The organism is Nocardioides jejuensis, assembly GCF_004337475.1.
Classification (GTDB): domain Bacteria; phylum Actinomycetota; class Actinomycetes; order Propionibacteriales; family Nocardioidaceae; genus Nocardioides; species Nocardioides jejuensis.
In genome coordinates this window covers 1-56,484 of sequence record NZ_SJZJ01000024.1, presented here as the reverse complement: position 1 = coordinate 56,484, position 56,484 = coordinate 1, and the positions used below count along the sequence as shown (strand labels likewise).

General features: G+C 69.4%; 57 protein-coding genes and 1 pseudogene (1 of these 58 only partly in view). 10 read left to right on the top strand and 48 right to left on the bottom strand.

Annotation, left to right across the window (positions count from 1 at the left end):
* The 17 genes from gmk to efp all read right to left on the bottom strand — a co-directional run.
* Positions 1–70: the 5' portion of a guanylate kinase gene (gene gmk / locus EPD65_RS13315; protein ID WP_131584926.1), read on the bottom strand. It extends 491 nt beyond the left edge of the window; the window shows 70 of its 561 coding nt (coding positions 1–70); its start codon is at positions 68–70; its stop codon lies beyond the left edge, outside the window.
* Positions 70–387: an integration host factor, actinobacterial type gene (gene mihF, locus EPD65_RS13310; RefSeq protein WP_131584923.1), complete on the bottom strand. Its 318-nt coding sequence runs from the start codon at positions 385–387 to the stop codon at positions 70–72. Before mihF ends, gmk begins: the two co-directional genes overlap by 1 nt.
* Positions 388–486: 99 nt before the next feature.
* On the bottom strand, positions 487–876 hold the full coding sequence (locus tag EPD65_RS13305) for a hypothetical protein (protein ID WP_131584920.1): 390 nt from the start codon (positions 874–876) through the stop codon (positions 487–489).
* A complete protein-coding gene (gene pyrF / locus EPD65_RS13300; RefSeq protein ID WP_131584917.1) occupies positions 876–1,715 on the bottom strand; it encodes an orotidine-5'-phosphate decarboxylase in 840 nt (279 codons plus the stop codon). Before pyrF ends, EPD65_RS13305 begins: the two co-directional genes overlap by 1 nt.
* Positions 1,715–2,512, bottom strand: coding sequence for a tRNA-dihydrouridine synthase (locus tag EPD65_RS13295; protein ID WP_165873008.1), 798 nt, complete (start codon positions 2,510–2,512; stop codon positions 1,715–1,717). The genes pyrF and EPD65_RS13295 overlap by 1 nt, the downstream gene beginning before the upstream one ends.
* Positions 2,509–3,309, bottom strand: coding sequence for an iron-sulfur cluster-binding protein (locus EPD65_RS13290; protein ID WP_165873007.1), 801 nt, complete (start codon positions 3,307–3,309; stop codon positions 2,509–2,511). Before EPD65_RS13290 ends, EPD65_RS13295 begins: the two co-directional genes overlap by 4 nt.
* A 13-nt stretch (positions 3,310–3,322) precedes the next feature.
* Positions 3,323–4,375, bottom strand: coding sequence for a quinone-dependent dihydroorotate dehydrogenase (locus tag EPD65_RS13285; RefSeq protein WP_131584910.1), 1,053 nt, complete (start codon positions 4,373–4,375; stop codon positions 3,323–3,325).
* Positions 4,372–7,695, bottom strand: a complete 3,324-nt coding sequence (gene carB, locus EPD65_RS13280; protein WP_131584908.1) for a carbamoyl-phosphate synthase large subunit — start codon at positions 7,693–7,695, stop codon at positions 4,372–4,374. The genes EPD65_RS13285 and carB overlap by 4 nt, the downstream gene beginning before the upstream one ends.
* A 4-nt stretch (positions 7,696–7,699) precedes the next feature.
* A complete protein-coding gene (carA, locus tag EPD65_RS13275; RefSeq protein WP_131584906.1) occupies positions 7,700–8,827 on the bottom strand; it encodes a glutamine-hydrolyzing carbamoyl-phosphate synthase small subunit in 1,128 nt (375 codons plus the stop codon).
* On the bottom strand, positions 8,824–10,125 hold the full coding sequence (locus tag EPD65_RS13270; RefSeq protein ID WP_131584904.1) for a dihydroorotase: 1,302 nt from the start codon (positions 10,123–10,125) through the stop codon (positions 8,824–8,826). Before EPD65_RS13270 ends, carA begins: the two co-directional genes overlap by 4 nt.
* 3 nt (positions 10,126–10,128) lie before the next feature.
* Complete coding sequence (locus EPD65_RS13265) at positions 10,129–11,091, bottom strand: aspartate carbamoyltransferase catalytic subunit (protein ID WP_131584902.1); 963 nt, start codon at positions 11,089–11,091, stop codon at positions 10,129–10,131.
* Positions 11,088–11,702: a bifunctional pyr operon transcriptional regulator/uracil phosphoribosyltransferase PyrR gene (gene pyrR, locus EPD65_RS13260; RefSeq protein ID WP_131584900.1), complete on the bottom strand. Its 615-nt coding sequence runs from the start codon at positions 11,700–11,702 to the stop codon at positions 11,088–11,090. Before pyrR ends, EPD65_RS13265 begins: the two co-directional genes overlap by 4 nt.
* A gap of 123 nt (positions 11,703–11,825) precedes the next feature.
* Complete coding sequence (locus tag EPD65_RS13255) at positions 11,826–13,532, bottom strand: TIGR03767 family metallophosphoesterase (protein ID WP_165873006.1); 1,707 nt, start codon at positions 13,530–13,532, stop codon at positions 11,826–11,828.
* An 88-nt stretch (positions 13,533–13,620) separates the two neighbouring features.
* Positions 13,621–14,190, bottom strand: a complete 570-nt coding sequence (locus tag EPD65_RS13250; protein ID WP_131584896.1) for a hypothetical protein — start codon at positions 14,188–14,190, stop codon at positions 13,621–13,623.
* On the bottom strand, positions 14,187–15,914 hold the full coding sequence (locus tag EPD65_RS13245) for a lamin tail domain-containing protein (protein WP_131584894.1): 1,728 nt from the start codon (positions 15,912–15,914) through the stop codon (positions 14,187–14,189). The genes EPD65_RS13250 and EPD65_RS13245 overlap by 4 nt, the downstream gene beginning before the upstream one ends.
* 168 nt (positions 15,915–16,082) lie before the next feature.
* Entirely contained in the window at positions 16,083–16,481 is a 399-nt protein-coding gene (gene nusB, locus EPD65_RS13240; protein ID WP_131584892.1) for a transcription antitermination factor NusB, read from the bottom strand.
* Complete coding sequence (efp, locus tag EPD65_RS13235; protein WP_131584890.1) at positions 16,481–17,047, bottom strand: elongation factor P; 567 nt, start codon at positions 17,045–17,047, stop codon at positions 16,481–16,483. Before efp ends, nusB begins: the two co-directional genes overlap by 1 nt.
* A 106-nt stretch (positions 17,048–17,153) precedes the next feature.
* Between efp and EPD65_RS13230 the strand changes: the two genes are divergently transcribed.
* A complete protein-coding gene (locus tag EPD65_RS13230; RefSeq protein WP_131584888.1) occupies positions 17,154–17,651 on the top strand; it encodes a hypothetical protein in 498 nt (165 codons plus the stop codon).
* 10 nt (positions 17,652–17,661) lie between these two features.
* Complete coding sequence (locus EPD65_RS13225; RefSeq protein WP_131584886.1) at positions 17,662–17,985, top strand: hypothetical protein; 324 nt, start codon at positions 17,662–17,664, stop codon at positions 17,983–17,985.
* A 26-nt stretch (positions 17,986–18,011) separates the two neighbouring features.
* Here EPD65_RS13225 and EPD65_RS16730 read toward each other — a convergent pair whose 3' ends face one another.
* The gene (locus tag EPD65_RS16730; protein WP_165873005.1) at positions 18,012–18,269 is read right to left on the bottom strand and encodes a hypothetical protein; all 258 of its coding nucleotides are present in this window, start codon (positions 18,267–18,269) and stop codon (positions 18,012–18,014) included.
* Here EPD65_RS16730 and EPD65_RS16340 point away from each other — a divergent pair.
* From EPD65_RS16340 to EPD65_RS13215, 3 genes are read left to right on the top strand one after another with little or no spacing between them, the layout of a single operon-like run.
* Complete coding sequence (locus EPD65_RS16340; RefSeq protein WP_165873004.1) at positions 18,205–18,549, top strand: hypothetical protein; 345 nt, start codon at positions 18,205–18,207, stop codon at positions 18,547–18,549. The two genes, EPD65_RS16730 and EPD65_RS16340, sit on opposite strands and share 65 nt — an antisense overlap.
* Positions 18,550–18,557: 8 nt before the next feature.
* The gene (locus EPD65_RS16335) at positions 18,558–19,151 is read left to right on the top strand and encodes a hypothetical protein (RefSeq protein WP_165873003.1); all 594 of its coding nucleotides are present in this window, start codon (positions 18,558–18,560) and stop codon (positions 19,149–19,151) included.
* Positions 19,148–19,678 (top strand): RNA polymerase sigma factor, encoded by a 531-nt coding sequence (locus EPD65_RS13215; RefSeq protein ID WP_131584884.1) that lies wholly within the window; start codon positions 19,148–19,150, stop codon positions 19,676–19,678. Before EPD65_RS16335 ends, EPD65_RS13215 begins: the two co-directional genes overlap by 4 nt.
* A 59-nt stretch (positions 19,679–19,737) precedes the next feature.
* Here EPD65_RS13215 and EPD65_RS13210 read toward each other — a convergent pair whose 3' ends face one another.
* The 15 genes from EPD65_RS13210 to EPD65_RS13140 all read right to left on the bottom strand — a co-directional run bounded on the left by EPD65_RS13210 (position 19,738) and on the right by EPD65_RS13140 (position 34,607).
* Positions 19,738–20,481, bottom strand: coding sequence for an SIMPL domain-containing protein (locus EPD65_RS13210; protein WP_131584883.1), 744 nt, complete (start codon positions 20,479–20,481; stop codon positions 19,738–19,740).
* Between the two features lie 75 nt (positions 20,482–20,556).
* A complete protein-coding gene (locus tag EPD65_RS13205) occupies positions 20,557–20,997 on the bottom strand; it encodes a type II 3-dehydroquinate dehydratase (protein WP_131584881.1) in 441 nt (146 codons plus the stop codon).
* On the bottom strand, positions 20,990–22,102 hold the full coding sequence (gene aroB, locus EPD65_RS13200) for a 3-dehydroquinate synthase (protein WP_131584879.1): 1,113 nt from the start codon (positions 22,100–22,102) through the stop codon (positions 20,990–20,992). The genes EPD65_RS13205 and aroB overlap by 8 nt, the downstream gene beginning before the upstream one ends.
* The gene (locus tag EPD65_RS13195) at positions 22,099–22,608 is read right to left on the bottom strand and encodes a shikimate kinase (RefSeq protein WP_207891551.1); all 510 of its coding nucleotides are present in this window, start codon (positions 22,606–22,608) and stop codon (positions 22,099–22,101) included. Before EPD65_RS13195 ends, aroB begins: the two co-directional genes overlap by 4 nt.
* 7 nt (positions 22,609–22,615) lie before the next feature.
* Positions 22,616–23,797: a chorismate synthase gene (gene aroC / locus EPD65_RS13190; RefSeq protein ID WP_131584877.1), complete on the bottom strand. Its 1,182-nt coding sequence runs from the start codon at positions 23,795–23,797 to the stop codon at positions 22,616–22,618.
* Between the two features lie 147 nt (positions 23,798–23,944).
* Positions 23,945–24,688, bottom strand: coding sequence for a mechanosensitive ion channel family protein (locus EPD65_RS13185; RefSeq protein WP_131584875.1), 744 nt, complete (start codon positions 24,686–24,688; stop codon positions 23,945–23,947).
* A 91-nt stretch (positions 24,689–24,779) separates the two neighbouring features.
* Positions 24,780–25,460 (bottom strand): prepilin peptidase, encoded by a 681-nt coding sequence (locus EPD65_RS13180; RefSeq protein ID WP_131584873.1) that lies wholly within the window; start codon positions 25,458–25,460, stop codon positions 24,780–24,782.
* On the bottom strand, positions 25,460–26,266 hold the full coding sequence (locus EPD65_RS13175; RefSeq protein ID WP_131584871.1) for a shikimate dehydrogenase: 807 nt from the start codon (positions 26,264–26,266) through the stop codon (positions 25,460–25,462). Before EPD65_RS13175 ends, EPD65_RS13180 begins: the two co-directional genes overlap by 1 nt.
* Positions 26,266–27,498: an endolytic transglycosylase MltG gene (mltG, locus tag EPD65_RS13170; protein ID WP_131584869.1), complete on the bottom strand. Its 1,233-nt coding sequence runs from the start codon at positions 27,496–27,498 to the stop codon at positions 26,266–26,268. The genes EPD65_RS13175 and mltG overlap by 1 nt, the downstream gene beginning before the upstream one ends.
* Entirely contained in the window at positions 27,495–27,980 is a 486-nt protein-coding gene (gene ruvX, locus EPD65_RS13165) for a Holliday junction resolvase RuvX (RefSeq protein ID WP_131584867.1), read from the bottom strand. The genes mltG and ruvX overlap by 4 nt, the downstream gene beginning before the upstream one ends.
* A gap of 14 nt (positions 27,981–27,994) precedes the next feature.
* On the bottom strand, positions 27,995–30,682 hold the full coding sequence (alaS, locus tag EPD65_RS13160) for an alanine--tRNA ligase (RefSeq protein WP_131584865.1): 2,688 nt from the start codon (positions 30,680–30,682) through the stop codon (positions 27,995–27,997).
* The gene (locus EPD65_RS13155; RefSeq protein WP_131584863.1) at positions 30,682–30,990 is read right to left on the bottom strand and encodes a DUF6167 family protein; all 309 of its coding nucleotides are present in this window, start codon (positions 30,988–30,990) and stop codon (positions 30,682–30,684) included. Before EPD65_RS13155 ends, alaS begins: the two co-directional genes overlap by 1 nt.
* Positions 30,987–31,487, bottom strand: a complete 501-nt coding sequence (locus EPD65_RS13150; protein WP_131584862.1) for a hypothetical protein — start codon at positions 31,485–31,487, stop codon at positions 30,987–30,989. The genes EPD65_RS13155 and EPD65_RS13150 overlap by 4 nt, the downstream gene beginning before the upstream one ends.
* A 51-nt stretch (positions 31,488–31,538) precedes the next feature.
* A complete protein-coding gene (locus EPD65_RS13145) occupies positions 31,539–32,930 on the bottom strand; it encodes a replication-associated recombination protein A (RefSeq protein WP_424450596.1) in 1,392 nt (463 codons plus the stop codon).
* Positions 32,931–32,939: 9 nt separating this feature from the next.
* Positions 32,940–34,607 carry an ABC transporter ATP-binding protein gene (locus EPD65_RS13140; protein WP_131584860.1) on the bottom strand — a complete coding sequence of 556 codons (1,668 nt, stop codon included), beginning with the start codon at positions 34,605–34,607 and terminating at the stop codon, positions 32,940–32,942.
* Between EPD65_RS13140 and EPD65_RS16600 the strand changes: the two are divergent.
* Positions 34,591–34,950, top strand: a pseudogene (locus tag EPD65_RS16600) (PH domain-containing protein); the annotation flags it as partial. The gene EPD65_RS13140 and the pseudogene EPD65_RS16600 overlap by 17 nt on opposite strands.
* 17 nt (positions 34,951–34,967) lie before the next feature.
* Here EPD65_RS16600 and EPD65_RS13130 read toward each other — a convergent pair.
* From EPD65_RS13130 to EPD65_RS13105, 6 genes are all read right to left on the bottom strand, one after another.
* The gene (locus EPD65_RS13130; RefSeq protein ID WP_131584857.1) at positions 34,968–36,053 is read right to left on the bottom strand and encodes an ABC transporter permease; all 1,086 of its coding nucleotides are present in this window, start codon (positions 36,051–36,053) and stop codon (positions 34,968–34,970) included.
* Positions 36,050–37,621 carry an ABC transporter permease gene (locus EPD65_RS13125; RefSeq protein WP_207891550.1) on the bottom strand — a complete coding sequence of 524 codons (1,572 nt, stop codon included), beginning with the start codon at positions 37,619–37,621 and terminating at the stop codon, positions 36,050–36,052. Before EPD65_RS13125 ends, EPD65_RS13130 begins: the two co-directional genes overlap by 4 nt.
* A 50-nt stretch (positions 37,622–37,671) precedes the next feature.
* Positions 37,672–39,498, bottom strand: coding sequence for an ABC transporter substrate-binding protein (locus tag EPD65_RS13120; protein WP_131584856.1), 1,827 nt, complete (start codon positions 39,496–39,498; stop codon positions 37,672–37,674).
* Between the two features lie 146 nt (positions 39,499–39,644).
* Positions 39,645–41,435, bottom strand: a complete 1,791-nt coding sequence (aspS, locus tag EPD65_RS13115; protein ID WP_131584854.1) for an aspartate--tRNA ligase — start codon at positions 41,433–41,435, stop codon at positions 39,645–39,647.
* A complete protein-coding gene (hisS, locus tag EPD65_RS13110; RefSeq protein ID WP_131584853.1) occupies positions 41,432–42,817 on the bottom strand; it encodes a histidine--tRNA ligase in 1,386 nt (461 codons plus the stop codon). Before hisS ends, aspS begins: the two co-directional genes overlap by 4 nt.
* A complete protein-coding gene (locus EPD65_RS13105; RefSeq protein WP_131584852.1) occupies positions 42,817–43,524 on the bottom strand; it encodes an MBL fold metallo-hydrolase in 708 nt (235 codons plus the stop codon). The genes hisS and EPD65_RS13105 overlap by 1 nt, the downstream gene beginning before the upstream one ends.
* Positions 43,525–43,584: 60 nt before the next feature.
* Here EPD65_RS13105 and EPD65_RS13100 point away from each other — a divergent pair, with 60 nt between their 5' ends.
* From EPD65_RS13100 to EPD65_RS13085, 4 genes are all read left to right on the top strand, one after another.
* Positions 43,585–44,859 (top strand): DUF349 domain-containing protein, encoded by a 1,275-nt coding sequence (locus EPD65_RS13100; RefSeq protein WP_131584851.1) that lies wholly within the window; start codon positions 43,585–43,587, stop codon positions 44,857–44,859.
* A gap of 31 nt (positions 44,860–44,890) precedes the next feature.
* Positions 44,891–45,328, top strand: a complete 438-nt coding sequence (locus EPD65_RS13095; RefSeq protein ID WP_131584850.1) for a helix-turn-helix transcriptional regulator — start codon at positions 44,891–44,893, stop codon at positions 45,326–45,328.
* A gap of 55 nt (positions 45,329–45,383) precedes the next feature.
* Entirely contained in the window at positions 45,384–45,785 is a 402-nt protein-coding gene (locus EPD65_RS13090) for a VOC family protein (RefSeq protein WP_131584849.1), read from the top strand.
* 68 nt (positions 45,786–45,853) lie between these two features.
* Positions 45,854–46,567: a hypothetical protein gene (locus EPD65_RS13085; RefSeq protein ID WP_131584848.1), complete on the top strand. Its 714-nt coding sequence runs from the start codon at positions 45,854–45,856 to the stop codon at positions 46,565–46,567.
* A gap of 18 nt (positions 46,568–46,585) precedes the next feature.
* Here EPD65_RS13085 and EPD65_RS13080 read toward each other — a convergent pair whose 3' ends face one another.
* From EPD65_RS13080 to ruvC, 9 genes are all read right to left on the bottom strand, one after another.
* Complete coding sequence (locus EPD65_RS13080; protein WP_131584847.1) at positions 46,586–48,919, bottom strand: RelA/SpoT family protein; 2,334 nt, start codon at positions 48,917–48,919, stop codon at positions 46,586–46,588.
* A 101-nt stretch (positions 48,920–49,020) separates the two neighbouring features.
* Positions 49,021–50,454: a glyceraldehyde-3-phosphate dehydrogenase gene (locus EPD65_RS13075; protein ID WP_131584846.1), complete on the bottom strand. Its 1,434-nt coding sequence runs from the start codon at positions 50,452–50,454 to the stop codon at positions 49,021–49,023.
* A 44-nt stretch (positions 50,455–50,498) separates the two neighbouring features.
* Complete coding sequence (locus EPD65_RS13070; RefSeq protein ID WP_131584845.1) at positions 50,499–51,062, bottom strand: adenine phosphoribosyltransferase; 564 nt, start codon at positions 51,060–51,062, stop codon at positions 50,499–50,501.
* The gene (secF, locus tag EPD65_RS13065) at positions 51,062–52,243 is read right to left on the bottom strand and encodes a protein translocase subunit SecF (RefSeq protein ID WP_131584843.1); all 1,182 of its coding nucleotides are present in this window, start codon (positions 52,241–52,243) and stop codon (positions 51,062–51,064) included. Before secF ends, EPD65_RS13070 begins: the two co-directional genes overlap by 1 nt.
* A complete protein-coding gene (gene secD, locus EPD65_RS13060) occupies positions 52,243–53,775 on the bottom strand; it encodes a protein translocase subunit SecD (RefSeq protein WP_243640591.1) in 1,533 nt (510 codons plus the stop codon). The genes secF and secD overlap by 1 nt, the downstream gene beginning before the upstream one ends.
* Before the next feature lies 1 nt (position 53,776).
* Positions 53,777–54,052 carry a preprotein translocase subunit YajC gene (gene yajC / locus EPD65_RS13055; RefSeq protein ID WP_131584840.1) on the bottom strand — a complete coding sequence of 92 codons (276 nt, stop codon included), beginning with the start codon at positions 54,050–54,052 and terminating at the stop codon, positions 53,777–53,779.
* Positions 54,053–54,120: 68 nt separating this feature from the next.
* Positions 54,121–55,152: a Holliday junction branch migration DNA helicase RuvB gene (gene ruvB / locus EPD65_RS13050; RefSeq protein WP_131584965.1), complete on the bottom strand. Its 1,032-nt coding sequence runs from the start codon at positions 55,150–55,152 to the stop codon at positions 54,121–54,123.
* Between the two features lie 71 nt (positions 55,153–55,223).
* Complete coding sequence (gene ruvA / locus EPD65_RS13045; protein WP_131584839.1) at positions 55,224–55,820, bottom strand: Holliday junction branch migration protein RuvA; 597 nt, start codon at positions 55,818–55,820, stop codon at positions 55,224–55,226.
* Positions 55,817–56,371 carry a crossover junction endodeoxyribonuclease RuvC gene (ruvC, locus tag EPD65_RS13040; protein ID WP_131584838.1) on the bottom strand — a complete coding sequence of 185 codons (555 nt, stop codon included), beginning with the start codon at positions 56,369–56,371 and terminating at the stop codon, positions 55,817–55,819. Before ruvC ends, ruvA begins: the two co-directional genes overlap by 4 nt.
* Positions 56,372–56,484: the final 113 nt, after the last annotated feature.

The following is a 56,484-nucleotide window of genomic DNA, read 5'->3' as shown; positions in this document are numbered from 1 at the left end:
CAGCGACCGTGCCCTTGCCGACGGCGGTCGGTCCTGCGAGAACGATGAGGCGGTGGGGAGTGCCTGGCATCAGTCGCGGGTGAACTCGGCCTCGAGGGCCGCGACCTGCTTGGCACCCAGACCACGAACGCGGCGGCTCTCGGCGATCGCGAGGCGCTCCATGAGCTGCTTCGCCCGCACCTTGCCCAGGCCCGGCATCGACTGCAGGAGGTCGACGACCTTCATCTTGCCGACGACCTCGTTGATCTGGCCCTCACGGATGACGTCCATGATCGAGGCGCCGGAGTTCTTCAGACGGTTCTTGACCTCGGCGCGCTCCCGGCGAGAGGCGGCGGCCTTGTCGAGGGCAGCCTGACGTTGTTCCGGGGTCAGCTGGGGCAGGGCCACGTGTCAGGTCCTCGTGTTCGGTGCGGCTGGGCAGACGGCCAATCTAGTCACGACATCACGCGACCGGCAACGCGGACCGGACATCCGGGTGGATCCGGGTCAGAACAGGCCGGCGTGGCAGACGTCGCGGGCTTCCTGGTCGACGGCGTTGGCGGCCGCCTGGACGTCCGGCGAGGCGAGCTTGAGACCGGCCTGACGGGTTGCCTTGTCGTCCTTCGCCGCTACTGCGTCGGCCAGGCCGGACACGGCGTCGACCAGCGTGCTCCAGTCCTCACGAACGTCGGACGGCGCGGCGTCGGCGAGGCTGCGCAGCGTCGGCAGGGCGTCGATGAGCCCCGTCTTCGCGCCGCCCTCGTCGAGGGTCTTGCCCAGGGTTGGTGCCGCCGCCGAGACGCGGTCACACCACTTCTCCTGGTCACTCGCGCACCCGCTCACCGTGAGCGTGCCGGCCATGGTGGCCGTCAGTGCGAGGAGCGTGAGCGCGCGCATCACAGCAGCGCGGCGAACTCGTCGTTGGCGCGGGCAGCTGCCTCGCGCAGCGCCTGGACCGAAGGGCCGGCGCCGAGGATCTCCCGGGTCGACGTGGGCACCACGTTGCGGACCGCGGCGCCGAAGATCCGGCGTACGTCGTCGGCCGTGCCGCCCTGCGCACCGATGCCGGGCACGAGCAGCGGACCGTTGATGTCGAGGTTCTCCTCGGTCGAGCCGATCGTGGCCCCGACGACGGCACCGAACGAGCCGAGCGACTCCGCTCCCTCGTTGGCGGCCCGCAGACCTGCGAGCACCTCCCCCGCAATCGTCGAACCGTCCGCGGTGCGTGCGTGCTGGAAGCGCGGTGCCTCCGGGTTCGACGTGAGCGCCAGGGCGAAGACGCCCGCGTTGTGCCGGGCGGCGGTCTCGATCATTGGCGCGAGCGAGCCGAACCCGAGGTACGGGCTGGCCGTGATCGCGTCCGAGGCGAGCGGGCTGGTCGGGTCGAGGTAGGCGTCGGCGTACGCCTGCGCGGTGGTGCCGATGTCACCCCGCTTGACGTCGAGGATGACCAGGCAGCCGGACTCGCGGCTGGCCGCGATGACCTTCTCCAGCACCGCGACGCCACGGGAACCGTGGCGCTCGAAGAAGGCCGACTGCGGCTTGATCGACGACACGACCGGCGCCAGGGCCTCGACCGCGGTCATCGCGAAGCGCTCACAGCCGTCGGCGGTGTCCGGCAGCCCCCACGCGGCGAGCAGCGAGGCGTGCGGGTCGATGCCGGGACAGAGCGGGCCGCGCGCGGACATCGCGGCGCGAAGCCGCGCTCCGAACGGCGCATCGGGTCGGGTGGTCATCAGGACTGCTCCTCCAGCTCGGCGGTGATGCGGGCAAGGGTGGACGGGTCGTGCAGCAGCGCGGTGCCGACCTGGACGGCGAAGGCACCGGCGGCTTCGAAGGCGCGGGCGTCGGCAGCCGACGTCACTCCCCCGACGCCGATCAGCGGGAACTCGGGCAGCTCGTCGCGGACCGCCCGCACAGCGCGGAGCGCGGTCGGGAGGATCGCCGGGCCCGAGAGCTCGGCCGGGGTGCCGTTGGGCAACGAGGCGGGCAGCGCTCCTCCGACGACGAGCGCGTCCGCACCGACTTCTGCGACGGCGCGGGCAAGAGCGGGCAGACGACGGACGTCGGCGCCCAGCTTCACGTGCAGGCCGAGGTTGTCGGGCAGTGCGTCGAGCACGACCCGGACCGCGGCAGCCGCACCCTTGGGGGTGGACCCGTCGTGCAGGCGCAGGGCGGCGGGGTCGTCGACCGCGAGGTTGAGCTCGATGCCGGTCAGGCCCGGAGCAGTCGCCACCCGGCGTACGACGGCGGCGATGTCGTCGAGCGAGGCGCCCGTGACCGAGGCCCAGGTGGGCACGCCCTGCTGGGCCAGCCACGGCATCTCATGGGTCAGGAACCGGTCGACGCCGGGGTTCTGGAGCAGGTGCGCCCGGACCAGGCCGCCCGGCGACTCGGAGATCCGGAGACGGCTGCCCCGGCGCGGGTCGAGGGTCAGGGTGCGCGTGACAAAGCCACCGAGCGCGCCCAGATCGGCGTACGGCGCGAGCTCGCGGCCGGTGCCTCCACATCCGGAGGCGACGTACAGCGTCACAGCAGCCCCCACTGGATCCGGTCGCCGCGGAAGACGGGGCCTTCGGCGCAGGCGCGCACACGGTGGGCGATGGCGTCCTCGCCGACGGCGGGGACGATGCAGCCGTGGCACAGGCCTGTGCCGCACGGCTGCGGGACCTCGAGCGCGACCTGGCTCCAGGCGCCGTGCTGCTCGGAGATGCCGGCAACGGCATGCAGGCTCGCTGCTGGAGCGGCGGCGTAGACGACCGAGGCACCCGAACGCTGCAGGGCGCCCGGCAGCGCCTGCGCGATGGTGCCCTGGGCGCCCATGGAGCCGTCTGCGGTGACGATGGTGACCGCCTCGGCCGACCGGCGTACGTCGAGGCCGTCGATGACTTCGGCGGCGGTGTCCGCGGCGAGGAGCAGTGATACCGGGCAGCCGCGCTCGACCAGCCGCTCGGCGAGCGGAAAGAGCGATGCCGCGGCATAGCCCTCGCCGACGAGGAGGCACGGGACAGCCTGCTTGGGCTGGGCGAACGGCCGACCGAGCGGACCGATCAGGTCCACGGACGCGCCGACCCCGAGGCCGGCGAGCCAGCTGCTGCCCACTCCGGTCGGGCGGACGACGATGTCGATCGTTGCCCCAGACGAGCTCGACGAGCGCACGCGGTGCACCCAGAAGCTCCGTCTGGACAGGTGGGAGCCGTCGTGCAGGGCGATGCTGACGAAGTTGCCGGGACGGAAGGTCTCGACGACTCCGGGCGCCGCGAGCGTGACATGCTGGAACGCGCCGATCCGCTCGCTCGCCCGTACGTCCGCGGTCGCCTGGAGAGTCATCGCTGGCCCGTCATCAACGGCGCTGGACCCCGCGCACGATGGCACGAGGCCACAGCGGCCCCTCGTAGATGAACGCCGTGTAGCCCTGCAGCAGGTCCGCACCGGCATCGAGCCGGGCGCGAGCATCGGCGACCGTGGTGATGCCTCCGACGCCGATCAGCGTGAGGTCATCGCCGACCCGACCCTTGAGCAGACGCAGCACCTCGAGCGAGCGCTCGGTGAGCGGGCGCCCCGAGAGACCACCGGCTCCGACCGTCTCGATCCGCGCGGCGGAGGCCTTCAGACCCTCGCGCGAGATCGTCGTGTTGGTCGCGGTGATGCCGTCGAGGCCGATCGCCTTCGCCATGTCGGCGACGGCGAGCACGTCGTCGTCGGCCAGGTCCGGCGCGATCTTGACCACGAGCGGCACACGGCGGTCGGTGACGACCTCGTCGGCGCGCTTGCGCACGGCCTCGAGGAGCGGGGCGAGCTTTTCGACGGCCTGCAGGTTGCGCAGCCCGGGGGTGTTGGGCGAGGAGACGTTGACGACCAGGTAGTCGGCGTACGGCGCGAGGTGGTCGACGGACTTCTCGTGGTCCTTGATCACCGCGGCGATGTCGTCGTCGGGCACGACCTTGGTCTTGCCGATGTTGACGCCGACGACCGGACCCGGCTTGCTCGCGCGGGCCGCGGCGCGAGCGGCGAGACGCCGACCCACGACCTCGGCGCCGTCGTTGTTGAAGCCCATCCGGTTGACGACCGCACGATCGTCGAGCAGCCGGAAGAGCCGCGGCTTCGGGTTGCCCGGCTGCGCCTCTCCGGTCACGGTGCCGATCTCGATGTGCCCGAAGCCGAGGCCCGCGAGCGCGTCGATGCCGACGGCGTTCTTGTCGAAGCCGGCGGCCAGACCGAGGACGTTGGGGAACTCGAGTCCGAGCGCCGACACCGGACGGGGCTTCAGCGTGCGACCCCAGGCTGCCGTCGCGAAACGGCCTGCCCGGATCGCCGCAAACGCCTGCTCGTGCGCCTTCTCCGGGTCGATCTTGGAGAAGACGCCGTCGAAGAGGACGTCGTAGGGCTTCTTCACGCGTCCTGCCCAGCCTGGGCGATCTCCGCGGCCCACTCCTGCAGGGACTTGACTCCGATGTCGCCACCGCGGACCGCGTGGATGCCCTGGACCGCAGCAGCGGCGCCCTGGACGGTGGTGATGCACGGCGTGCCGGTGAGGACGGCGGCGGCGCGGATCTCGTAGCCGTCGACACGGGCCTCGGAGGCCGAGCCGTTGGGGGTGTTGACGATCAGGTCGATCTCGCCGTCGAGGATCATCTGGACCGAGGTCTTCTCGCCCTCGTTGCCCTCGCCCTCGAAGTGCTTGCGGACGACGGTGGCCTCGATGCCGTTGCGGCGGAGCACCTCGACGGTGCCCTGCGTGGCGAGCAGCTCGAAGCCGTAGTCCGCGAGGACCCGGGCCGGGAAGATCATCGAGCGCTTGTCGCGGTTGGCGATCGAGATGAAGACCTTGCCGGACGTCGGCAGCGGGCCGTACGCAGCGGCCTGGGCCTTGCTGAACGCCGTGCCGAAGTCGGCATCGAAGCCCATGACCTCACCGGTCGACTTCATCTCCGGACCGAGCACGGAGTCGACGAACTTGCCCTCCGGCGTACGGAAGCGGTTGAACGGCAGGACCGCCTCCTTGACCGCGATCGGCGCGTCGGCGGGCAGCATGCCGCCGTCGCCGGTCTCGGGCAGGACACCGGCCTTGCGCAGGTCGGCGATCGACTCGCCCATCATCACGCGGGACGCGGCCTTGGCCAGCGAGGTGCCGGTCGCCTTGGAGACGAACGGGACCGTGCGCGAGGCGCGCGGGTTGGCCTCGAGGACGTAGAGCACGTCGGAGCCCAGCGCGAACTGGATGTTGATCAGGCCGCGGACGCCGACACCCTTGGCGATGCCCTCGGTGGCCTCGCGGATCCGCTTGATCTCGGTCGCGCCGAGGGTGATCGGCGGGAGCGCGCAGGAGGAGTCACCCGAGTGGATGCCGGCCTCCTCGATGTGCTCCATGACGCCGCCCAGGAACAGGTCCGTGCCGTCGTACAGCGCGTCGACGTCGATCTCGACCGCGTCGTCGATGAAGCGGTCGATGAGGACCGGGCGGTCCTCGCTGATCAGGTCGGTCGCGGCCGCGAGGTAGGCCTCGAGCTGGTCGTCGGAGTACACGATCTGCATGCCGCGGCCACCGAGGACGTACGACGGACGCACGAGCACCGGGTAGCCGATGGAGTGCGCGATGTCGCGCGAGTCCTCGAACGAGACCGCCGTGCCGTGCTTCGGCGCGACCAGGCCGGCCTCGTCGAGCACACGGCCGAAGGCGCCGCGCTCCTCGGCGAGGTCGATGGCCTCGGGCTGCGTGCCCACGATCGGAACGCCGTTGTCCTTGAGGCCCTGCGCCAGGCCCAGCGGGGTCTGACCACCGAGCGTCGCGATGACACCGGCGACCGGGCCGGCGGCGAGCTCGGCGTGGTAGATCTCGAGGACGTCCTCGAGCGTCAGCGGCTCGAAGTAGAGACGGTCAGCCGTGTCGTAGTCGGTCGAGACCGTCTCCGGGTTGCAGTTGACCATGATCGTCTCGTAGCCGGCCTTGGTGAGCTCCAGGGCAGCGTGCACGCACGAGTAGTCGAACTCGATGCCCTGGCCGATGCGGTTCGGGCCCGAGCCGAGGATCAGGACCGCCGGCTTGGTGCGCGACTGGACCTCGGTCTCCTCGTCGTACGACGAGTAGTGGTACGGCGTCTTGGCGGCGAACTCGGCGGCGCAGGTGTCGACGGTCTTGTAGACCGGGCGGATGCCCTTGTCCCAGCGAGCGGCACGGACCTCGGCCTCGGACAGCCCGCGGATGTCGGCGATCTGGGCGTCGGAGAAGCCGTGGCGCTTGGCCAGGCGCAGCGTCGCCTCGTCGAGCTCGGCCGCCTCGGCAACCGCGACAGCGACCTCGTGGATCAGGAAGAGCTGGTCGACGAACCACGGGTCGATCTTCGTGGCGTCGAAGATCTCCTGCTGCGTCGCGCCGGCGCGGATCGCCTGCATGACCTTCTGCACGCGACCGTCGTGCGGGCGCTTGATCAGCGTCAGCAGCTCGGCCTTGTCCCCCGCGTCGCCGGTGAAGCGGAACGGCGCGGCCTTGTTCTCCATGGAGCGGAGCGCCTTGTTGAAGGACTCGGTGAAGTTGCGGCCGATCGACATCGCCTCGCCGACGGACTTCATGTGCGTCGTGAGGGTGTCGTCGGCGGTCGGGAACTTCTCGAACGCGAACCGCGGGACCTTCACGACGACGTAGTCGAGCGTCGGCTCGAAGCTCGCGGCCGTCGAGCCCTGCGGGCCGGCGGTGATGTCGTTCTCGATCTCGTCGAGGGTGTAGCCGATGGCGACCTTGGCGGCGATCTTGGCGATCGGGTAACCGGTCGCCTTCGACGCCAGCGCCGAGGAGCGCGAGACGCGCGGGTTCATCTCGATGACGATGACGCGGCCGTCGGCCGGGTTGACGGCGTACTGGATGTTGCAGCCGCCGGTGTCGACGCCGACCTCGCGGATGATGCCGATGGCCAGGTCACGCAGGTGCTGGTACTCGCGGTCCGTGAGCGTCATCGCGGGGGCGACGGTGATCGAGTCACCGGTGTGGGTGCCCATCGGGTCGAAGTTCTCGATGGAGCAGATGATGACGACGTTGTCCTTCTTGTCGCGCATCACCTCCAGCTCGTACTCCTTCCAGCCGATGATCGACTCCTCGATGAGGACCTCGGTGGTCGGCGAGGCGGAGAGACCGGCGCCCGCGAGGCGGCGCAGCTCGGTCTCGTCGTACGCGATGCCGGAGCCGGTGCCGCCCATGGTGAAGGAGGGGCGGATGACGACCGGATACACGCCGCCGAGGGTGTCGACGGCCGCGAGGACCTCGTCCATCGTGTGGCAGATCTCGGAACGGGCCACCTCGCCGCCGACCTTGTGGACGATCGCGTTGAAGAGCTCACGGTTCTCGCCGCGGTGGATCGCGTCAAAGTTGGCACCGATCATCTCGACGCCGTACTTCTCCAGGACGCCGGACTCGTGCGCCGCGATGGCGGCGTTGAGCGCGGTCTGGCCACCGAGGGTCGGCAGGATCGCGTCGGGGCGCTCCTTGGCGATGACCTTCTCGACGAACTCGGGGGTGATCGGCTCGACGTACGTGGCGTCGGCGAACTCCGGGTCCGTCATGATCGTGGCCGGGTTGGAGTTGATCAGGATGACCCGGAGGCCCTCCGCCTTGAGGATGCGGCAGGCCTGGGTGCCGGAGTAGTCGAACTCGCAGGCCTGGCCGATGATGATCGGGCCGGAGCCGATGACGAGGACGGACTTGATGTCGTCGCGCTTGGGCATGTGATCAGGCCTTCCGAGCCGAGCGGTCGTTCATGAGCTGCACGAAGCGGTCGAAGAGGTACGCCGCGTCGTGGGGGCCGGCAGCGGCCTCCGGGTGGTACTGCACGGAGAAGGCCTTGAGGCCCTTCTCGTCGACGAGCTCGAGGCCCTCGACGCAGTCGTCGTTGAGGTTGATGTGCGACACCGTGGCCTCACCGAACGGCGTGGTGGTGGAGCCCTCGAGCGGGGCGTCGACGGCGAAGCCGTGGTTGTGCGCGGTGACCTCGACCTTGCCGGTCGTGCGGTCCAGGACCGGCTGGTTGATGCCGCGGTGGCCGTACTTGAGCTTGTAGGTGCCGAAGCCGAGCGCGCGACCGAAGAGCTGGTTGCCGAAGCAGATGCCGAAGTACGGGATCTCCTCGCCCAGCGCCGCCCTGAGCAGCTCCACCTGCCCGGTGGTGGCGGCCGGGTCACCCGGGCCGTTGGAGAAGAAGAGACCGTCAGGGTTGACCGCCTGCACGTCCTCGAGCGTCGCGGTGGAGGGCAGCACGTGCACCTCGATGCCGCGCTCGGCCATCATCCGCGGGGTGTTCGCCTTGATGCCGAGGTCGACCGCGGCGACCGTGAGCAGCTTCTCGCCGACTGCCGGGACGACGTACGCCTCGGCGGTGGTGACTGCGTCGGAGAGGTTGGCGCCGGTCATCTCGGCTTCGGCGCGGACCTTGGCGAGGAGCATCTCGGGGTCGGTGTCGACGGTGGAGATGCCCACGCGCATCGAGCCGACCTCGCGCAGGTGGCGGGTCAGGGCACGGGTGTCGATGCCGGAGATGCCGACGACGCCCTGCTCCTTCAGCTCGTCGTCGAGCGAGCGCACCGAGCGCCAGTTCGACGGGACGCGGGCAGGGTCGCGCACGACGTAGCCGGCGACCCAGATCTTGCGCGACTCCGGGTCCTCGTCGTTCATGCCGGTGTTGCCGACGTGCGGAGCCGTCATGACCACGACCTGGCGGTGGTACGACGGGTCGGTCAGCGTCTCCTGGTAGCCGGACATGCCGGTGGAGAAGACGGCCTCGCCGAAGGTCTCGCCTTCGGCACCGAAGGACTCGCCGCGGAACGTCCGTCCGTCCTCGAGAACAAGCAGGGCGGGCTTCATACGAGCTTTCCTTCCATCACGGTGGCCTTGCCACGCAGGAACGTGGCGTGCACGGCGCCGGTCAGTTCACGACCGTGCCAGGGGTTGTTGCGGGACAGCGACACACTCGCGTCACGGTCCACGGTGACCTTCGCCGACGGGTCGACGAGGGTGAGGTTTGCAGGAGCGCCCACGGCGATCTCGAGGCCGTGGCCATCGAGGCCGGCGATCCGCGCCGGGTTGACGCTCAGCACCCGCGCTACGCCGGCCCAGTCGAGGAGACCGGTCTCGACCATGGTCGTGACGACGACGCTGAGCGCCGTCTCCAGCCCGAGCATGCCGAACGCTGCGTCGACGAAGGCGTGGTCCTTGTCGTGCTTCGCGTGCGGGGCGTGGTCGGTCGCGACGGCGTCGATCGTGCCGTCGGCGAGCGCGGCGCGCAGCGCCTGCACGTCCTCGGCGGGGCGCAGCGGCGGGTTGACCTTGTACGTCGGGTCGTAGCCCAGCAGTTCGTCGGTGGTGAGGATCAGGTGGTGCGGGGTGACCTCGCAGGTGACGTCGATGCCCTGGGACTTGGCCCAGCGGACGACCTCGACACTGCCCGCGGTCGAGACGTGCGCGATGTGCACGCGACTGCCCGTGTGACGGGCCAGCATCACGTCGCGCGCGACGATGACCTCTTCGGCGATGCCGGGCCAGCCGGGCAGGCCGAGCTGGCCGGAGATCTCGCCCTCGTGGCAGCACGCGCTGCCGTAGGGAGCGAGCGACGGGTCCTGGGCGTGCTGGGAGACGACTCCCCCGAACGCCTTGACGTACTCCAGCGCGCGGCGCATCACGCGGGCGTCGTGGACGCACTTCCCGTCGTCGGAAAAGACCCGCACGGCGGCGCGCGACCGGGCCATCAGGCCCAGCTCGGCGAGCTCGTGACCCTCGAGGCCCTTGGTCACCGCGCCGACCGGCTGCACGTCGACGTAGCCGGCCGCGACGCCGAGGTCGAGCACGCGCTCGGCGGCCTCGGCGGTGTCGGTGACCGGGTTGGTGTTGGCCATCGCCAGGACGGCCGTGTAGCCACCCACGGCAGCGGCCTGCGAGCCGGACAGGATCGTCTCGGCGTCCTCGCGGCCGGGCTGGCGCAGGTGCGTGTGCAGGTCGACGAAGCCGGGCAGTGCGATCAGCCCAGCGGCCTCGACCACGACCGCACCGGTCGAGTCGGCGCCGGCGCCGGCGCCCACAGCGGTGATGACGCCGTTCTCGACCAGGATGTCGGCGGCCTCAGCGCCGAGGATCCGGGCGCCCTTGATCAGGGTCTTGTCAGACATGGGTCACTCCCCCGTCGTCGCTGCGGCGGACGGGCCGGCCAGCAGGTGGTAGAGCACGGACATGCGGATCGCGACACCCGCGGAGACCTGGTCGAGCACTGCGCTGGAGGCGGCGTCGGCGGCCTCGGGCGCGATCTCGAGACCGCGGTTCATCGGGCCGGGGTGCAGGATCGGGGTGCCCTCCTTGAGCAGCCCGAGGCGCGACCGCGTGAGTCCGTAGCCGACGGTGTACTCGCGGGCCGTCGGGAAGTAGCCGCCCGACATCCGCTCCTTCTGGACGCGGAGCATCATCACGGCATCGGCCGTCGGCAGCACCGCGTCGACGTCGTACGACGTGGCGAAGCCGGCGTCCTTGGACCAGGCGGTGATGCCGCTGGGCATCAGCGTCGGCGGGGCCACGACGGTGACCTCGGCGCCGAGCTTGGTCAGGCACTTCACGCCGGAGCGGAAGACCCGGCTGTGCGTCAGGTCGCCCACGATCGCGATGTGGCGACCCTCGAGCGAGCCGAGCCGGCGCGTCAGCGTGTAGGCGTCGAGCAGGGCCTGCGTCGGGTGCTCGTGCGTGCCGTCGCCGGCGTTGATCACCGGAATTGTACTGGATTCTTGGCGAAGCCAGCCGGCGACCTGCTGCGCGGCACCCGAGGCCGAGTGGCGCATGACCAGGCCGTCGATGCCCATCGCGGTCACGGTCAGCACGGTGTCGCGCAGGGACTCGCCCTTCGAGGTCGACGACCCCTTGGCGGACAGGTTGATCACGTCCGCGGAGAGCCACTTGCCGGCGATCTCGAAGCTGGACCGGGTCCGGGTCGAGTCCTCGAAGAAGAGGTTGATCACCGTCTTGCCACGCAGGGCGGGCAGCTTCTTCACGTCACGGCGCTGCACGTCGTGCATCTCCGCGGCGGTCTCGAAGAGAGCGTGGATGTCGTCGACCGTCACGTCGTCGATCGACAGCAGGTGCTTCTTCACGCGCCCCTCCCTCCTTCGATGGATGTGGCGATGCGGACCTCGTCCGCGCAGTCGGGGCCGTCGGTCTCCGCCAGGCGCACCGAGACTCGCTCGGTGCGGGCGCTGGGCAGGTTCTTGCCGACATGATCGGCGCGGATCGGCAGCTCGCGGTGCCCGCGATCGACCAGCACGGCGAGGCGTACGACGGCGGGTCGGCCCAGGTCGGACAGGGCGTCGAGCGCAGCCCGGATGGTCCGGCCCGAGTAGAGGACGTCGTCGACCAGCACGACGGTCTTGCCGTCGATGCCACCGGCCGGGACGACGGTCTTGTGCGGGCTGCGCGTCGGGTGCGACTTGAGGTCGTCGCGGTACATCGTCACGTCGAGCTCGCCGACCGGCACGGAGGTGCCCTCTACCGCGAGGATCTTCTCCGCGATCCGCTTCGCCAGCGGCACGCCGCGCGTGGGCAATCCGAGAAGGACCAGGTCCTCGGCGGACTTGTTGCGCTCGAGGATCTCGTGCGCGATGCGCGTGAGCGCTCGGGTGACGTCCTGGGAGTCGAGCACGATACGACCGGGATCGGTCGACTCAACGGGGGCAGAACCCTCGGGGACCTGATCGTGGGTAGGCATCAGCGCTGCTGACTCCTTCTCCGCCTCACGGGACGGCTCGTTAAAGGATGTCGAACTCCCCGAACCCTACCAGCCGGAGCCCCGACCTCCCCAGCTCACAGCTGCCGCTGGACGCGGTCTGCGTCACGGCTTCTGGATGAGCAGCTCCACGTTGCGGTCGGCCACCGCGCCGTTGCGGTTGGCGGTCCGCTCTTGCCAGTCGTTGGCGCTGAGCTCGCGCGAGAGCGACGCCAGCTTGAGGGTGTTGGCCAGGCTCCCGCCGTACGACGCGGGCGCGGCGTGGTCGACCATCGTGGCGAAGATCGAGAGCGTGCCGTCGTCGTTGTCGGCGATCTCCACCAGGCGTGACTGCTGGGGGAAGTCGATGTGGGAGGCCGTGTTGATCTCCCAGAAGCCACGTGCGCCGCCGGTCCGCGCCCACACCTGGTTGCGGTGGCTGTGGCCGTTGATCCACGCGATGACGCGGGGGTGCGCCTGGAGCAGTGTCACGACTGCAGGGCCGAGGACGCGCGGCGAGAGGTCGCCCCCGGTCGCCACGAGCGGGTTGCCCATCGTCTCGCTCGTGTGGTGGCTGCAGATCACCTGGTACGCCGCCCGCGGCGTCGCCAGCTCGTCCGTCAGCCACGTCATCTGGGCCTGGTCGAGCGACCCGTCGGCATACCCGTTGGGGTTGACGGTGTCGAGGACGATGACCTGCACCTGGCCGCGCACGTACGTGTAGTACGCCGTGCCCTGGGCGCGATTCTGGGCCGTGAAGCCGTGGCCCACCGGTGCGCCTGTCGTCGTGAAGTGCTCCTCGACCACCTGGGCGCGCGTGAGGATGCGGCGGTCCTTGTCGGCGCTGACGACGCGTACGTGCGTGCCGACCTCGAGGCTGTTCAGCAGCCCGAGCGGGTCGGTCCGCAGGGCATGGAGGAGATCGGCCTGGCTCAGGCCGGCCGGCGGGCTGATGATCTTCAGGCTGCCGGTCGCGATGGCGTTCATGCCGACCCCGAGCGTCTTCGGCGGGAAGTTGCCCTGCACTCCCCCGTCGTGGTTGCCGAACGCCGTGAACCACGGCATCCGCAGGCCCGCCGGCGTGAACGGGCGGCGGGCGGCCGTGAGCAGACCCGGCACCTTCGGGAACCCGTACTGCTTGCGCGGGATGTCGACGGGTCGCAGGACCGGCTGGCCATCGGGGTGCCAGTAGTGCGGGTCATAGCTGAGCAGGTCCTGGTCGGCCACTCCCTCCCACTTCGTGCGGTTGCCGGAGTCGGGCGTGACGACCTTGCCGCCGGAGAGGATGTCGATGTTCCAGCGCGTCTCGTTGTACTGCGCGTTGTCGGCGTTGTCGCCCGTCTGGATCGCGAAGTCGAGCGGGAGTCGCGTGACGGGTGCGGCCCCGGCGACGGCGTTGATCGCCCGCACCATCGAGTCGGCGACCTGGGCGCTGAGCATCTCGTGGGCCCGGTACGACGACGAGGTCAGCGTGGTCGTCGGGTCCCCGACCGCGTCCGTGTCGTCGAAGCGGTCCAGCCACTCCAGGCGCATCGGTGACTGGGCGTCGACGACGTGCACGTCGGAGAGCTGGGCGAACGCCAGCACTCCCGTACGCCGCGTGGCGCGGTCCGCGGCCGGCGTGGTGACGAACTCGGTGCGGACGACGTGCGGCTCGCCGCCACCGGCGACGATCTTGCGATATCCGCCTGCACCGGGTGCTCCGCGCTGCCACGTGCGTGCCAGCGTCGTGCCGGTCGGCACCACGGCGAGGGCCGGGACCGGGCGGAGGATTCCACTGACAGCTGCTGCGGCCAGGCCGCTCCGGATCAGGTTCCGTCGAGTGATCTGCACCACTGGAGACTAGCGCCGGATCAGCCGTTGGGAAGCGCAATTGACCCGCGGGTCACACCGATCCGGGCGCATGTCCGGACGTCGGTGCTCAGCGTGGTGCAGGCAGGGTGTGGACGTGCTTGCTGCCGGGTGGATCAGCCGCACAGTTCTTGCCCTGCGGCGGCAGCTCGCGCAGCTCTGAGCGGGCGGCCCAGCCCCGGACCTCGCGTTGCTTCTCGGCCGGATCCGGCAGGGTCTCCACGAGAACGCGCGTGTCCTTGAGCGCGTACGCGACAACCTGGCGCCCGCCGTCGACCGGGGTCGCGCCGATGGTGGCGCCACACAGGGGTGGAGCGCCGACGAGATGGAACTGCCCGCGCAGGTAGAAGTCGTCCAGCCAGCCCGTCACCGACGGCCCTTCAAGCGTCGTGACCCGCATCGCGGTGTGGTCGCGCTCGACGACGCGCACGAGCGTGCCGTCATGGATGCGGCCGACCTGGTGCGACCCGTTCGCGACGTCGTAGACGGGGACCATGTCGACGTCCACGAAGCCGTGGTCGTCGCGACCGCTGACCATCGCCAGCCGCCCGTCGCCGGTGTCCTTCTCGCCCACCGCCTCGCTGGCGCACCCCGTGAGGAGCACGCCAGCGAGGAGGAGACAGGTCGTGCGAGCGATCACGGGCAGGTCGCCGGGTTCGCGGTGCCCTGGGTGACGCTGGTCGAGGCGGTGTCGCACCAGGTGCCGCCGTCGTTGACGCGGTGGATCACCTTGTTCGACTGCGACGTCGACCAGGTGTACGACTTCGAGTCCAGCTCCACCCCGCCCGGCGAGGTGTAGCGCGCGTAGTCGGTGCCGGTGTTGTTCAGGAAGCCGGAGGCAAACTCGTACACCCAGCGGCCGCCGGCCGGGATCACGGTGCCTGCCGGGATCACCTTGGGCGAGCCACCGCCGTTCGCCAGGTCGTCGACGTAGTAGCCCGACACGTCGACCGCGACGTTCGTCGGGTTGTAGAGCTCGATCCACTCGTTGCCCGTGCTCGGCGCCGGCAAGAACTCGTTGACCTTGACCAGCGTCGGGTCGCCCTGGGTGCCGCCACCGGTGTGCGTGCCGGACACGTAGGACTTCGTGCCCGCGTCGTAGGCGACGGAGAAGTCAGCGCCGCCGTTGGTCGTGTAGAGGTGGACCGTGCCGTTGCTGTTGAGGGTGCCGGAGTAGTCGATCGCCGCACCGCTCACGTCCGTGGTGTCACACGGGTTGTTGGCCAGGTAGATGTCCGCGCCCACCGCCCGGTAGGCGTCGAGCGTGCGGTTCGCCGGGTGGCCGTACGAGTTCGTGCCGCACGAGATGAACGTCGTCTGCGGGTCCATGCCGTTGACGTACGCCGCAGAGCTGGAGTGGCCCGAGCCGTGGTGGTTGGCGCGGACGGTGTCGTAGGTCTGGTTGCCGAACTTGCCGACCAGGCCCGCCTCGATGTTGTTGTAGGTGTAGCCGTCGGCGGACGTCGAGTACTCACCGTCGGAGTCACCCGCGGTCGCGTAGCGGTAGCTGCCGAACGAGGTCTTCACGGCCGTCGAGTAGTCGTTCTCGCTCGGCGGGACGGAGTCGGCGGAGTGGTCGCCCGCAACCGGCGTCGTACCGTCCGCCTGCATCGTGCCGGCCGCGTCGGCGTTGACGACGACCGACTGGGCGCCCGAGCCGAGGTCGATCGTCGGCCACGACGCAGAGTTCGTGGTGAGCGGGACGACGTGACCCTGGATGTTGGCGCGGTCGGCCTGTCCCGCCGGGCCGTAGAGCCAGCAGATGAAGCGGCGGGCGGTCTGGCTCGTCGTACCGACGTTGTGCCAGGCGACTTCGGGCGCGGGCGCCGTCGAGGTGCCCACCTCGCACTGGTTGTCGCTGTTGGCGTCGGTCCAGGTGCCGGCATCGCGGTCGTAGAGCGTGCCGACCGTGAAGTCGAGGCCACCCGAAGCGGCGGGCGCGAGCAGCTGCCACAGTCCGTTGCCGATGGACGAGGCGCCGTCCTCGGGCACGTGGGCGTAGCCGATGTGGTCGAGGTGCTGGTGGCTGACCATCACGTAGTCGAGCGCGACGGGGTTGCTCCCCGTGCCGCAGATGGACTTGATCTGCTGCGCCACCTCGTAGGCCTTCGTGCCGGTGCCGGTCGAGTTCCAGGCGCGCTCGCCGAGGTCGACGAGCATCGTCTTGCCCGTCGGTCCGACGATCAGCTGGCTGTCGCCCTGGTCGACGTCGAACCAGTAGACGTTGAGCTCGCCCTGCCGCCACGAGCCGTTGGTGGAGCAGGAGGTGGCGGCTGCGGAAGCCGGCGCGGTCGTGGCGATCGGAACAGCCACGAGGCCAGCGGCGACGGTGACCGCGGCTGCGGCGGCACGGAAGAAGGTCATCGGGTGCAGGGCTCCTGAGGAGTCGGGACGCGCGGGACAGGTGAACTGTGCCGGTCCAGACCACCACGACACGCCGTGACGCCGCGTACGCCGGGTTAACTCCTCGTAAAAGCATCGCGGCCCGCGACCTCCCCTTGAGGGGTGGTCGCGGGCCGCGGCGTACGTCGGTCAGGCGGACTTGCGCTGGATCGCGCCCAGCACGCCGTTGACGAACGCCGGAGACTCGTCCGTGGACAGGTCGCGCACGAGGTTCATCGCCTCGGTGATGGCGACGGCGTCCGGGATGTCGTCGACGTACAGCAGCTCGTAGACACCGAGACGCAGGACGTTGCGGTCGACCGCCGGCATGCGCTCCAGCGTCCAGCCCTGCGCGGAGTCGGCGAGCAGCGCGTCGATCTCCTGCGCGTGCTCGATGACGCCGAGCACCAGCGTGGTCGTGTAGGGGTTGGTCGGCGCCTCGCCGTCCTCGATCGCTCGGTCGAGCGCGTCACGCGCGCTCTCTCCGCGAAGCTCGGAGGCGAAGAGCAGGTCAAGAGCCCGCTTGCGGGCCTTGCCGCGAGCGCTCATCAGCCCTTCACTCGGGACAGGTAGCCGCCGCCGTCGCGGGTGTCGACCTTGATCTTCTCGCCGTTCTCGATGAACAGCGGGACCTGGATCTCGTGGCCGGTCTCGAGCGTGGCCGGCTTGGTGCGACCGGTCGCGGAGTCACCGACGACGCCGGGCTCGGTGTAGGAGATCGTCAGCTCGACGGAGGCCGGGAGCTCGACGTACAGGACGCGGCCCTCGTTCATCGCGATGATGACGTCCATGTTCTCGAGGAGGTAGTTGGGCGCGTCGCCCATCAGCTCCGGCTGGACCTCGACCTGCTCGTAGGTGTCGGTGTCCATGAAGACGAACGACGAACCGTCGTTGTAGAGGTAGTTGTAGCCGCGCTTGTCGACCGTGGCGGTCTCGACCTTGGTGCCGGCGTTGAAGGTCTTGTCGACGTTCTTGCCCGACTCGACGTTCTTCAGCTTGGTGCGGACGAAGGCAGGGCCCTTGCCCGGCTTGACGTGCTGGAACTCGACCACCTGCCAGAGCTGGCCTTCGATGTTGAGAACCATGCCGTTCTTCAGGTCGTTCGTGGTTGCCATGCGCGCGAAAACCTCTTCATGTGTCAAGTAAACGGAAGCTGCCCGGGACAGCAGCCGCCAAGTCTAGACTCCAGCCGTCCTCACCGCCCATTCGGAGGTTCCACGCATGTCGACCGAGCTCTCGACGCGCCTGACGGCAGCCGCGTTGGCCGTCTTCGCGACCGTCGTGATCGGGCTCGGTGCCGTCCTCCTGATGAATCGCGGCATGGCGGCAGGCGGACCGGAAACGGGGCCGGTGACGGTCCTCGACCAGCCGACGATCGGGCCCCGGTCCCCGTCCGCGACGTCCTCCGCGTCCTCGCCGTCTGCGTCGTCGAGCGACAGTGCCACGGCGTCCGCGACACCGGCGGACGGGGCCTCCGGTACGACGGATGCTCCGTCGTCAGAGCCGACGACGACGGCCAGCGCCACCGCGTCCGCGTCCGGGCACCACCACCATGACGGCACCTCCGGAGGTGGCACCGGAGGCAACCCGGGTGGCGGCTCCGGCGGCAGCTCCGAGTCGACCCACAGCTCTGCTCCCGAGGCCAGTGCGTCGGATTCTCCGACGGCAGCCAGTGAAACGCCGACGGACGCGACGGACCCGGAGGCCGTCGCACCCTGACAATGGTCGGGTGAACACACGCCCTCTCGGGACCGCGCTGGCGTGCGCCGTCCTTGCCTTGCTCCTGGCGGCCTGCGGCTCTGACACCGCCACGAAGCCCGCGCCCACCTCTTCGACGATCACCCCGACGAACGCGGTGTCGACCCCGGCCGCGACGTCCGGGACACCGTCTCGTGCGGCGAGCGCGGCGCCGCCGTCCAAGGATGCGGACGCGAGCGGCGTACCCTCGCAGACTGCGTCCCCGAAGGCCTCGTGGTCGCCGCGGCCGACGCCGACCGCCACGGACATCACCTCCGACATGGGCCCGGGTGCCCACGACGGCGACGGCGAGTAACAATCCGCGGGTGCCGTGACATGTGGTCAGTAACGGGCTGCATCAAGCGGCCCCCATCCCTCGGGAGCTGACATGCGCAACCTTCTCGACCCGCGCCTTCTGGCCGCAGCCGTGGCGACCGTCGTGGTCGCCGGCGTCGGTGCGGCGTACGCCGCTGACGCCGCTCGTTCCGACAACCACCGCACCCCTGCTGACTCCACCAGCGAGACGACGGCTCCGGTGACCGACGCTCCGGAGACTGAGGCCCCGGACAGCGAGGCGCCCGAGACCGAGGCACCGGACACCGAGGCACCGGACACCGAGGCACCCGAGACCGACGCCCCCGACTCGGAAGCACCTGACACGGAAGCGCCCGAGACCGAGGCTCCGGACACGAAGGCGCCGGAGGCGGACGACCAGGGTGACGACGCCGACGAGCCGGGCGACGACGACCAGGGTGAGGACCAGCAGGCCGAGGAGGGTGACCACGAGTCCACCGACTCCCACCAGGGCGACGAGCAGGGCGACGACCAGAGCACCGAGTCGGGCGACGACGCGCACGGCGACCACGGCTCGGACGACTGAGACAGGCGATGGCACCGGCCCCGCTGCTGCGCGTCGACGTCCCACGACTCGAGCCGTCGGACGCCTTCGTCGCGCAGCTGGCCGGGCTTGCGGGAGCGGGGGCAGCGGTAGCGGCCCCCGCTCCGGCTACTACGCCGTGGTGGTCGCGCCCGGTGGCCCAGGTGGCCTTCGCGATCGCCTCGGTGCTGCTGGTGGTCGGCAGCGCCCTCGCACTCGGACAGGTCCGTGGATCAGACCAACAACCGACGCACAAGCCCGACGCCACCCCCGCTCCGACCGCGACGTCGACGGGCATCCCGTCCCCATCGCCGCGCACCGACGTCCGCGGCGGCACACCCGGGCCGCATGACCGTGCTTCGTCGGGCGCCTCGGGCCTGGCTCGTCATGGGTCGGGTGAGCCCACACCGACGGATGGCCCACCCGCGGGCGTCCCGTCTGGACCCCGGACCGTGCACCCCGCGGACGACGGATCGGACGGCGCGGCCGGCGAGGACGAAGCGCCCAGCACCGCAGCGTCCGACGAACCCACCGACACCGACGAGCCCGAGGACGAGCCCACCGCAGGCGCTGCCACCGACGACGGCGGTGACGACGCCGGGTGAGCCAGGATGACGCACTCATCGAGTGCGCGAAGCAGGGCGATCCCGACGCCTGGCGTGAGCTCTACCGGAGCCATGCCGGGCGCCTCGTCGTCTGGCTCCGCAGTCGGTCCTCGGACGACTGGGCGGTCACCGCGGAGGATCTGGCCAGCGAAGCCTGGCTGGTCGCGGCGTCACGGGTCCAGGAGTTCCGCGGAAACGCGGACGACTTCGCAGGCTGGCTCTTCGGCATCGCCCGCAACCACGCACTCAACCTGCAGCGACGCACGGCCCGGCGTCGTACCGGCCTCGACGGCGGAGCTGCAGCCGCCACGCTGACGGCGCCCGACGACGTGGCGGCCTACGACGGTCTGGACGCGGCGCGCCGGATGCTTGCGCCCCTTCCCGAGCGCGAGCGGGACGTGCTCGCCTGCCTCGAGGTGGTGGGGCTCGACATCGCGGCCACCGCTGCTGCGCTGGGTATCTCGCCCACGTCCGTGCGCGTCGCGCGCCACCGGGGCCTCAAGCGCCTGCGCGCAGCCACGTCCTAGCGTTCCCGGAAGCGGGCGCTGGCGGGTGGGCCTGCCTCGCGCGGCAGGCCCACCCCGGCTCAGTCGAGGCCGTAGACGACCGACACGTTGACGCTGATCTTCTGCTCGCCCGGCTCGATCGGCACGGCCGCACCGTCAGCCTTGAGGGAGTTCAGGTTGTCCGCTGCCGCGAAGGGCTGGTAGCCGGCGGAGGCAGTGTTCTCCGTGATCCGCACGACCTTGCCCAGGTCGCGGCCGGCGGCGTCGGCGTACGCCTTGGCGCGGGTCTTCGCGTCCTTCATCGCCTTGGCCCGGGCCTCGCCCATCGCGGCGTCCTTGTCCGAGAGCGTGAGCCGGGTGTTCTGGATCTGGACGGCGTTGCCGCCCGCGGTGACCGCGTCACCGATGATCTGTCCGGCAGTGTCCAGGTCACGTGCATAGACGCGGATCGAGTGGTCGGCGTCGTAGCCCTTCTGGTGCTCGCCGTCGCGGTCGTAGATGAAGTGGGGATTCACGGAGAAGCCGGTAGTCCGGATGTCCTTCTTCGCAACGCCGGCCTTCTCGAGGGCCGCGGTGACCTTGGTCTGCAGGGCATTGCCCTCTGCCAGGGCCTCGGCGTTGGTCGGCTGCGTGACGCGGACGGTCAGGTCCACGATCAGGAGATCGGGGACCACGGTCACCTTGCCCGAGCCCGACACGGAGACGGACTCAGTTCCCGGCTTGTCGTGGCCGCGTGCGCCGATTGCGTAGGCGGCGATGAGTCCGAGGACGAGCAGCACAACGAGGGCAGCGACGCTGCCGATGAGGGCACGGGGACTGGTCATGACGGGCTCCTGGATGTCCGGGGTTGATGCAGAGTAGACGTCCCGCCTGCTGATCCGGTTCCGTTGTCGCCCGGCTCAGCTGCGCGCGAGGATCTCCAGTGCCTGCCGGTAGCCGTCGATGCCCTGGCCGGCGATGACCGCAGCGGCGTACGGCGTGACGACCGACGTGTGCCGGAACTCCTCCGGGCGCTGCTTCGGGTCCGAGATGTGCACCTCGACCAGCGGTGCGACGAGCTGCGCGCACGCGTCGAAGATCGCCCAGGAGTAGTGCGTCCAGGCGGCAGCGTTGAGGACGACCGGCGTGGCGTCGTCGGCGGCCTCGTTGAGCCAGTCGAGCATCACGCCCTCGTGGTTGGTCTGCCGGGTCTCGACGAGAAGACCGAGCTCACTCCCCCACTGCGTGCACAGCTCGGCGAGCTGCTCGTGCGTGGTCGTGCCGTAGATCTCCGGCTGGCGGCGACCGAGGCGCCCGAGGTTCGGGCCGTTGAGGACGAGCACGCGCTGCATGTCAGCCATCCTGCCCGGCGACGCCGGCCATGACGTCGTACGCCGCGCGGAGGTGCTCCTCGCTCGGACCCGACAGGACGACCGGCTTGCCGATGTCGTCGAGGACGACGAACCGCAGCGTGTTGCCGCGCGACTTCTTGTCGACGCGCATCGCTGCCAGCAGGTCGTCGAACGACGCACGGTCGTACGCCGTCGGCAGCCCGACCGCACCGAAGGTGGCCGCGTGACGTGCTGCGAGCTCGTCGGAGATGTGGCCGGTCAGGCGCGCGAGCTCGGCGATGTAGACGCAGCCGATCGCGACGGCTTCGCCGTGCCGCATCGTGTAGCCCTCGGCGCGCTCGATCGCGTGGGCCATCGTGTGGCCGTAGTTGAGCGCCTCGCGCCCCGGGTGACCGTCGCGGCCGCCGGTCTCCTTGAGATCGTCGACGACCACGTCGATCTTGACCTGGATGGCGCGCTGGACCAGCTCGGGCAGGACGTTACCCGCGGGGTCCGTCGCCGCGGCCGGGTCGGCCTCAACGAGGGCCAGGATCTCCGGGTCGGCGATGAAGCCGCACTTGATCACCTCGCCGAAGCCCGCGACGAGCTCCGCGCGCGGAAGCGTCAGCAGCGTGTCGAGGTCGACCAGTACGCCGGACGGCTCATGGAAGGCGCCGACCAGGTTCTTGCCCGCGGCCGTGTTGATGCCGGTCTTGCCGCCCACCGCGGCGTCGACCATCGCCAGCAGTGTCGTCGGCACGTGCACGACCTTGACGCCCCGGAGCCACGAAGCCGCCACGAAGCCACCCGCGTCCGTGGTCGCGCCGCCGCCGAAGGTGACGACCGCGTCGGACCGCGTGAAGCCGGCCTCGCCGAGCGCTTCCCAGCACTGGAAGATCACGTCGGCGTCCTTGGTCTGCTCGCCGCTCGGGAGGCCGAGCGCGAGGACGTCGTAGAGCGGGCGGAGCACCTCGAGCACGGGCTCGGCGAGCTGCTCGAGCTCGGCGGCGTAGAGGAACGCAACGCGCTGGACGCCCTCGCCCAGCAGTGCCGGCAGCCGATCGGCCAGACCACGGCCGATCACGACGTCGTACGGCGAGGCGCCGCCGACGTGCAACGTGGTCTCGGTGCTCATGCGTTCTCCTCCACGCGACGGATGATCTCCGCCGCGACATCGTCAGGGGTGCGGCCGTTGGTGTCGACCGTGATCGTCGCAACGGCGGTGTAGATCGGGGCGCGCTCCTCGAGCAGCTTCATCACGCGAGCGCGGACGTTGCCGAGCAGCAGCGGGCGGCCGTGCCCGAGACCGACGCGCTTCACCGCATCGGCGACGCCGACCTCGAGGTAGACGACCGCGTGACCGCGGAGCGCCTCCTGCGTCGCCGGAGCCAGCACGGCTCCCCCGCCCAGGGCCAGGACGCCGTCGTGCTCGACGAGCGCGGCGGCGACAGCAGCGACCTCGAGAGCCCGGAAGTGCTCCTCGCCGTCGTCGACGAAGATCTCGCTGACCGGCTTGCCGGCGAGCCGCTCGATGTCCTGGTCGGTGTCACGGACGCCGAGACCCCAGTGCTCACCGAGGCGGCGCGCGACGGTCGACTTGCCGGCCCCCATGGGACCGACCAGCACGACGCGGGGAGCCACCCTCAGCTCACTTGAAGTTGATGGCGTCGAGGTATGCCTGCGCGTTGCGGCGCGTCTCCTGCACCGAGTCGCCACCGAACTTCTCGATGACGGCGTCGGCCAGCACGAGCGCGACCATCGCCTCGGCCACGATGCCGGCGGCGGGCACGGCGCAGACGTCGGAGCGCTGGTGGTGCGCGACGGCCTCCTCGCCGGTGGCGACGTCGATCGTCTTCAGCGCGCGCGGGACGGTCGCGATCGGCTTCATCGCGGCGCGGACGCGGAGCACCTCACCGGTGGACATGCCGCCTTCGGTGCCGCCAGCACGACCCGACGTACGCCGGATGGTGCCGTGCTCGTCCTTGACGATCTCGTCGTGGGCGAGCGAGCCCGGCGTCGCGGCGAGCTCGAAGCCGTCGCCGATCTCGACACCCTTGATCGCCTGGATGCCCATCATCGCGGCCGCGAGGCGCGCGTCGAGGCGGCGGTCCCAGTGAACGTGCGAGCCGAGGCCCTGCGGCAGTCCGTAGACGACGACCTCGACGACGCCACCGAGGGTGTCGCCGTCCTTGTGGGCGACGTCGATGCGCTCGACCATCGCCGCCGACGAGGCGGCGTCGAGGCAGCGGACCGGGTCGGCGTCGAGCTTCTCGACGTCGGCGAAGACCGGCAGCTCGGTGCCGGTCGTCCGCACGCCACCGAGCTCGATGACGTGGCTGACGATCTCGACACCGACGGCCTGCGCGAGGAAGTTGCTGGCGACGCGACCGAGGGCCACACGCGCGGCAGTCTCGCGAGCGGAGGCGCGCTCGAGGATCGGCCGCGCCTCGTCGAAGTCGTACTTCTGCATGCCGACGAGGTCGGCGTGGCCCGGACGCGGGCGCGTCAGCTTGGCGTTGCGCCCGGTCTCCTTGAGGAGCGAGGGGTCCACCGGGTCGGCGGACATGACCGTCTCCCACTTGGGCCACTCGGAGTTGCCGACGCTGAGCGCGATCGGACCACCCTGGGTCTTGCCGTGGCGGACACCGCCGGTGATCGTCACGACGTCCTGCTCGAACGCCATGCGCGCGCCACGGCCGTAGCCGAGGCGGCGACGGGCCAGCGAGTCGGCGATGTCGTCCGAGGTCACCTCGACGTGCGCCGGGAGACCTTCGAGGATTGCGGTGAGCGACGGTCCGTGGGACTCGCCTGCGGTGAGCCAGCGAAGCATGGGCTCATCCTTTCACGAGTACGCCGCTCCCCCGCCGCCGCGCTCCCCTTGCGGACGACGGGCCACCTGCCACGCGATCGGGCCCCGACACGCAGATGTCCTCGGCGTGTCGGGGCCCGGTGCTGTGTCAGCTGGCCGCGGGGCGGGTCAGTTGCCCGACTCCGGAGCGGCAGCGCCCGCGAAGCCGCACTGCTTCTGCTCCTGGTCGACCTTGAGGGTGAGCCGGTCCATCCCCGCCGCGTGCGCGTCAGCGACGCTGCCCGACTCGATGGTGCCGGCGTCGCGAGCGCGCGAGAGGTCGGAGACCTTGTCGCAGATGTGGAAGACGTCGCTGCTCGGGCCCCAGTAGACGGTGTCGGAGCCGACGTGCTCGATCACCGAGTCACGCTCGGCGGTGTACTGCTCGACCGACGGCGGGTTGAAGTCGATGCCGAGGGTCGTCGCCACCAGCGCAAGGACGACACCGATGCCACCGGCCACGGCCTTCTGCCCCTTGCCGAGGTCCTTGTCCAGGAAGATCAGGACGACGAGCGGCACGAAGGCCAGCAGCGTGATGAAGGCGCCGAGCTGGTTCTGGATGAAGAAGCGGACCGTGACGCTCTTGTGGGCCGGGTCGAGGCGGTTGGCCTTCTTCCACAGCAGGTTGCCCGCGATCGCCAGGATCGCGATGACCACGAGGCCGCCGATCAGGATCGCCATGCGGCCGTTGGTGAAGGGCTGTCCGTTCTTGGCGAGGAGCTCTCCGAAGATCAGTCCGAGCTCCGCGGCGATCGCGGCAACCCACAGGATGATCGCGATCAGGCGTAGCTGGGTGGCGCTCGAGTTGGCCTGGGCGCTCGGCTTCCATTCGGCGCCGGCTGCGTCCGGCTCCGGCGTGACCTTGTTCGACATGCAAACCTCCGAGTGGGATGTCGTCACGCCCCCGTGGGCGTCCTGGGCCGCACGATGCCACATCCAGGCGGCGTGGAGCCGCAGGCGGACGTCAGGCGGCGACGGCCTGCCACACCGCGCCGACGAGCACGCCGAGCAGCATGAACGGTCCGAACGGGAACGACCGGTCCGTCGTCAGCCGCAGCAGCCGCATCGGCACCCACAGCAGGACACCGAGCAGGAAACCTGCGTAGCCACCGACCAGGAGCGCCGTACCCCCGAGGAAGCCGAGCGCCAGCCCGACAATTCCGGACAGGCGGACGTCACCGAAACCCATGCCGGGCGTGAACCGCCACAGCAGCCAGTAGATCGCCCGGAGGATCACCAGGCCGAGCGCAGCAGCGACCAGACGCCGGGGCTCCCCCATGAGGAGGCCCGACGCGACGACGAGCACACCAACGATCAGGTACGACGGACGGATCAGCGCCGTGGGCAGCAGCCGTAGCCGCCAGTCGACGTACCCGAGTGCGACACCAACAGGGCAGAGGTAGAGCAGGAAGAGCAGCGACCAGTCGGCGCCGAGCGCCCCACCCAGGACCGCACCGGCGGCCGCCGAGGCAGCGGCCCCCTTCCAGAGCAGCCCGTGAGCCGCTGCGACCTCGGCGTACGGGATCTTGTCGACGGCGGACGACGTGCCAGCCTCCGGCTCGGGGAGCCAGCGGATCAGCCGCGGCACGCCCAGGCCGAGCAGCCCGGCGACTGCAGCGCACCAGACGGCGACGACGACATGCATCAGAGGAGGTTCCGGGCGCCGAGCTCGGCCTCACCCGCGACCCGCATCTCCGCGAGGGGTGCCTCGTGGCCGGTGAAGAGCGAGAACTGGATCGCGGCCTGGTGCACGAGCAGGTCCAGGCCGGAGACCAGGACGCCGCGCGCGGCACGAGCCAGGGGCGTCGGCCACGGGTGGTAGAGGACCTCGAAGGTGACCTCGACGTCGTCGCATCGCGAGACCAGGTCGGGCGTCTGGGCCTCCCCCGGGATCGTCGAGACGAGGATGTCGCCCTCGGCGAAGTCATCCGTGAGGGAGCCGACGATCACCGTCGGGGCCGACGGGTGCCGCTGGACCGCTGCCACCGTCTCCGCAGCCCGATCTGGAGAGCGGACCAGGAAGCGGATCTCGGTCGCGCCGAGGTCGCAGAGCGCAAGAGCCGTGGAGGTGGCGGTCGCCCCGCCGCCGAGCACGGTCGCGGCCAGGATCCGGCCGTCGTAGCGCTCCCGGATCGCGGCAGCAGCACCCGGGATGTCGGTGTTGTCGGCGTGGATCGTGCCGTCGTCCAGGACCAGGGTGTTGGCTGCTCCGGCGAGCCGGGCGCGGTCGGTCACCGTGTCGGCGAGCGGCATCGCCTCACGCTTCAGCGGCATCGTGAGGGACAGGCCCCGCCACTCCGGCCCACGGTCGGTCACGAAGGCCGCCAGACCGCCCGCCGGAACGCGCTTGGTCCGGTAGGTCCAGTCCATGTCGAGCGCGGCGTAGCCGGCCCGGTGCAGCACCGGTGAGAGTGAATGAGCGATCGGATCGCCGAGGACAGCGCACTTCATCAGCAGCGGTCCGACTCGGTGGCGCAGTAGTGCTGGAACTCCTGCACGTACTTCTGGTGCTCGGCGTACGTCGCGGCGAACTTGGTCTCGCCCGTGCGCAGGTTGACCGTCACGTAGTAGTACCAGGGGCCGCTCGCGGGGTGGGCCGCAGCAGCGAGCGCGTCGTCACCCGGCGCCTCGATCGGGCCCGGCGGCAGGCCGGCGTGCTTGTAGGTGTTGTACGGGCTGTTGACCGCGAGGTCGGCGTTCGAGGTGTGCGCGACGCCGGTCTTGCCGAGCGCGTAGTTGACCGTGGCGTCGATCTGCAGGAGGCCGTTGGTGCCCGCCTGGTTGCCCGGACCATCGAGACGGTTGAAGATCACGCGGGCGATCTTCGGCATGACGTCTCCGCGGCCCTCGGCCTGGACGAGGGAGGCGATGGTCATCAGCTCGGCGGGCGTCTTGCCGAGGCGCTGGGCCGAACCCTCGAGGTCGACCTTGTCGGCGGCCTGGTGCCACCGGTCGACCATCTCCTTGAGCATGTCCGCCGGCTTGGCGTTCGGCGCGAACGCGTACGTCGCAGGGAACAGGTAGCCCTCCGCGTTGCCGTGTGCGTACGCCGGCAGGCCGAGCTGCTTCGCGTTGCCGAGCACCCGCTCGAACTGCGCCGTCGAGAACTTCGTGTGCTTGACGAGCAGGTCGACGACGTCCGCTACGCGCAGGCCCTCCGGCACCGTCACCTTGTCGGTGCGCTGGTTCGCCGGATCGGTGAGCACGGCGAAGGCGTCGGCCGCGCTCATCTGCTTGCGGACCTCGTAGAAGCCGATCTGGATCTGGGACGACGCGTCGGCGTGGGCGCGCGCGTAGTCGATGTAGGCCTGCGCGGACTTCACGACACCGGCGTCGCGGAGCTTCACACCGATCTGGTCGGCGGTGTCACCGGAGGCGACCTCGACCAGCACGGGCGTCGTGCCTGCGCCGGTGTAGTCCTCGGGCCCCTGGAACTGCTCCTTGATCCGGTCCAGGCCGACGATGCCGCCGACGACGACCGCGCCACCCATGAGCACGATCAGGATGAGCAGGAGCAGGCACCCTCCGCCGACGCGCTTGCGTCCCTCGCGGTGGCCGCCGCCGTTGTCGTGGGAGAAGCCGAGTGCCGCACCGAGGTCACCGTGGTGGCCGGCGGCCGAGCGGTGCTCGCCGGAATGGTGGCCGTCGTGCTGGCTGGGCTGGTCGGGCTGCTGCTCGGTCACGCCTGGTCTCCCTCGTTCGCCACATCGTCGGTCACGTCCACGACCTCGCCGGGTGCGCTTCCGCGAGCCCGCTCGGACTCGAGCGCGTTCTGCAGGATCACCACGGCCGCGACCTGGTCGACGACTGCACGTCGCTTCTGACCCTTGCGGCCCTGGGACCGCAGCTGTGCCTCCGCCGTCACCGTGCTCAGTCGCTCATCACACAGCCTGACCGGCACCGGCGCAATGCGCCGCGCCAGAAGGCCCGCGAACTCGCGGACCTTCGCCGCTGCAGGCCCCTCGGTCCCGTTGAGCGAGCGCGGCAGACCCATGACCACCTCGACGGCGTTCTCCTCCTCGAGGATCGCCACGATGCGGTCGATGTCGCCGTCACCGCGCTGGACGGTCTCGACCGGCGTGGCGATGATCCCCATCGGGTCGCAGCGCGCCACGCCGATCCGGGCATCACCCGGATCCACGCCCAGTCGCACTCCGAACCGCATGCCTCCGGCTCCCGTCAGGCCTGGACGGTCTGCTGGACCGACGCGATGACCGCAGCCACCGCGGCATCGACCTCGCCGGTCTCCGTGCCGCCGCCCTGGGCCATGTCGGCCTTGCCGCCGCCCTTGCCGCCGATGAGCGGGCTCACCGCACGGAGCAGGTCGTTGGCCGAGAGCCCCTTGTCGCGCGCGACCTCGTTGGTCGCTGCCACCACGGAGACCTTGCCGTCGGCCACACCGAGTACGACGACCACGACGGCCTCGCTCGGAGCGAACCGGGCCCGCACATCGGTGACGAGCGTGCGGACGTCGCCGCCGCCCGCGCCGTCGATGCGCTTCGCCACGACCTTGACGCCGTTGACGTCCTGCGCCGCTGCAGCGATGTCGCCGCCGGCCGCCAGGAGCTGGGCGACACGGACCTTCTCGATCTCCTTCTCGGCACCCTTGAGGCGCTCGACGAGCTCGCCGACGCGGCCGACGATGTCGCTGGTCTGGGTCACCTTCAGGAGGTCGGTCAGCTCGCCGACGATGTCGCGCTCGCGGGAGAGGTACTTGAAGCCCTCGAGGCCGGTGAACGCCTCGATGCGGCGGTTGCCCGAGCCCACGGACGCCTCGCCCGTGACGACGAGCGTGCCGATCTGCGAGGAGTGGGACACGTGCGTGCCGCCGCAGAGCTCGCGGCTCCAGGGGCCACCGATCTCGACGACACGGACCTTGCTGTCGTCGTACGTCTCGCCGAAGAGGGCGATCGCGCCCCAGTCGCGCGCCTGCGGCAGCGTCATGTAGTCCCAGGAGACCGGGAGGTCGGCGCGCAGTGCGTTGTTGCAGACCTCCTCGACGTCCTTGAGCTGGGTGGGCGTCAGCGCCTGCGTCCAGCCGAAGTCGAGGCGCAGGTAGCCCGGGCGGTTGTACGAGCCCGACTGCAGCGCCGTGGGGCCGAGCACCTCACGCAGCGCGGCGTGGATGACGTGCGTGCCGGAGTGCGCCTGGCGGGCACCGGTGCGCCAGTCGTGGTCGACGCGGGCGTGCAGCGTGGCGGCACCCGCAGCACCGGCGGCGTACTCACCGTCGACGACGCGGACCTGGTGGACGACGAGGCCCTTGACGGGGCGCTGGACGTCGAGCACCTCGAAGCGACCACCGTCGAACTCGATGATGCCGGCGTCGGCCGCCTGGCCACCCGACTCTGCGTAGAACGGCGTCCGGTCGAGCACGAGCTCGCCGATCTCGCCGTTGCGCAGGACCGGGACGTCCTTGCCCTCCTGGAGAAGGGCGAGCTGCCGCGACTCCGTCTCGAGCGTCTCGTAGGCAAGCCACTCGGTCGGGCCGTGGGCGTCCATGATGCCGCGGTAGACGGTCAGGTCGGCGTGGCCGCCCTTCTTCGCCTTCGCGTCGGCCTTCGCGCGGTCGCGCTGCTCCGCCATCAGGCTGCGGAAGCCCTGCTCGTCGACCGAGAGGCCGGCCTCGGAGGCCATCTCGAGGGTGAGGTCGATCGGGAAGCCGTAGGTGTCGTGGAGCTGGAACGCCTTGTCGCCACCGAACGTCGCGACGCCCTTCTTCTTCAGGTCGGCCGCAGCCAGGTCGAAGATCTGCGTGCCGGACGTCAGCGTCTTGCGGAACGCCTCCTCCTCGGCGTTCGCGACGCTGAGGATGCGCTCGTAGTTGTCGAACAGGTCGGTGTAGGTCTGACCCATCCGGTCGCGGCTGACCGGCAGCAGCTCGCGCAGCGCGGGGTCCTCGTAGCCGAGCAGGCGCATGTTGCGGATGACGCGGCGGGCCAGGCGGCGCAGCACGTAGCCGCGCCCCTCGTTGCCGGGCGTGACGCCGTCGTTGATCAGCATCAGCGAGGAGCGGATGTGGTCGGCGACGACGCGGAAGCGCACGTCGTCCTCGGGGTTCGCGCCGTACTTCTTGCCGGTGAGCTCCATCGCCTTCTCGATGACCGGGAAGACGACGTCGGTCTCGTACATGTTCGCCTTGCCCTGGAGCAGGTAGGCGACGCGCTCGAGACCCATGCCCGTGTCGATACCGGTCTGCGCCAGCGGGCCGGCGATGTCGACGTCGTACTTGGAACGGGCAGCGGAGATGTCGTCCTGCATGAAGACGAGGTTCCAGAACTCCAGGTAGCGGTCGCCCGCGTCCCAGTCGCGATCGGCACCGAACGCCGGACCACGGTCGATCAGGATCTCCGAGCACGGACCACCCGGACCGGGGACGCCCATCGACCAGTAGTTCTCGCTCGGGGGCAGCCGGACGATGCGGTCGTCGGGCAGGCCGGTGATCCGCTTCCACAGCGCCACGGCCTCGTCGTCGCCATTGAGTACGGACGGGTAGAGCACCGACTCGTCGAGCCCGAAGCCGCCGTCGGCCTGGCTCTTGGTGACCAGCTCCCAGGCGAGCTGGATCGCGCCCTCCTTGAAGTAGTCGCCGAAGGAGAAGTTGCCGCACATCTCGAAGAAGGTGCCGTGGCGGGTGGTCTTGCCGACCTCCTCGATGTCCGGCGTGCGGATGCACTTCTGCACGCTGGCTGCGCGCTTGAACGGCGGCGTCTCCTGCCCGAGGAAGTACGGCTTGAACGGCACCATGCCCGCGTTGACGAAGAGCAGGTTCGGGTCGTCGAGCAGCAGCGACGCCGACGGGACGACGGTGTGGCCCGCCGCCGCGAAGTGGTCAGTGAACCGTCGGCGGATCTCGGCGGTCTCCATCAGTGCTGTCCTCGGCTTTCCAGTTGCTTCAGCTGAGCCCCGCTCGCGGCGGGACGAAGTTCGTTGGTGCGGGTGCGGTCAGGCGTGGGTGGCAGCCCGAGCCGGTCGCGCAGCTCGTGCTCCTTGTCGACGCGGGCCTGCTCGACCTCGGCGCGCAGCATCCGTGCGCCGAGTGCGAGCGAACGACCGCGGTCACGCAGGCCGTCAGGCGTCAGTGCCTCTTGTGCACGACGCGCCTTGACCATCCCGTAGACGCCGACACCGACTCCGGCGACGAACATCGCGGCCCGGCCGGGGACGGCGCTCATCCGGCCACCTGCTGCGACCGCCCCTGGGCGGCGCGCTCCCGGGCGCGGATCTCGTCACGCACTCGTCGGTACTCGTCCTTGCGGGCCTTGCGCGATCGCTTGATCTCGCGCTTCATCTCGAAGCGGATCCGGTTGCGGACCTCGGGAGCGAGTGCTCGTCGTACGCCATGGGTGAGGGCCGCTGCCTTCACCACCGTCTCGCGCGCCACGATGTCGACGAAGAGCCTGCCGTCGATGCGCTGCACCGGCTCGACCACCTCAGGGGTCTCGTCGATCTCGTGCCCGAGGCTCGTGATCACGAACTCCTCGGGAGCCGCGACCGGTCGCGCGGTCTGCAGGGCAAGCGCCTCGATCTTCGCGCGCAGCTCGGCGGCTTCCGCACGCGTGCGAGCCAGCTCGGCCGCGGTCTGCCGGCGGTCGCGGCGCATCAGCCCCACGGCAGCGCCGCACACAGCGACGACCACCACCACAGCGAGCGCGAGAACGACCCAGATCACAGTGCCCGACCCTATCGCGGCAACCGTCGCCGGCGTACGCCGGTTCGGCCCTCAGGCTTCGCCGCGGATGATCCGCCGGACCCGCTCCCACCGCTGCTTGAGGCCGGCCTCCGCACCGAGCTCCGTCGGCCGGTAGTACGCCGCATCCGCGACGACGTCCGGCAGGTACTGCTGGGTCGCGATGCCGAAGGGCTCGTCGTGCGCGTAGATGTATGGCTCGGGTGCGCCCGCGGCGTGCCCGAGCTTCTTCGCTCCGGCGTAGTGGCCGTCTCGCAGGTGCGGAGGCACCGGACCGACCTTGCCGGCACGCACGTCGGCCTGCGCCTCGTTGATCGCGACGTAGGCGGCGTTGGACTTCGGCGCGACGGCCAGCGCGATCGTGGCCTGCGAGAGGTTGATGCGGGCCTCGGGCATGCCGATGAGCTGCACCGCTTGCGCCGCCGCGACGGCAGTCTGCAGCGCGGTCGGGTCGGCGAGGCCGATGTCCTCGCTCGCGGAGATGACCAGGCGCCGGGCGATGAAGCGCGGGTCCTCCCCTGCCTCGAACATCCGTGCGAGGTAGTGCAGCGCGGCATCGGCGTCAGACCCCCGGATCGACTTGATGAACGCGGAGATCACGTCGTAGTGCTGGTCGCCCTGGCGGTCGTAGCGCACCGCTGCGACGTCGACGGCGGTCTCGGCGGTGGCCAGGTCGATGACCGGCTTGCCGTCGCCGGCCTGCAGCCGGGCGCCGCCTGCCGCCGCCTCGAGATAGGTCAACGAGCGGCGCGCGTCTCCCCCGGCGAGCCTGACCAGGTGCTCGGCAGCGTCGTCCTCGAGGACGACCTGCCCGTCGAGGCCGCGCTCGTCCGCGAGCGCCTGATCAACCACGCGGCGTACGTCGACGTCGGTCAGTGACTCCAGGCGCAGCAGCAACGACCGCGACAGGAGCGGCGAGATGACGGAGAAGAACGGGTTCTCCGTGGTCGCGGCGATCAGGGTCACCCAGCGGTTCTCGACACCCGGGAGGAGCGCGTCCTGCTGAGCCTTGGAGAAGCGGTGCACCTCATCGACGAAGAGCACCGTCTCGCGGCCGCCCCGCGCGAGCTCGCGGCGAGCGCCATCGATCGCCTCGCGCACGTCCTTGACGCCCGCGGAGACAGCAGACACCTCCACGAACCGTCGATCGGTCTGCTGCGACACGATCGAGGCGATCGTCGTCTTGCCGGTGCCGGGTGGCCCCCACAGCAGCAGCGACAGGGCCTGGTCACCCTCGACCAGCTGGCGCAGCGGCGACCCGGGCGCGCGCAGCTGCTCCTGTCCGACGAGCTCGTCGAGGGTGCGCGGTCGCATGCGGACGGCGAGGGGCGCCGACGCGTGGGTGTTGACACCCAGCGAGCCGGCGCCCGGCACCTCCCCGCCGGAGGGCGAGGAATCGGCGTACGTGAAGAGACTGTCGTCCACCCTCTCAGCCTAGGAGACGCCCTCCTGCTCGATGAGGCGGTCCCGCTCCTCACGACGCCAGCGCTGCTCCACCGGGTCCGGCACGGGTACGGCGGCAACCAGGCGCTTGGTGTACGGGTCCTGCGGGTCGTGCGCCACCTGGTCGCGCGGGCCGATCTCCACGAGGCGGCCGAGGTGCATGACCGCGATTCGCTGCGTGAGCTGCTCGACGACACCGAGGTCGTGGCTGATGAACAGGCATGCGAAGCCGTGCAGCTTCTGCAGCTCGTGGAACAGGCCCAGCACCTTCTCCTGCACTGACACATCCAGAGCAGACGTGGGCTCGTCGGCGATTAGCAGGTCCGGCTCGAGGGCGAGCGCCCGGGCGATGCCGACACGCTGCCGCTGACCGCCCGACAGCTCGTGCGGATAGCGGTTGCGGAAGCCGCGCGCCAGCTGGACGTCATCGAGCAGCTTCTCCACCCGGGTGCTGAGCTCCTTGCCGCGCAGCTTCTGGTGGAGGTAGAGCGGCTCACCGATCGACTCGCCGATCGGGAGGCGCGGGTTCAGCGAGGAACCCGGGTCCTGGAAGACGAAGCCGACCTTCTCGCGCAGCGGCTTGAGCGTGCGCGTCTTCGCGCCACGCATCTCGATGCCGCCGACCGTCAGCGATCCGCCCGAGACCGGCTGCAGGCCGACGAGCGAACGACCGATCGTGGTCTTGCCCGAGCCGGATTCACCGACGAGGCCGAGAACCTCGCCCGCGGAGATCTCGAAGGAGACCCCGTCGACAGCCGTGAACTCCGGCTGCTTGCCGCGCTTGGGGTACTTCAGGACCAGGTCCTTGGCCACGACGACGGCGGGTGCCTCCAGGTCGACCAGCGGCATCTCGTAGTCGTTGTTGGGGTTGCCGAAGTACGGGACAGCGCTGAGCAGGCGCTGCGTGTACGGGTCGGCAGGCGCAGCGAAGACCTCGACGGTGCCGCCGTGCTCGACGACCTGGCCGTCCTTCATCACGATCATCCGGTCGGCCATGTCGGCGACGACGCCCATGTCGTGCGTGATCAGGACGATGCCGCAGTCGATACGGGTGCGGAGATCGCGCATCAGCTTGAGGATCTCCGCCTGGACCGTGACGTCGAGCGCCGTCGTCGGCTCGTCGGCGATCAGCAGCTTGGGCTCACACGCGAGCGCCTGGGCGATCATCGCGCGCTGGCGCTGACCACCGGAGAGCTGGTGCGGGAAGCTGTTGAAGCGCCGAGCGGGGTCCGGGATCTCGACCATCGTGAGCAGCTCGATCGCACGGGCCTTCGCCGCCTGCGGCGTGAGGTCGAAGTGCGAGCGCAGCGTCTCCACGATCTGGAAGCCGATCGTGTAGACCGGGTTCAGAGCCGTCATCGGCTCCTGAAAGATGACCGCGATCTCCTTGCCGCGGATCTTGCGCATCGGCGCACCCGTGAGACCGATCAGCTCCTTGCCGTCGAGCAGGGCGCTGCCGGTGGCCCGGCCGTTGCTCGGGAGCAGGCCCAGCAGCGACATCGACGTCTGGGTCTTGCCCGAGCCCGACTCGCCGACGATGGCCAGTACCTCGCCACGGTTGACGGTGTAGTTGACTCCCTGCGCGGCGGCGATCCATTCGCCGTCGACGAAGAACTCGACGCTCAGGTCCTTGACCTCGAGGATGGGAGTATCAGACATGCGCATTCACTCCGGACGCTTGCTGGGTTGGACGGCCATCGGTGTTGCCGTGCTGGGTATCGCGGCGCTCGTGGCCGCCGGTGAGTTCTTCAGCAGCTACACGCTGGTGCTGGCCGCCGTGGGTGTGGCGGGCTACGCCGCGTACGTGGGTCCGTACGTCGACATCAACCCGGGCGAGCTGGTCCTGGCGAACCCGCTGCGCACCGTGCACATCCCGTGGCCGACGATCCAGGCGGTCGACGGCCGCCTCGGGCTGCGGGTCCGCACCACCGAAGGCCGCTACACCGCGTGGGCGGCGCCGCTGAGGCGCCGCCTCGACGAGGACGTCGTCGAGCAGCTCGAGGCACATCGCGCCGCCGGTCACTTGGACGACCCCCGCTTCGAGCGACCGAAGCCGACGATCCGCTGGAACATCGGCGTCGTCTGCGCCGCCGCGTTGCTGTCGGCCTTCGCCATTGCCTTGGCACTCGGCACCTTCTTCTGACGCGGGTCGAACGCGTCGCGCAGACCGTCGCCGATGAAGTTGATGCAGAGCGCGAGGATGATGATGATCAGGCCCGGCCACCAGAAGAGCCACGGTCGGGCGCTGAACGCGCTCTGGTAGTTCGACACCAGCCAACCGAGCGAGACGTTCGGCGGGTTGATGCCGAAGCCCAGGAACGACAGCGCCGTCTCGAGCAGCACGGCCGACGACATCAGCAACGTCGTCTGGACGATGATCACGCCCATCGCGTTGGGCAGGATGTGCTTGAAGATGATCCGCGCCGGACGAGCGCCGGAGACCCGGGCCGCGTCCACGAACTCCCGCTCGCGCAGCGCCAGGAACTCGCCGCGCACGAGGCGGGCCAGCGTCATCCACAGGATCGCGCCCAGCACGACCGCGAGGATCCACGGCGGCGCCTCGTTGAAGCGCTTGCCGAGCACTGCGCCGACGACGATCACGGGGAACGTCAGGAACAGGTCGGTGATGCGCATGAGCGCCTGGTCCGTCCAGCCGCGGTAGTAGCCGGAGATGGCGCCGACCACGATGCCGATGACCATCGCCACGACCCCGACGACGATCATCACCATGATCGACGTCTGCGTGCCCTTCATGACCATCGCGAAGACATCGTGACCGACATCGTCCTGGCCGAACGGGTGGATGCCCCACGGGATCACGCCGCCGACGGTGCTCGGGTCGCCGCTGTTGACGATGTCGGGCAGATCGGTGATCGTCCACCGCCACCAGCCGGGCACGTCCAGTCCGAGGAACGAGAAACCGACGGAGGAGTACGCCAGCAGGATCACCAGCGCGAGGACGATGAGACCGACGATCGCGCCACGGTGGTGCAGGAAGCGGCGCCGGACGATCTGGCCCTGCGAGAGGCCCATGACCTCCTTGAGCTCGATCGCGTTCTCGAGGTGGTCCGCAGGGCGGTCCACGGGATGCAGGTCGTTGGTCATGCGTCCACCCGGATGCGAGGGTCGAGGACGGCGTAGAGCACGTCCGCGACGATGTTGGCCAGCGGTGCGAGGATCGCCACGATCAGCAGGTAGCCCATGACCGGGTCGAGGATCTCCTCGTGCAGTGACTGCACGAACAGGTGACCCATGCCGGACCAGCCGAAGACGGTCTCCGTGATGAGCGCACCACCGAGGATGAAGAGGATGTCCACCGGCACGACCGAGGCGAGCGGCAGCAGCGCGTTGCGGAAGGCGTGGCGCATGATGACGGTGCGCTCGGTCAGGCCCTTGGCGCGCGCCGTACGGATGTAGTCCTGGTTGAGGACCTCCAGCGTCGAGGCCCGCACGTAGCGGGTGTACGACGCCATGGAGACGAGCACCAGGGTGATCGACGGCAACGCGATGTGCGTGAGCAGGTCGGTGGTGTGCATCCAGAAGGAGCCCGCCAGGTTCGGCGTCGAGTCACCCGAGGTGGCGATCGGGCGACCGTGGACCCACGTCGAGTTCGTGTAGTCGTACCAGGTCTGAGCGAGACGGTCGAGGAAGAGCACCGCCGCGACCAGCACCGCGGTGATCGCGCCGGTGCGGGCAGACCGAGAGCGCTCGGTGCCGCCCCACGCGTAGCCCACGCCCACGCCGACCGCGGCTGACACCACGGCGAGCCCGATCATCAGCAGCCACGAACCCGACACACCGTTCCAGAAGAAGAGCATCGGGTAGTAGAGCCCGCCGCCGATCGCGGCCACCGTGAGGGAGGTGTACAGCGCCTTGCGGTTGCGGAGACCCGTGCTCAGAGTGGTCACGCCGAAGGCGATCGCCACCGAGATGAGCAGCACCTTGATCAGGTCGAGCGGGCTGCCGCTGCTCGGCCGGACGAAGAAGTCCGACACGTTGGAGTAGAGCATCAGGGCTGCGACCAGCGCAGCCGTGATGCCGCCGATGCGCAGGAGGCGCGCGCGCCCGCCACCGCAGGCGGCGCCGACAGCTAGTCCGGTGACCAGCGCGGCACCGATGATCCAGCCGGCGGAGAACTGTCCGCCGTTCTGGATGAAATCGTTGAAGTCGATCGCCAGGAACGACTTGAGCATGACCGCGACCCAGAAGACCGGGAGCGAGTACATGAGGAATGACAGGAACGTGATGCTGTAGTCGAAGCCGCTGTACTGGCGCAGCGCGCTGATGATGCCGATGGCTGCACCGACGACGATCGCGATGACCGTGGCCAGCAGCACGAGCTGGACCGTCGTGACGACCGCGCCGCTCAGCATGCTGGTGACCGCTTCGTGGGTCTTCCAGTTGGTGCCCAGGTTGCACTGGCCGTAGAGGCAGCCGGAGGCACCCTTCAGCCAGTCGAAGTAGCGGGTGATGATCGGCTCGTCGAGGCGCAGCACAGCCGTGAGGTGCGCCATCTGCTGCTGCTTGGCGAGGGTGGGCATGGTGCTCGCGCGGAGCGTCGACAGGGGGTCGACCGCGATGGCAACCAGGAAGTACATGAGGAACGACGAGATCAGCACGACGAGTGCGGAGGTCGTCAGGCGACGTACGAGAAAAGTGATCATGGGCTTCATGCGCGGTGGGGTGCGCCTGAGTCAGACGCACCCCACCAGCTGCCTGCTTTCTACTTGGCGGTCCAGTTCCAGTAGCCGTAGAACATGTTCGGCGACAGGTAGGCCGGGTCGAGACCCCCGATGGCCTTGCCGTCGTAGAACACGACACCCGGGAACTCGAAGATCGGCAGGGTCACTGCGTCCTTGTAGATCTCGGTGTCGATCGTCTTCAGGAGCGCGATCTGCTCCTTCTGGTCGGTCGTGAACTGCAGGTCCGCGTAGGCCTTGTTGACCGTCGCGTTGTCGTAGCCCTGGAAGTTCGAGCCGGCCTTGCCGACGTAGTTCGCCATCGAGCCGAGCACCGACGTGGTGGTGCTGTTCCAGCCGAAGAAGATGGCGTCGTACGACTTGTTGCCGAGCTTGTTGCTCCACTGAGCGTCGCCCTTGTTGACCATCTTGAAGCCGGCTGCAGTCTCGGCGGCCTCCGCGAGCGCGTACTCGGCGGCACGACGCGGGTTGGTCTTGTCGTACATCTCGCGGACGACCGGGTTCTTGACGCCGGCCTGCTTGAGCAGGGCCTTCGCCTTGGCGATGCCGTCGGTGCCACCGGCGCCGTAGGCGGCCGAGCCGTTGGCGGCCGAGATCTCGTCGTAGCCCGGGGCACCGTTGAACGTCGTGAGCGACGTGCGGAGCTTGGCGTCAGGGACGATCGGCTTGATGATCTTGTCCATGATCTCCTGACGCGGGTACGCCATGAGGAACGCCTGGCGGACGAGCTTGGCCTTGGCCTCGTCGCCACCGTAGGTCGACGGGTCGAACGGGCCACCGTTGTTGACCGTCAGGTCGATGTGCTCGTAGGTGCTCTCCAGACCGCGGTGCATGTCGAGACCCTTGGCCTCGGCATCCTTGACGGAGTCCGTCGTCGCCTGGCCCTCGTACGCCGACATCTCTCCGTTCTTGAGCGCCTGGAGCGCCTGCGTGGCGTCCGGGAAGAACTTGACGGTGATCTGGTCGACCTTGCCCTTGTGCTCACCCGCGTAGTTCGGGTTCTTGGTGACCGTGACGTACTGGTCCTGCTTGGCCTTGCTGATCACGTACGGACCAGAGCCGACCAGGAGCTGCTTGTCGCTCGGCGTGTTGCCGAAGTCGAAGCCGGAGTTCCAGAAGTCGGCGAGCTTGGCCAGCGCCGCCTTGTCCTTGGTCTGGAAGGCCTTGATGACCGCCTCGTTGCCCTTGGTCGCGTCCTTGATGCCGAGAGCCTCGGACGCCATGACGTGGGCCGGGGTGCGGAGCGCGTTGTAGAAGTCGACCTCCCAGTCGGCGAACGGCTTGTCGTAGACGAGCGTCACGGACTTGCCGTCGTCGCTGATCGTCGGGAACTTCGAGATGTACTGGAAGCCGTTGGCGCCGGCGGCCGCGGCGTTGAAGTACGCCTCGCCCTTCGGAGGCGTCTTGGCACCGGTGTTCTCGTCGGTCTTGACGTCGTCGTCGCTAACGGTGTTGAAGTTGCCGCTGTTGGCGCCAAACCCGAAGATCAGGTCGGCTGCGGTGACCGGCACTCCGTCGGACCACTTGGCCGTGTCGGCCAGGGTGTACTTGACCGTCAGCGGGTCGTCCGACACCTTCTCGTACGTGCCGAAGGAGGTGTCCTTCTGCAGCTGGTTGTCCGCATCGAAGTAGTTGAACTGCGAGTTGGTCAGGTACGAGATGTTGGCGTTGGTGACGTTGTTGCCGGTGCCCGTCTGGTCGTTGATGGAGTAGAACGACTGGTTCCAGCCGACCGTGAGGGACGACGGGCCACTGCTCGTCTCGCTCTTGGTCACTCCACCGCAGGCAGCGAGCGAGGCCGCAGTGGCCGTCACTGCGATGATCGGGATGATCTTCCTGCCGAGATTCACGTCTGGTGCCTCCTGTGCTTCAGGGCACGCTCGACACTGAGCGGGCCTGTGACGTAGGCATCACCCAACCACAGGGAAACCGCGCTTCCCATCCCAAAAGTTCAACGTTTTGATATCGAAATATTGGGATGACCAAGACGTATCGATCAGGGGGTTGCGTCGCCCTCCGGCGCCTGCTCCACCTCGGGCTTGGCGTCGACTCCGGCCTCGGCCCGCTGCTGCTCCGTGATCGGAGCAGGAGCCGCCGTGAGCGGATCGAAACCGCCACCCGACTTCGGGAACGCGATGACCTCGCGGATCGAGTCCGTCTTGGTCAGGTGCTGGAGGATCCGGTCCATGCCGAGCGCGATGCCGCCGTGCGGCGGGGCGCCGAACTTGAAGGCATCGAGGAGGAAGCCGAACTTCTCCTGCGCCTCGTCCTCGCCGATGCCCATCACGTTGAAGACGCGCTTCTGGATGTCCTCGCGGTGGATACGGATCGAGCCACCACCGAGCTCGGAGCCGTTGCAGACGATGTCGTAGGCGTAGGCCAGGGCCGAGCCCGGGTCGGTGTCAAAGGTGTCGAGGAACTCCGGCTTGGGGCCGGTGAAGGCGTGGTGGACCGCGGTCCACTCCCCTGCGCCGACGGCGACGTCACCGCTCGCGACGGCGTCGCCGGCGGGCTCGAACATCGGGGCGTCGACGACCCACGTGAAGGCGAAGACGTCCGGGTCGAGCAGGCCGAGGCGCTTGCCGATCTCCAGGCGCGCAGCACCGAGCAGCGCACGCGACGACTTGGTCGCACCGGCGGCGAAGAAGATGCAGTCGCCCGGGTTGGCACCCGTGTGGGCGGCCAGGCCGGCAGCCTCGGTCTCGGAGAGGTTCTTGGCAACCGGACCGGTGAGGGTGCCGTCCTCCTGGACGAGGACGTACGCCAGGCCGCGCGCACCGCGCTGCTTGGCCCACTCCTGCCACGCGTCGAGCTGCTTGCGCGGCTGGCTGGCGCCACCCGGCATGACGACCGCGCCGACGTACTCCGCCTGGAAGACACGGAACGTGGTGTTGGCGAAGTACTCGGTGCACTCCACGAGCGGGTTGCCGAACCGGAGGTCGGGCTTGTCCGAGCCGTAGAGGCGCATCGCGTCGGCGTACGTCATCCGCGGGAGCGGGGTCTGCACCTCGACGCCGATCGTCCGCCACATCGCGGTGATGACGTCTTCCATCATCTCGATGACGTCGTCCTGCTCGACGAAGGACATCTCGATGTCGAGCTGGGTGAACTCCGGCTGGCGGTCCGCACGGAAGTCCTCGTCGCGGTAGCAGCGGGCGATCTGGAAGTACTTCTCGATGCCACCGACCATGAGCAGCTGCTTGAACAGCTGCGGCGACTGCGGCAGGGCGTACCAGCTGCCCGGGTGCATGCGCGCCGGGACCAGGAAGTCGCGCGCGCCCTCCGGCGTCGAGCGGGTCAGCGTCGGGGTCTCGACCTCGGTGAAGCCGCGGCCCGCGAGCACGTCGCGGACCGACTTGTACACGTCCGAGCGCAGCCGGATCGCGGCAGCGGGTCCCGAACGACGCAGGTCGAGGTAGCGGTGCTTCAGGCGCGCCTCCTCGCCGACTTCGACGTTGTCGTCGATCTGGAACGGCAGCGGCGCAGCGGTGTTGAGGACCTCGAGGTCGGCGACGACGATCTCGATCTCGCCAGTGGCGAGGTTCGGGTTGACGTTGCCCTCGGTGCGGGCGACGACCTCGCCGACGACCTTGATGACGAACTCGTTGCGGAGCTGGTGCGCGACGGCCTCGTCGCGAATCACGACCTGCACCACGCCACTCGCCTCGCGGAGGTCGATGAACGCCACGCCGCCGTGGTCGCGACGACGCGCGACCCATCCGGCGAGGGTGACGGTCTGGCCGACGTGCTCGGCACGCAGGGCGCCGGCCTCGTGGGTGCGGATCACTTGCTGATCTCCTTGGAGTCGGTGGTCGAGCTGGCCGAGACCTGCGGACGCAGGTCGGCCGCGGGCGGAGTCCAGGTGGCCGGGTCGACCGTCACCTGCTCACCCGAACGGATGTCCTTGGCTTCGTACGTCGAGGCGCCCGACTCGTCGGTGCGCTCGAAGAGCACGAACGGGATGCCGCGCTTCTCGGCGTACTTGATCTGCTTGCCGAACTTGTCGGCCTTGGCCGCCACCTCGGTGGGTACGCCGGATGCGCGGAGCTGCTGCGCGACGGCGTCCGCGGCCGGGCGCGACTCCTCCTCGTTGAGTGCAACGAGCACGGCGCTGGGCACCTGGCGCGAGCCGGTGAGGTGGCCCTTCTGCACCAGCGGCACGAGCAGGCGCGAGAGGCCGAGCGAGATGCCGACGCCCGGGTAGGTGAAACGGCCGTCGGACGCGAGCGCGTCGTAGCGACCGCCCGAGCAGATCGACCCGAGCGACTCGAAGCCGGTCAGGCGGGTCTCGAAGACCGTGCCCGTGTAGTAGTCCAGACCGCGGGCGATCTTGAGGTCCGCGACGACGCGGACCGTCTCGGAGGTGACCGAGGCACAGCCGGCAATGACCGCCGCGAGCTCGGAGAGGCCCTCCTCGAGGAGCTCGCTCTCGACACCGAGCGCGCGGACGGCGTCGACGAACGAGGCGTCCTCCGACTCGATGGTCGCGAGCTGCAGGCAGAGGTCGGCCTGCTTCTCGTCGAGGCCCGCGTCGGACTGGAGGAGCTCGCGGACCTTGTCGACGGGCAGCTTGTCGAGCTTGTCGATGACCTGCATGACCTTGTCGGTGTCGGTCGCACCGACGCCTTCGTAGAAGCCCTGGATCAGCTTGCGGTTGTTGACCTGCAGGCGGAAGCCCGGCAAACCGATCGAGTCAGGACGGGCGAGCTGTGACAGCGCCTCGACCATGACCCGAGCGACCTCGACGTCATGGTGGAACGGCAGCACGTCGCGGCCGACGATGTCGATGTCGGCCTGCGTGAACTCGCGGAAGCGGCCCTCCTGCGGGCGCTCACCGCGCCACACCTTCTGGATCTGCCAGCGACGGAAGGGAAACTCCAGCTTGCCGGCGTTCTCCATGACGTAGCGCGCAAAGGGCACGGTGAGGTCGAAGTGCAGGCCCATGCCCGCGTCTCCGTCGGTGTCGTGGAGTCGCTTGAGGACGTAGACCTCCTTGGAGGTCTCTCCCTTGCGCAGCAGCTGGTCCATCGGCTCGACGGCGCGCGTCTCGATGTTGCCGAATCCGTGCAGCTCGAACGTGCGCGACAGCGTCGCGATGACCTGCTGCTCGACGACGCGGTCAGCAGGCAGGAACTCGGGGAAGCCGCTGAGCGGCGTGGGCTTGGCCATCACAGACCCCGGGTGACCTGGTGCGCCGTGCCGGCGTTGATCAGGTCCTGGAGGTACGGGTTCGTCAGTCGCTCCTGGCCGATCGAGGTCTGCTGGCCGTGGCCGGGCAGGACGACGATGTCGTCGGCGAGCGGCAGCACCTTGTCCTGGAGGCTCTGCAGCATCTGGGCGTGGTTGCCGCCGGGCAGGTCGGTGCGGCCGATCGAGCCGGCGAAGAGCAGGTCGCCGGAGAACATCACCTGGGAGACGTCGCCGCCGTACGGCGTACGGAAGGCAACCGAGCCCTGCGTGTGGCCCGGCGCGTGGTCGACTGTGATGTCGATGCCGGCCAGGGACAGCACGGCGCCGTCGGTGAGCTCGCGTACGTCGTCAGGCTCGGTGAACTCGTACTTGCCGCCGAGCAGCATCGCGGCGCTCTCCCGGGAGATGCCGGCCATCGGGTCGGTCAGCAGGTGGCGGTCGGCCGGGTGGATCCACGCCGTCGCGTCGTAGGTGCCTGCAACGGGAGTCACCGACCACATGTGGTCGATGTGTCCGTGGGTCAGCAGCACGGCGACGGGCTTGAGCTTGTGCTCGCGCACGACGGCCTCGACTCCAGCGGTCGCCTCCTGCCCGGGGTCGATGACAATGCACTCGGCACCCGGCTCCGTCGCGATGACGTAGCAGTTGGTGCCCCACGAACCAGCAGGGAATCCAGCGATGAACACCTGCGAAGCCTACCGATTGCCTGCTCGAGGGCGAGACACCTGTGACTACGATGGGCAACCATGAGCGAGCAGCAGGACACGACCCCCTCCTCGGCGGCTTCCCCGGAGCAGCCGAACGACTGGGGTCGCGTCGCCGAGGACCGCACCGTCTACGTCCGCACCTCCGACGGCGAACGCGCTGTCGGGCAGTACCCCGAGGGCACTCCCGAAGAGGCGCTGAAGTTCTTCACCGACCGCTACGACGCCCTGGCGTTCGAGGTCGACCTGCTCGAGCAGCGGGTGAAGGGCGGCGCCCTGGGCCCGGAGGAGGCCGCGGGTTCGGTCAAGAAGGTGCGCGAGCAGGTCGTCGACGCCCACGCCGTGGGTGACCTCGACTCGCTGGTCGCGCGGCTCGACGCCCTCGGTGCGGTCATCAGCGTGCAGCGCGAGGCCAAGAAGGCCGAGCGCGCCGCCAAGACCGCCGAGTCCAAGGCCCGCAAGGAGGAGATCGTCGGCGAGGCCGAGAAGCTCGCGGGCTCGACGGACTGGCGCAACGGCGCCAACCGCCTGCGCGACCTCCTCGAGGAGTGGAAGGCGCTCCCCCGTCTCGACCGCGCCAGCGACGACGCCCTGTGGCGCCGGTTCTCGACCGCGCGCACGGCGTACACGCGGCACCGCAAGTCGCACTTCTCCGAGCAGAACGAGAAGCGCGACGCGGCCAAGTCCGTCAAGGAGAAGCTGGCCGAGCAGGCCGAGGCCCTGGCCGGCTCGGTCGACTGGGGCGCGACGGCCGGCGAGTACCGCCGCCTGATGCAGCTCTGGAAGGCCGCAGGCCCGGCCCCGCGTGAGATCGACGACAAGCTGTGGAAGCGCTTCCGTGGCGCGCAGGACGCGTTCTTCGGTGCGCGCGACGCGGCCAACGCCGAGCTGGACCAGGAGTTCGCCGCCAACGCCGAGGTCAAGGAGCAGATCCTGGCCGAGGCAGAGAAGCTTGTGCCGGTCACCGACCTCGACGCCGCCAAGAAGGTCCTGCGCGACCTCGCCGAGCGCTGGGAGGCGGCGGGCAAGGTCCCGCGCGACCGCATCAAGGAGCTCGAGGGCCGGATGCGCAAGATCGAGACCGCCGTCCGTCAGGCCGAGGACGAGCAGTGGCAGAAGTCCGACCCGGAGAAGTCCGCCCGTGCCGACGGCATGGTCGCCCAGCTCGAGGCCGGCATTGCCGAGGTCCAGGCCAAGCTCGACAAGGCGAAGGCTGCGGGTGACGACAAGCGCGTCAAGCAGCTCGAGGCCGACATCGCGAGCAAGCAGCAGTTCCTGGAGATGGCCCGCAAGGTCAGCTCCGAGTTCAGCGCCTGACGCCACTGGTCGAGTAGGCCGGATCGGGACCATGGCGCCCACGCCCGCAGATCTCCGGGCGCTCACGCGAGCACGCGACCTGATGGATCGCCGGTACGTCGAACCCCTCGACGTGCCGGCGATCGCCGCTTCCGTGCACATGTCGGCCGGTCACTTCCACCGCAGCTTCCGTGAAGCGTTCGGGGAGACGCCGTACGCCTACCTGATGACGCGGCGGATCGAGCGGGCGATGATGCTGCTCCGCACAGGGACGTCGGTCACCGACGCCTGTTTCGCCGTCGGCTGCACGTCGCTCGGCTCCTTCAGCTCGAGCTTCACCCGGCTGGTCGGCGCGACCCCCTCGGCGTACCGGGCGGCGGCCGAGGCCGGAGATCACGACTGGCTCAAGGCGCTGCCCGGTTGCGTGGCAAAGACCGTGAGCCGCCCGATGCGGTCACAGCCCGCCGTACGCCCGCCGGGGCCGGCCTGACATCGGTCAGGATCCGAGAAGCGCCGCGGCACCGCACCGACCTAGGGTCGGGAACATGAAGATCCAGAACACCTTCCTGACCGTCGACGACCACGACAAGGCCCTCGCCTTCTACGTCGACCTGCTCGGCTTCACCACGACCAACGACGTCGCGTACGGCGGCTTCCGCTGGGTCAGCATCGCCAGCCCCGAGGACCTCGGCACGAACGTGGTCCTGATCAACGTCGGTGGCGGCCCGGACACGTCGGAAGCCGATCGCGAGGCCCTTGCCGCGCTGCTGGCCAAGGGCATGCTGCCCGGCCTGGTCCTGTCCACCGGGGACGTCGACGCCGACTTCGCGCGTCTCGAGGCCGCCGGATGCGACGTCATCCAGGAGCCCGTCACGCAGCACTGGGGACGCGACTGCGCCTTCCGCGACCCCGCCGGCAACATGGTCCGTCTCAACCAGCACGTCTGAAATACCCCGCACGGAGGTCCCCCCTGGGCCATGCTGGCCGGGTCCGTCCACCAGCACCAGGGGGAACCATGCGTCCTGTCATCGTCCTCGGCATCGCCACCGCCGTCCTCGCCAGCGGTTGCGGCGCCCAGAAGTCCGGCAACGATGCAGACTCCCCATCGCGCGCCCAGAGCTGCAGCTACGACTCCCCCGGCACCCTGCTGCCCGCCCTGAAGCACGGCTTCGGCGACGAGACGTCCGTCCACATCGACATGAAGATGGACGCCGCGGGGCAGAAGGTTGCCGTTGCCGGGGACATGGAGATGACCCAGAAGGACACCGCGATGACGCTGAAGTCCACGGGGGCCAGCGAGTTCGCGATGATCGCCGTCGACGGGCGACTCTTCATGTCCCAGTCGGCATCCACGCCGAAGTACATCGAGATCAAGGCCGACAACCCGGCAAGTGCGGCCCTGCGTCAGCAGCTGGACAGCGCCAACCTGCGCACGACCTTCAAGGCGTTCGATGCCGGTCTGACGAAGGTCAAGCCGTCCGGGGCGACCACGATCGACGGAACATCCGTGTGCGAGTACCTCCTGACCGTCGACGCCCGGAAAGCCGCACGCGCGCAGGGTCAGACGCAGCTCCCGGCGTCGATGCCCAAGACCGTCGAGTACCACCTGTTCCTCGATGGAGACGACCACATGCGCCGGATGAAGTTCGACCTCGGCCCCGTCTCCATGGTCATGAACATGACGCACTGGGACGAGCCCGTCGACATCTCCGTCCCCAAGATCGGCTGACCCCGCGCGCGGCGAGGGTCAGACGCGGTAGGCGTCGAAGACGCCGGGCACACCGCGCACCGCCCGCAGGACATTGTCGAGGTGCTTCGCGTCCGCCATCTCGAAGCTGAACTTCGACTTCGCCACCCGGTCGCGCGAGGTGTTGAGGGACGCCGAGAGGATGTTCACGTGGGCGTCCGAGAGCGCCATGGTGATGTCGGACAGCAGGCGCGAGCGGTCGAGCGCCTCGACCTGGATGTTGACCAGGAAGGTCGCCTTCGCGCTGCCCTCCCACTCGACCTCGATCAGCCGCTCGGGCTGGCCCTTGAGGTCCTCGGCGTTGGTGCAGTCGGTCCGGTGCACCGACACGCCACCACCCTTGGTCACGAAGCCGAGGATCTCGTCGGGCGGCACCGGCGTACAGCACTTCGCGAGCTTCACCCAGAGCCCGTCCGCGCCCTTGACCAGGACGGGGACCTCGCCGCCGGTGGAGCCGAACGAGCGCGGCGTACGACCGGTGCGTCCGGTGATCGTGACGCCCTCGGCCAGATCCTCCGCGGCACCGTCATCGCCGCCGTGCAGCTCGATGACCCGGCGTACGACGGCAGCGGCCGACAGCTGGTTCTCCCCCACAGCCGCGTAGACCGCGGACACGTCGGCCAGCTTGAAGTGGGTGGCGACCTCGCTCAGGGCCTCGTGGGACATCAGGCGCTTGAGGGGCAGGCCCTCCTTGCGCATGAGCTTCACGATGGCGTCCTTGCCGTGCTCGATCGCCTCGTCGCGCCGCTCCTTGGTGAACCAGTGGCGGATCTTGTTGCGCGCACGCGGCGACTTCACGAACGAGAGCCAGTCCTGCGACGGGCCGGCGTTGGGCGCCTTCGAGGTGAAGACCTCGACCACGTCGCCGTTCTCCAGCTGCGACTCCAGCGAGACCAGCCGGCCGTTGACCCGTGAGCCGATCGTGTGGTGCCCGACCTCGGTGTGCACCGCATACGCGAAGTCGACCGGGGTGGCACCCGCCGGGAGCGCGATGACATCTCCACGCGGGGTGAAGACATAGACCTCGGCGCGGTTCATCTCGAAGCGCAGGGACTCCAGGAACTCCCCCGGGTCCTCGACCTCGGACTGCCAGTCCAGCAGCTGCCGGACCCAGGTCATGTCGTCCTTCTCGGCCAGCCGGTCGGTGTCGACGCCGTTGCGGCCATCCTCCTTGTACTTCCAGTGCGCCGCGACGCCGTACTCCGCGCGACGGTGCTGCGCGTACGTGCGGACCTGCATCTCGACGGCCTTGCCGTGCGGACCGATGACCGTCGTGTGCAGCGACTGGTACATGTTGAACTTCGGCATCGCGACGTAGTCCTTGAAGCGCCCGAGCACAGGGTTCCACCGCGCGTGCAGGACGCCGAGGACGGCGTAGCAGTCGCGGTCCTCCTCGACGAGGACCCGGATGCCGACCAGGTCGTAGATGTCGGAGAAGTCGCGACCGCCGACGATCATCTTCTGGTAGATCGAGTAGTAGTGCTTCGGCCGACCGGTCACGGTGGCCTTGATCTTCGCGTCGCGCAGGTCGCCCTCGACCTGCGCGATGACCTCGGCCAGGAACTTGTCGCGCGAGGGAGCACGCTCGGCCACCAGCCGGACGATCTCGTCGTAGATCTTCGGGTGCAGCGTCGCGAACGACAGGTCCTCGAGCTCCCACTTGATCGTGTTCATGCCGAGGCGGTGCGCGAGCGGCGCGAAGATGTCGAGGGTCTCGCGCGCCTTGCGCTCCTGTGTCTCCTGCTTGACGAACCGCAGCGTGCGCATGTTGTGCAGGCGGTCCGCGAGCTTGATGACGAGCACCCGGATGTCGCGCGACATCGCCACGATCATCTTGCGGATCGTCTCGGCCTCGGCGTTGGCGCCGTAGTGGACCTTGTCGAGCTTGGTCACACCGTCGACGAGCTGGGCGACCTCCTCACCGAAGTCCTTGCGCAGCTCCTCCAGCGTGTACGCCGTGTCCTCGACCGTGTCGTGGAGCAGGGCAGCGCAGAGAGTCGCCTCGGTCATGCCGATGTCGGCGAGGATCGTCGTCACCGCGAGCGGATGCGTGATGTAGGGGTCGCCGCTCTTGCGCCGCTGCTCGCGGTGGTGGAACTCCGCGGTCTGGTATGCCCGCTCCAGCAGGGCGAGGTCCGCCTTCGGGTGGCTGGCCCGGACCGACCGGAACAGCGGCTCGAGGACCGGGTTGGTGCCGCCGCGCGGCTGCGCGCCGATGCGCGCCAGCCGGGCCCGCATCCGGCGCGCCGACTGCGCGCCGATCGGCTCGGCGGCCGGCGTCGCAGGCGCCTGTTCGGGCGCCGGCGTCGGAGATGCTGAGCAGTCCTCGGTCATCTCCTCATCCTAGGGGCGCGCGGACACCCGGCGTACGCCGAAGGCCCCGTGCGGCAGGCGAAACCTGCGGCACGGGGCCTTCGGGATGAAGCAGCTGCGGGTCAGGCAGACGGGAAGAGCGGGTACTCCACGCCGGAGATCGTCTGCACCACGCGGACGACCTGGCACGAGTAGCCGAACTCGTTGTCGTACCAGAGGTACGTGATCGCGTTCGTGCCATTAACGATCGTGGCGTTGGCGTCGAAGATCGAGGCGTGACGCGAGCCGACGAAGTCGGTGGAGACCGCGTCGTTCGACGTGGTGAAGTCGATCTGGCGCTTCAGGTCGGAGTGCAGCGACGTGTTGCGCATGAAGTCGTTGAGCTCCTCCTTCGTCGTCTCGCGCTTCAGCGTCAGGTTGAGGATCGCCATCGAGACGTCCGGGGTGGGGACGCGGATCGAGGAGCCCGAGATGTGGGCGCCGAAGTCCGGCATCGCCTTCTTGATCGCGGACGCGGCGCCGGTCTCGGTGAGGACCATGTTGAGCGGCGCAGAGCGGCCACGACGGTCGCCCTTGTGGAAGTTGTCGAGCAGGTTCTGGTCGTTCGTGAACGAGTGCACCGTCTCGACGTGGCCCTGGACAATGCCGAACTCGTCGTCAATCGCCTTCAGCGGCGGGACGATCGCGTTGGTCGTGCACGAGGCGCAGGACAGGATGTTGTCCGTCGCCTCGATGGTGCCCTGGTTGACGCCGTGGACGATGTTCTTGACATCGCCCTTGCCCGGAGCCGTGAGCAGGACCTTGGCGATGCCGGGACGCAGGTGCTTGGACAGGCCCTCGCGGTCGCGCCAGATGCCGGTGTTGTCGACCAGGATCGCATTCTGGATGCCGTACTCCGTGTAGTCGACCGTGGTCGGGTCGTTGGAGTAGATGAACTGGATCTCGACGCCGTTGGCGATGAGGACGTTGCGCTCCTCGTCGATCTCGATCGAGCCGTTGAACTGGCCGTGGATCGAGTCGCGGCGCAGCAGCGACGCACGCTTCTTGAGGTCGTCATCAGAGCCCTTGCGGACCACGACAGCACGCAGGGCGAGGCCGTTGCCGGAGCCCGACTTCTCGATCAGCAGGCGCGCCACGAGGCGACCGATGCGACCGAAGCCGTAGAGAACGACGTCGGTGGCGCCGTCCCGGACGACCTTGTTGCCACCCGTGGCGCCGGCGAGCTCCGCGGCGACGTACTCCTCGATGGAGAGGCCCTTCGAGTCCTCGGCGTACGCCAGGGCGAGCTTGCCGATGTCGATGCGCGAGGGACCGAGGTCGAGCGCCGCGACGGCCTGGAGGATCGGGAAGGTCTGGTCGATGCTGAGACCCGTGCCGACGATCTGGCGGACGTACTTGTGGGTCTTCAGGATGCTGATGACCGACTTGTTCACCAGGGACCGGCTGTGCACGAGGACAGTGACGTCCTGCTCGCGGTAGAGCTTGCCGATGATCGGGATCATCGCCTCGGCCAGAGCCTCGCGCTGCTTCCAGTCGGCGAAGTGGTCAGACGTCACGTCAGTGCTTCTCTTTCTCGAATGGATCTGTGAAGTTCAAGCGGTCACACGGTACCGAGAGCGGCGACCGTGAGCCCGGGGTTCGTCTCGCGACCCGGAAGGAAGCTGAGCTCCATCAGGACCGCGACGGCGTGGACGGTGCCGCCGCACGACTCGACGAGCTCGCGCGTCGCGGCGACCGTGCCGCCCGTCGCGAGCACGTCATCGACGAGCAGGACCCGCTCGCCCGGCGCTACCGCGTCCTGGTGGATCTCCAGGGTGGCCTCGCCGTACTCGAGGGCATAGGAGACCGCGTGGGTCGCACGCGGCAGCTTGCCCGCCTTGCGCACCGGGACGAATCCGGCGCCGAGGGCGAGGGCAACGGGAGCGGCGAGGATGAACCCACGCGCTTCCATGCCCACGACCTTGTCAACGATCACCGTGCCGTCGTCGTCACGGCCTGCCGATGCGAGAGCCGTCACAACTGCCGTGAACGCATCGTGGTCGGCCAGGAGCGGCGTGATGTCCTTGAAGAGCACGCCTGGCTGCGGATAGTCCGGTACGTCGGTCACGCACGCCGCTAGCGCCCGATCGACCTCCGCCCGGACCGCCGGAGCCAGCTCCCCCATCAGCGCTCGTCCAGCTCGTCGGGCAGCTCGTCCTGGTCCTTCAGGAAGCCCTTGGGCAGGCGGTCCTGCGTCATCGGGCGCTGCGCCTTGGCCGGGTCGATGTGCTGGCGGGCCTGCTCCAGCGCAGTGGTGGTCGGGTCGGCGAAGACCGGCATGCCCTCGGCGAACGACGGCACGCTGGCGTACGGGTCAGCAGCGCGGATGCGCGCCGCCGCGCGGCGGTTGACCACCTCGACGTCGTCGTCGTTCTTCTTCAGCATCACCAGCAGCGGCGTCGCGATGAAGATCGAGGAGTACGCGCCGGCGATCATGCCGACGAAGAGCGCCAGCGCCAGGTCCTTCAGCGAGCCGGAGCCGAGCTGGACCACACCGACGTACAGCAGCGCGGCCACGGGCAGCAGGGCCACGATCGAGGTGTTGATCGAGCGGACCAGCGTCTGGTTGACCGCGAGGTTGGCCCCGTCGGCGTACGTGCGGGAGCCGGCCTTGCCCTGGTGCGTGTTCTCCCGGACCTTGTCGAAGACGACGACGGTGTCGTAGAGCGAGAAGCCGAGGATGGTCAGGATGCCAGTGACCGTCGCGGGCGAGACCTCGAAGCCGGACAGCGCGTAGATGCCGACCGTGATCAGGACGTCGTGAGCGAGCGCGACGATGGCGGCGACAGACATCTTCCACTCGCGGAAGTACGCCCAGATGAAGAGCATCACCACGATCAGGAAGACGATCAGGCCGAGGATCGCCCGGTTGAGGACGTCCTTGCCCCAGCTCTCGCCGAGCGACGACTGCGAGACGTCGTCGGCCGAGATGTGGAGCGCGTCGCCGATCGCCTTCTTGACGGTGATGATCTCGGCGTTGGTCAGCGGCTCGGTCTGCACAAGTATCGCCTCGTTGCCCGAGGTGGTGACCACGGGCTGCTCGGCGTCCTTGATGCCGAGGCCGGCAACGACGTCGCGGAGCTTGTCCGCGTTGTCCTGGGTGACCTTCGCGGCCGGAAGGCTGACGTTGTACTCGGTGCCACCGACGAAGTCGATGCCGAGGTTGAGCCCCCGGAAGAAGAGGCCACCGAGCGCGACCAGCACGATCACGGCGGACGCAGCGAACCACGTCTTCCAGCGGCCGATGAAGTCGATCGACTTGTGGCCGTTGTAGAGGTCGTTGCCCAGACGATTGAACCGGCCCATCAGACGGCCCCTCCCTTGATCGCCGCGGCATCGAGGCCGAGCGTGTCCGTGCCCAGGCCCGAGAGCTTGTGGCCGTCGCTGAAGAAGTGGAACCGGCCCAGCCAGGAGACCGCCGGCTTGGTGAACCAGAAGAAGATCGCCAGGTCGATCACCGTCGAGAGGCCGAGGGTGAAGGCGAAGCCGCGCACCTCGTCGATCGCGAAGATGTAGAGAACGACGGCGGCAGACAGCGAGACAGCGTCAGCGGCCAGGCAGGTGTTTCGGGCACGGACCCAGCCCGCCTCGACGGCCACGCGCATCGACTTGCCCTCGCGCATCTCGTCGCGGATGCGTTCGAAGAAGACGATGAACGAGTCGGCCGTGATGCCGACGGCCACGATCAGACCCGCGATGCCGGGCAGCGAGAGCGTGAAGCCCGCACCGGCCAGGAGCAGGACCATGCCGTACGTCGTGATGCCGGCTGCGAGCAGCGAGGCGATGACCACGAAGCCGAGCCCGCGGTAGTACAGCAGGCAGTAGAGCATCACGAGGAGGAGGCCGACGATGCCGGCCCAGATGCCCGCGTCGAGCTGGTTGCCCGCGAGGGAGGGACCGATGGTCTCGTTCTTCGGGTCCGACTCGAACGCGACCGGCAGCGCGCCGAACTTGAGGCTGGTGGCGAGCGACATGGCCTCGGCGTGCGAGAAGCTGCCGGTGATCGAGGCGTCCTTGCTGAGGCTCGGGCTGTCCATCCGCGGCGCCGACAGCACACTGCCGTCGAGCACCATGGCGAACTGCTCGCGGCCGTTGGTGAAGAGGGACTTCGAGATCTGGGCGAACTTCTTCGCGCCGTCACTCTTGAACTTGAGCCCGACCTCCCAGGCGATGGAGTTCTGGCCGCCCTGCTGGGCGGTCGCGCTGGAGAGCTCCTTGCCCTCGAGCACGGCGGGCGAGAGGAGGTACTTCTCCGGCGCCTGGCCCTTGACCGGCGTGCTGCAGGCGACCATCGGGTTCGTCGGCGCGTCGGCGTTCTCGTCGGGCTCGGCGGCCGGCGGGCACGTGGCAGCGTTGAACTTGTCGATCCACGCCTGCGGCGGGGCCGCGCGCCAGGCCAGTCCGTCGTGCACGATGCCGGTGGTCGTCTTGTCCGGCTTCGGCGCGGCCGCACCTCCACAGGCGCCGGGGACGGAGCTCGAGCAGGCGATCAGGCGGAAGCCGAGGCGAGCCTGGCGCTGGACGATGTCGACGAGCTTCTGGTTCGACTCACCGGGGATCGACACGACGATGTTGGTGTTGCCCTGCGTCGAGACCGACGCCTCGCTCACGCCGGAGCCGTTGACACGCTGATTGATGATCTTGGCGGCCTCGGCCATTGCCTCGGTCTTGACGTTGTTGTCCTTGGCGCGCAGCGTGATGCGCTGGCCGCCCTGGAGGTCGAGACCGAGAGCCGGCTTCCAGGTGCCACCGATGGCGACCAGGCCGAACAGGATCGCCACACCGGCGAAGAAGATGATCAGGGTGCGGCCCGGGTGGGCCGTCTTGGGTGCAGCCACGTCAGCCATCCATTCCGTCGAACACTGCCTTGCCCACGAGTGCGCCGCGCGCGATCTCGACGACGACCTGAGGGGCGATCTCGAGGCCGACCCTGTCCTCTGCGAGCCGCGCGATGGTGCCGTACAGCCCACCCGAGGTGACCACGCGGTCGCCGACGGCCAGCTCCGCCTGCATCTGCGCGGCCGCCTTCTGGCGGCGTCGCATCGGCAGGATCATCAGGAACCAGAACACGGCGAAGATGCCGACAATCGGCAGCAGGGCGCCAAGGTCACCCACGTTTCAGGGCCTCTCGAAAGGGGTCGTCGTTGGGTCGCTCAAGCGACCGCGGAGCAGTGTAGCCCGCGTCACGAGCCGGGCAGCGGCTCATCCCCCGGGGCGCCGAGCGGCTGCTGCAGACCAAGGTGGGCCCATGCCGCCGGCGTCGCGACGCGCCCGCGCGGCGTGCGGGCCAGGAAGCCGTTGCGGACCAGGAACGGCTCGGCCACCTCCTCGACCGTCTCGCGCTCCTCACCCACAGCGACCGCGAGCGTGGAGATGCCCACCGGTCCCCCGCCGAAGCGCCGGCACAGGGCATCCAGCACACCGCGGTCGAGACGGTCGAGACCGCTCGCATCGACCTCGAAGAGATCCAGCGCCCGGTGCGCCACGTCGAGCGTGACGACGCCGTCCGCGCGTACCTGGGCGTAGTCACGCACCCGGCGGAGCAGGCGGTTGGCGATGCGCGGCGTGCCCCGCGAACGACCGGCGATCTCGGACGACCCTTCGTCGGTCAGGTCGACGTCGAGAAGGCGCGCGCTGCGGTGGACGATGCCGTCGAGCTCATGGGGCTCGTAGAACTCCAGGTGCCCGGTGAAGCCGAAGCGGTCGCGCAGCGGACCGGGCAGCAGGCCTGCGCGCGTCGTCGCACCGACCAGGGTGAACGGCGGGATCTCCAGCGGGATCGCCGTGGCGCCAGGCCCCTTGCCGATGATCACGTCGACGCGGAAGTCCTCCATCGCCATGTAGAGCATCTCTTCAGCCGGCCGCGACATCCGGTGGATCTCGTCGACGAAGAGGACCTCGCCCTCGTTGAGCCCCGAGAGGATCGCCGCGAGGTCGCCCGCGTGCGTGATCGCCGGACCACTCGTCAGCCGCAGCGGCGCCTCCATCTCGGCAGCGATGATCATCGCGAGGGTGGTCTTGCCAAGTCCCGGCGGACCGGACAGGAGGACGTGATCGGGCACGCGACCGCGCGCCTTGGCCGCGTCGAGCACGAGGCCGAGCTGCTCGCGCACGCGCTCCTGGCCGATCACCTCGTCGAGACGACGGGGGCGGAGCGCGGCCTCGACGGCCCGCTCGTCCGCGTCAGCCTCGACAGCCGTCAGGCGCCCCTCCATGCGGGCCAGGTGCTCCTCCTCGTACGCCGACAGCCCGGTGTCGTCGTACTCGAGGTCGTCGCGGGCCATCGTCACGCCTTCCGCAGCGTCTGGAGGGCCGCGCGCAGGAGGGCGCCGATGTCCGGGGTCGGGCCGGCGTCGGCGGAGACGACGTCCACGGCCTTCTCGGCCTCCTTGGCCGACCAGCCAAGACCGGTGAGGCCTTCGACGACCTGCGAACGCCAGGCATCGGCGACCGGAACATGCACGGCCGCGCCGCGACCGACGGGCGCACCGATCCGGTCCTTGAGCTCGAGGATAATCCGCTGGGCGCCCTTCTGGCCGATGCCCGGGACCTTGCAGAGCGTCTTGACGTCTTCGCCCGCGACCGCGATCCGCAGGTCGTCCGGGCCAAGGACGGCCAGGATCGCCTGGGCCAGCTTGGGGCCGACACCACTGGCTGTCTGCACGAGCTCGAAGCACGACTTCTCGTCGTCGTCGAGGAAACCGAACAGGGTCAGCGAGTCCTCGCGGACGACCATGCTGGTCGGCAGGGTCGCGGTCGTGCCGTGACGGAGCGTCGCCAGTGTGCCGGGCGTACACTGGAGTTCGAGGCCGACTCCCCCGACCTCCAGCACGGCGCTGGTCAGGCCGAGTGCGGTGACGGTGCCGCGGACGTGTGCGATCAACGGGTGCCTGCCTTGAGTGCCTGGGCAGCCACGGCTGCCTCGAGTCGGTTCTGCGCGCCGCCGCGCCAGATGTGGGTGATGGCAAGCGCCAGGGCGTCCGCCGCATCCGCGGGCTTCGGCATGGCATCGAGCCGCAGGATCCGGGTGACCATGAGGCCGACCTGCGCCTTGTCGGCGCGGCCGTTGCCGGAGACGGCTGCCTTCACCTCGGAGGGCGTGTGCATCGCGACCGGGATGCCGCGCCGCGCCGCCACCACCATCGCCACGCCCGCCGCCTGCGCCGTGCCCATGATCGTGCTGACGTCGGACCGCGCGAACATTCGCTCGATCGCCACCGCATCGGGCCGATGCTCGTCGATCCACGCCTCGACGCCGCGTTCGATGGTCACCAGGCGCTCCCAGACCGGAAGCGCGGACGTCGTCCGGATGACGTTGACGTCGACGAGCGACAGCGGTCGGCCGATGGATCCCTCGACGACACCCATGCCCATCCGGGTCAGGCCGGGGTCGATGCCGAGCACCCTCGTCGGCGACTGGCTCTGCGAACGCATGTTCGAACCCTAGCCGCCCGTGGCGGTACCGATCAGTACGGTCCCGCGTTCCGGCGTGTCGGGACGGTACTGATCGGTATCGGTCAGCCGAGGACCCGGTCGATGTGGTCGCG

Coding starts and splice junctions, on each gene's coding strand:
- EPD65_RS13305 (WP_131584920.1), bottom strand. CDS start 876: ATGCGCGCGCTCACGCTCCTCGCACTGACGGCCACCATGGCCGGCACG.
- pyrF (WP_131584917.1), bottom strand. CDS start 1,715: ATGACCACCCGACCCGATGCGCCGTTCGGAGCGCGGCTTCGCGCCGCG.
- EPD65_RS13290 (WP_165873007.1), bottom strand. CDS start 3,309: ATGACTCTCCAGGCGACCGCGGACGTACGGGCGAGCGAGCGGATCGGC.
- carB (WP_131584908.1), bottom strand. CDS start 7,695: ATGCCCAAGCGCGACGACATCAAGTCCGTCCTCGTCATCGGCTCCGGC.
- carA (WP_131584906.1), bottom strand. CDS start 8,827: ATGAAGCCCGCCCTGCTTGTTCTCGAGGACGGACGGACGTTCCGCGGC.
- EPD65_RS13270 (WP_131584904.1), bottom strand. CDS start 10,125: ATGTCTGACAAGACCCTGATCAAGGGCGCCCGGATCCTCGGCGCTGAG.
- pyrR (WP_131584900.1), bottom strand. CDS start 11,702: ATGCCTACCCACGATCAGGTCCCCGAGGGTTCTGCCCCCGTTGAGTCG.
- EPD65_RS13245 (WP_131584894.1), bottom strand. CDS start 15,914: ATGACCTTCTTCCGTGCCGCCGCAGCCGCGGTCACCGTCGCCGCTGGC.
- nusB (WP_131584892.1), bottom strand. CDS start 16,481: ATGAGCGCTCGCGGCAAGGCCCGCAAGCGGGCTCTTGACCTGCTCTTC.
- efp (WP_131584890.1), bottom strand. CDS start 17,047: ATGGCAACCACGAACGACCTGAAGAACGGCATGGTTCTCAACATCGAA.
- EPD65_RS13230 (WP_131584888.1), top strand. CDS start 17,154: ATGTCGACCGAGCTCTCGACGCGCCTGACGGCAGCCGCGTTGGCCGTC.
- EPD65_RS16335 (WP_165873003.1), top strand. CDS start 18,558: ATGGCACCGGCCCCGCTGCTGCGCGTCGACGTCCCACGACTCGAGCCG.
- EPD65_RS13210 (WP_131584883.1), bottom strand. CDS start 20,481: ATGACCAGTCCCCGTGCCCTCATCGGCAGCGTCGCTGCCCTCGTTGTG.
- EPD65_RS13205 (WP_131584881.1), bottom strand. CDS start 20,997: ATGGCTGACATGCAGCGCGTGCTCGTCCTCAACGGCCCGAACCTCGGG.
- aroB (WP_131584879.1), bottom strand. CDS start 22,102: ATGAGCACCGAGACCACGTTGCACGTCGGCGGCGCCTCGCCGTACGAC.
- aroC (WP_131584877.1), bottom strand. CDS start 23,797: ATGCTTCGCTGGCTCACCGCAGGCGAGTCCCACGGACCGTCGCTCACC.
- EPD65_RS13185 (WP_131584875.1), bottom strand. CDS start 24,688: ATGTCGAACAAGGTCACGCCGGAGCCGGACGCAGCCGGCGCCGAATGG.
- EPD65_RS13180 (WP_131584873.1), bottom strand. CDS start 25,460: ATGCATGTCGTCGTCGCCGTCTGGTGCGCTGCAGTCGCCGGGCTGCTC.
- EPD65_RS13175 (WP_131584871.1), bottom strand. CDS start 26,266: ATGAAGTGCGCTGTCCTCGGCGATCCGATCGCTCATTCACTCTCACCG.
- ruvX (WP_131584867.1), bottom strand. CDS start 27,980: ATGCGGTTCGGAGTGCGACTGGGCGTGGATCCGGGTGATGCCCGGATC.
- alaS (WP_131584865.1), bottom strand. CDS start 30,682: ATGGAGACCGCCGAGATCCGCCGACGGTTCACTGACCACTTCGCGGCG.
- EPD65_RS13155 (WP_131584863.1), bottom strand. CDS start 30,990: ATGAGCGCCGTCCCCGGCCGGGCCGCGATGTTCGTCGCCGGAGTCGGT.
- EPD65_RS13140 (WP_131584860.1), bottom strand. CDS start 34,607: ATGTCTGATACTCCCATCCTCGAGGTCAAGGACCTGAGCGTCGAGTTC.
- EPD65_RS13130 (WP_131584857.1), bottom strand. CDS start 36,053: ATGACCAACGACCTGCATCCCGTGGACCGCCCTGCGGACCACCTCGAG.
- EPD65_RS13125 (WP_207891550.1), bottom strand. CDS start 37,621: ATGAAGCCCATGATCACTTTTCTCGTACGTCGCCTGACGACCTCCGCA.
- hisS (WP_131584853.1), bottom strand. CDS start 42,817: ATGGCCAAGCCCACGCCGCTCAGCGGCTTCCCCGAGTTCCTGCCTGCT.
- EPD65_RS13100 (WP_131584851.1), top strand. CDS start 43,585: ATGAGCGAGCAGCAGGACACGACCCCCTCCTCGGCGGCTTCCCCGGAG.
- EPD65_RS13095 (WP_131584850.1), top strand. CDS start 44,891: ATGGCGCCCACGCCCGCAGATCTCCGGGCGCTCACGCGAGCACGCGAC.
- EPD65_RS13090 (WP_131584849.1), top strand. CDS start 45,384: ATGAAGATCCAGAACACCTTCCTGACCGTCGACGACCACGACAAGGCC.
- EPD65_RS13085 (WP_131584848.1), top strand. CDS start 45,854: ATGCGTCCTGTCATCGTCCTCGGCATCGCCACCGCCGTCCTCGCCAGC.
- EPD65_RS13080 (WP_131584847.1), bottom strand. CDS start 48,919: ATGACCGAGGACTGCTCAGCATCTCCGACGCCGGCGCCCGAACAGGCG.
- EPD65_RS13070 (WP_131584845.1), bottom strand. CDS start 51,062: ATGGGGGAGCTGGCTCCGGCGGTCCGGGCGGAGGTCGATCGGGCGCTA.
- secF (WP_131584843.1), bottom strand. CDS start 52,243: ATGGGCCGGTTCAATCGTCTGGGCAACGACCTCTACAACGGCCACAAG.
- ruvB (WP_131584965.1), bottom strand. CDS start 55,152: ATGGAGGGGCGCCTGACGGCTGTCGAGGCTGACGCGGACGAGCGGGCC.
- ruvC (WP_131584838.1), bottom strand. CDS start 56,371: ATGCGTTCGCAGAGCCAGTCGCCGACGAGGGTGCTCGGCATCGACCCC.